General features: G+C 60.5%; 56 protein-coding genes and 1 riboswitch (2 of these 57 running past the window's edge). Of the genes, 23 read left to right on the top strand and 33 right to left on the bottom strand.

What is annotated here, in order from left to right; translation table 11 throughout:
• On the bottom strand, positions 1-492 hold the 5' portion of the coding sequence (gene mtgA / locus AO353_RS08230) for a monofunctional biosynthetic peptidoglycan transglycosylase (RefSeq protein ID WP_054594472.1). The gene continues 231 nt to the left of window position 1, outside the view; 492 of the gene's 723 nt are visible here — the first part of the coding sequence; its start codon is at positions 490-492; the stop codon falls past the left edge of the window.
• A gap of 74 nt (positions 493-566) precedes the next feature.
• Between mtgA and AO353_RS08225 the strand changes: the two genes are divergently transcribed.
• The 4 genes from AO353_RS08225 (at position 567) to trmB (ending at position 2,950) form a co-directional block, all read left to right on the top strand.
• Positions 567-938 (top strand): DUF423 domain-containing protein, encoded by a 372-nt coding sequence (locus AO353_RS08225; protein WP_054594471.1) that lies wholly within the window; start codon positions 567-569, stop codon positions 936-938.
• A 90-nt stretch (positions 939-1,028) separates the two neighbouring features.
• A complete protein-coding gene (thiS, locus tag AO353_RS08220) occupies positions 1,029-1,229 on the top strand; it encodes a sulfur carrier protein ThiS (protein WP_007897898.1) in 201 nt (66 codons plus the stop codon).
• 191 nt (positions 1,230-1,420) lie between these two features.
• Positions 1,421-2,215: a thiazole synthase gene (locus tag AO353_RS08215; protein ID WP_019694092.1), complete on the top strand. Its 795-nt coding sequence runs from the start codon at positions 1,421-1,423 to the stop codon at positions 2,213-2,215.
• A 9-nt stretch (positions 2,216-2,224) separates the two neighbouring features.
• Positions 2,225-2,950, top strand: a complete 726-nt coding sequence (gene trmB, locus AO353_RS08210; RefSeq protein ID WP_054594470.1) for a tRNA (guanosine(46)-N7)-methyltransferase TrmB — start codon at positions 2,225-2,227, stop codon at positions 2,948-2,950.
• A 170-nt stretch (positions 2,951-3,120) separates the two neighbouring features.
• On the opposite strand, the gene AO353_RS08205 is transcribed toward trmB, so the two are convergent.
• The 10 genes from AO353_RS08205 to AO353_RS08160 all read right to left on the bottom strand — a co-directional run bounded on the left by AO353_RS08205 (position 3,121) and on the right by AO353_RS08160 (position 10,138).
• The gene (locus AO353_RS08205) at positions 3,121-3,444 is read right to left on the bottom strand and encodes a DUF3392 domain-containing protein (protein WP_054594469.1); all 324 of its coding nucleotides are present in this window, start codon (positions 3,442-3,444) and stop codon (positions 3,121-3,123) included.
• 9 nt (positions 3,445-3,453) lie between these two features.
• Positions 3,454-4,656 (bottom strand): radical SAM family heme chaperone HemW, encoded by a 1,203-nt coding sequence (gene hemW / locus AO353_RS08200; protein ID WP_054594468.1) that lies wholly within the window; start codon positions 4,654-4,656, stop codon positions 3,454-3,456.
• Entirely contained in the window at positions 4,653-5,249 is a 597-nt protein-coding gene (rdgB, locus tag AO353_RS08195) for an RdgB/HAM1 family non-canonical purine NTP pyrophosphatase (protein WP_054594467.1), read from the bottom strand. The genes hemW and rdgB overlap by 4 nt, the downstream gene beginning before the upstream one ends.
• The gene (locus AO353_RS08190; protein ID WP_054594466.1) at positions 5,246-5,680 is read right to left on the bottom strand and encodes a DUF4426 domain-containing protein; all 435 of its coding nucleotides are present in this window, start codon (positions 5,678-5,680) and stop codon (positions 5,246-5,248) included. The genes rdgB and AO353_RS08190 overlap by 4 nt, the downstream gene beginning before the upstream one ends.
• Before the next feature lie 24 nt (positions 5,681-5,704).
• Positions 5,705-6,325: a methionine biosynthesis protein MetW gene (gene metW, locus AO353_RS08185; RefSeq protein WP_054594465.1), complete on the bottom strand. Its 621-nt coding sequence runs from the start codon at positions 6,323-6,325 to the stop codon at positions 5,705-5,707.
• A 7-nt stretch (positions 6,326-6,332) separates the two neighbouring features.
• Positions 6,333-7,472: a homoserine O-succinyltransferase MetX gene (gene metX / locus AO353_RS08180; protein WP_054594464.1), complete on the bottom strand. Its 1,140-nt coding sequence runs from the start codon at positions 7,470-7,472 to the stop codon at positions 6,333-6,335.
• A gap of 207 nt (positions 7,473-7,679) precedes the next feature.
• A complete protein-coding gene (locus tag AO353_RS08175; RefSeq protein ID WP_054594463.1) occupies positions 7,680-7,976 on the bottom strand; it encodes a DUF167 domain-containing protein in 297 nt (98 codons plus the stop codon).
• Positions 7,976-8,563 (bottom strand): YggT family protein, encoded by a 588-nt coding sequence (locus tag AO353_RS08170; protein WP_054594462.1) that lies wholly within the window; start codon positions 8,561-8,563, stop codon positions 7,976-7,978. The genes AO353_RS08175 and AO353_RS08170 overlap by 1 nt, the downstream gene beginning before the upstream one ends.
• A 24-nt stretch (positions 8,564-8,587) precedes the next feature.
• Positions 8,588-9,406 carry a pyrroline-5-carboxylate reductase gene (gene proC / locus AO353_RS08165; RefSeq protein WP_054594461.1) on the bottom strand — a complete coding sequence of 273 codons (819 nt, stop codon included), beginning with the start codon at positions 9,404-9,406 and terminating at the stop codon, positions 8,588-8,590.
• 33 nt (positions 9,407-9,439) lie between these two features.
• Complete coding sequence (locus AO353_RS08160) at positions 9,440-10,138, bottom strand: YggS family pyridoxal phosphate-dependent enzyme (RefSeq protein ID WP_054594460.1); 699 nt, start codon at positions 10,136-10,138, stop codon at positions 9,440-9,442.
• A 56-nt stretch (positions 10,139-10,194) separates the two neighbouring features.
• Between AO353_RS08160 and AO353_RS08155 the strand changes: the two genes are divergently transcribed.
• A complete protein-coding gene (locus AO353_RS08155) occupies positions 10,195-11,229 on the top strand; it encodes a type IV pilus twitching motility protein PilT (RefSeq protein ID WP_054594459.1) in 1,035 nt (344 codons plus the stop codon).
• Positions 11,230-11,373: 144 nt separating this feature from the next.
• Here AO353_RS08155 and AO353_RS08150 read toward each other — a convergent pair whose 3' ends face one another.
• The gene (locus AO353_RS08150) at positions 11,374-11,997 is read right to left on the bottom strand and encodes a C40 family peptidase (protein ID WP_054594458.1); all 624 of its coding nucleotides are present in this window, start codon (positions 11,995-11,997) and stop codon (positions 11,374-11,376) included.
• Positions 11,998-12,248: 251 nt separating this feature from the next.
• On the opposite strand from AO353_RS08150, the gene AO353_RS08145 reads away from it, so the two are divergent.
• Positions 12,249-12,668 (top strand): NINE protein, encoded by a 420-nt coding sequence (locus AO353_RS08145; RefSeq protein ID WP_019694078.1) that lies wholly within the window; start codon positions 12,249-12,251, stop codon positions 12,666-12,668.
• Between the two features lie 44 nt (positions 12,669-12,712).
• On the opposite strand, the gene AO353_RS08140 is transcribed toward AO353_RS08145, so the two are convergent.
• From AO353_RS08140 to gshB, 7 genes are all read right to left on the bottom strand, one after another.
• Positions 12,713-13,984 carry a dihydroorotase gene (locus tag AO353_RS08140; protein ID WP_054594457.1) on the bottom strand — a complete coding sequence of 424 codons (1,272 nt, stop codon included), beginning with the start codon at positions 13,982-13,984 and terminating at the stop codon, positions 12,713-12,715.
• A complete protein-coding gene (locus tag AO353_RS08135; RefSeq protein ID WP_019694074.1) occupies positions 13,981-14,985 on the bottom strand; it encodes an aspartate carbamoyltransferase catalytic subunit in 1,005 nt (334 codons plus the stop codon). The genes AO353_RS08140 and AO353_RS08135 overlap by 4 nt, the downstream gene beginning before the upstream one ends.
• 26 nt (positions 14,986-15,011) lie before the next feature.
• Positions 15,012-15,518 carry a bifunctional pyr operon transcriptional regulator/uracil phosphoribosyltransferase PyrR gene (gene pyrR / locus AO353_RS08130; RefSeq protein ID WP_054594456.1) on the bottom strand — a complete coding sequence of 169 codons (507 nt, stop codon included), beginning with the start codon at positions 15,516-15,518 and terminating at the stop codon, positions 15,012-15,014.
• 95 nt (positions 15,519-15,613) lie between these two features.
• Positions 15,614-16,051, bottom strand: a complete 438-nt coding sequence (gene ruvX, locus AO353_RS08125; RefSeq protein ID WP_054594455.1) for a Holliday junction resolvase RuvX — start codon at positions 16,049-16,051, stop codon at positions 15,614-15,616.
• Positions 16,051-16,620: a YqgE/AlgH family protein gene (locus tag AO353_RS08120; RefSeq protein ID WP_054594454.1), complete on the bottom strand. Its 570-nt coding sequence runs from the start codon at positions 16,618-16,620 to the stop codon at positions 16,051-16,053. The genes ruvX and AO353_RS08120 overlap by 1 nt, the downstream gene beginning before the upstream one ends.
• A gap of 240 nt (positions 16,621-16,860) precedes the next feature.
• Entirely contained in the window at positions 16,861-17,760 is a 900-nt protein-coding gene (locus tag AO353_RS08115; protein ID WP_054594453.1) for an energy transducer TonB, read from the bottom strand.
• A 77-nt stretch (positions 17,761-17,837) separates the two neighbouring features.
• On the bottom strand, positions 17,838-18,791 hold the full coding sequence (gene gshB / locus AO353_RS08110; RefSeq protein ID WP_054594452.1) for a glutathione synthase: 954 nt from the start codon (positions 18,789-18,791) through the stop codon (positions 17,838-17,840).
• Between the two features lie 234 nt (positions 18,792-19,025).
• Here gshB and pilG point away from each other — a divergent pair, with 234 nt between their 5' ends.
• From pilG to trhA, 7 genes are all read left to right on the top strand, one after another.
• A complete protein-coding gene (gene pilG / locus AO353_RS08105) occupies positions 19,026-19,430 on the top strand; it encodes a twitching motility response regulator PilG (protein ID WP_054594451.1) in 405 nt (134 codons plus the stop codon).
• Positions 19,431-19,487: 57 nt separating this feature from the next.
• Positions 19,488-19,853, top strand: a complete 366-nt coding sequence (pilH, locus tag AO353_RS08100) for a twitching motility response regulator PilH (RefSeq protein WP_019694067.1) — start codon at positions 19,488-19,490, stop codon at positions 19,851-19,853.
• A 10-nt stretch (positions 19,854-19,863) separates the two neighbouring features.
• Positions 19,864-20,403: a chemotaxis protein CheW gene (locus tag AO353_RS08095; RefSeq protein WP_054594450.1), complete on the top strand. Its 540-nt coding sequence runs from the start codon at positions 19,864-19,866 to the stop codon at positions 20,401-20,403.
• 186 nt (positions 20,404-20,589) lie between these two features.
• Complete coding sequence (locus AO353_RS08090; protein WP_054594449.1) at positions 20,590-22,650, top strand: methyl-accepting chemotaxis protein; 2,061 nt, start codon at positions 20,590-20,592, stop codon at positions 22,648-22,650.
• A 38-nt stretch (positions 22,651-22,688) separates the two neighbouring features.
• A complete protein-coding gene (locus AO353_RS08085) occupies positions 22,689-28,631 on the top strand; it encodes an Hpt domain-containing protein (RefSeq protein WP_054594448.1) in 5,943 nt (1,980 codons plus the stop codon).
• On the top strand, positions 28,624-29,085 hold the full coding sequence (locus AO353_RS08080) for a chemotaxis protein CheW (RefSeq protein WP_054594447.1): 462 nt from the start codon (positions 28,624-28,626) through the stop codon (positions 29,083-29,085). Before AO353_RS08085 ends, AO353_RS08080 begins: the two co-directional genes overlap by 8 nt.
• A 142-nt stretch (positions 29,086-29,227) precedes the next feature.
• Complete coding sequence (trhA, locus tag AO353_RS08075; RefSeq protein WP_054594446.1) at positions 29,228-29,845, top strand: PAQR family membrane homeostasis protein TrhA; 618 nt, start codon at positions 29,228-29,230, stop codon at positions 29,843-29,845.
• 90 nt (positions 29,846-29,935) lie between these two features.
• Here the strand turns inward: trhA and AO353_RS08070 are convergent, their stop codons facing one another.
• Positions 29,936-30,847, bottom strand: coding sequence for a LysR family transcriptional regulator (locus AO353_RS08070; RefSeq protein ID WP_054594445.1), 912 nt, complete (start codon positions 30,845-30,847; stop codon positions 29,936-29,938).
• A gap of 107 nt (positions 30,848-30,954) precedes the next feature.
• Between AO353_RS08070 and AO353_RS08065 the strand changes: the two genes are divergently transcribed.
• From AO353_RS08065 to AO353_RS08055, 3 genes are read left to right on the top strand one after another with little or no spacing between them, the layout of a single operon-like run.
• Positions 30,955-32,196, top strand: coding sequence for a D-amino acid dehydrogenase (locus tag AO353_RS08065; protein WP_054594444.1), 1,242 nt, complete (start codon positions 30,955-30,957; stop codon positions 32,194-32,196).
• A 27-nt stretch (positions 32,197-32,223) separates the two neighbouring features.
• The gene (locus tag AO353_RS08060; RefSeq protein ID WP_054594443.1) at positions 32,224-32,574 is read left to right on the top strand and encodes a RidA family protein; all 351 of its coding nucleotides are present in this window, start codon (positions 32,224-32,226) and stop codon (positions 32,572-32,574) included.
• Between the two features lie 29 nt (positions 32,575-32,603).
• Positions 32,604-33,506, top strand: a complete 903-nt coding sequence (locus tag AO353_RS08055) for a transporter substrate-binding domain-containing protein (RefSeq protein ID WP_054594442.1) — start codon at positions 32,604-32,606, stop codon at positions 33,504-33,506.
• A gap of 110 nt (positions 33,507-33,616) precedes the next feature.
• Here the strand turns inward: AO353_RS08055 and AO353_RS08050 are convergent, their stop codons facing one another.
• Positions 33,617-34,336 carry a 16S rRNA (uracil(1498)-N(3))-methyltransferase gene (locus tag AO353_RS08050; RefSeq protein WP_054594441.1) on the bottom strand — a complete coding sequence of 240 codons (720 nt, stop codon included), beginning with the start codon at positions 34,334-34,336 and terminating at the stop codon, positions 33,617-33,619.
• A 206-nt stretch (positions 34,337-34,542) separates the two neighbouring features.
• Complete coding sequence (locus tag AO353_RS08045) at positions 34,543-35,949, bottom strand: adenosylmethionine--8-amino-7-oxononanoate transaminase (protein ID WP_054594440.1); 1,407 nt, start codon at positions 35,947-35,949, stop codon at positions 34,543-34,545.
• A 322-nt stretch (positions 35,950-36,271) separates the two neighbouring features.
• On the opposite strand from AO353_RS08045, the gene AO353_RS08040 reads away from it, so the two are divergent.
• Positions 36,272-36,823 carry a cytochrome b gene (locus tag AO353_RS08040; protein ID WP_054594439.1) on the top strand — a complete coding sequence of 184 codons (552 nt, stop codon included), beginning with the start codon at positions 36,272-36,274 and terminating at the stop codon, positions 36,821-36,823.
• 31 nt (positions 36,824-36,854) lie between these two features.
• A complete protein-coding gene (locus tag AO353_RS08035) occupies positions 36,855-37,433 on the top strand; it encodes a YceI family protein (RefSeq protein WP_054594438.1) in 579 nt (192 codons plus the stop codon).
• Positions 37,434-37,499: 66 nt separating this feature from the next.
• Here the strand turns inward: AO353_RS08035 and AO353_RS08030 are convergent, their stop codons facing one another.
• The 5 genes from AO353_RS08030 to ahcY all read right to left on the bottom strand — a co-directional run bounded on the left by AO353_RS08030 (position 37,500) and on the right by ahcY (position 44,076).
• Positions 37,500-39,359 (bottom strand): DEAD/DEAH box helicase, encoded by a 1,860-nt coding sequence (locus AO353_RS08030; RefSeq protein ID WP_054594437.1) that lies wholly within the window; start codon positions 39,357-39,359, stop codon positions 37,500-37,502.
• A gap of 227 nt (positions 39,360-39,586) precedes the next feature.
• Positions 39,587-40,402, bottom strand: coding sequence for a substrate-binding periplasmic protein (locus tag AO353_RS08025; RefSeq protein WP_054594436.1), 816 nt, complete (start codon positions 40,400-40,402; stop codon positions 39,587-39,589).
• A 56-nt stretch (positions 40,403-40,458) separates the two neighbouring features.
• Positions 40,459-41,541, bottom strand: coding sequence for a hypothetical protein (locus AO353_RS08020; RefSeq protein WP_054594435.1), 1,083 nt, complete (start codon positions 41,539-41,541; stop codon positions 40,459-40,461).
• 87 nt (positions 41,542-41,628) lie between these two features.
• Positions 41,629-42,474, bottom strand: coding sequence for a methylenetetrahydrofolate reductase [NAD(P)H] (gene metF, locus AO353_RS08015; protein ID WP_054594434.1), 846 nt, complete (start codon positions 42,472-42,474; stop codon positions 41,629-41,631).
• A gap of 192 nt (positions 42,475-42,666) precedes the next feature.
• A complete protein-coding gene (gene ahcY, locus AO353_RS08010) occupies positions 42,667-44,076 on the bottom strand; it encodes an adenosylhomocysteinase (RefSeq protein WP_054594433.1) in 1,410 nt (469 codons plus the stop codon).
• 22 nt (positions 44,077-44,098) lie between these two features.
• Positions 44,099-44,201, bottom strand: a riboswitch (S-adenosyl-L-homocysteine riboswitch).
• A gap of 197 nt (positions 44,202-44,398) precedes the next feature.
• Here ahcY and AO353_RS08005 point away from each other — a divergent pair.
• Positions 44,399-44,803 carry an acyl-CoA thioesterase gene (locus AO353_RS08005; protein WP_054594432.1) on the top strand — a complete coding sequence of 135 codons (405 nt, stop codon included), beginning with the start codon at positions 44,399-44,401 and terminating at the stop codon, positions 44,801-44,803.
• 176 nt (positions 44,804-44,979) lie between these two features.
• Here AO353_RS08005 and AO353_RS08000 read toward each other — a convergent pair whose 3' ends face one another.
• Positions 44,980-46,149, bottom strand: coding sequence for an MFS transporter (locus AO353_RS08000; RefSeq protein ID WP_054594431.1), 1,170 nt, complete (start codon positions 46,147-46,149; stop codon positions 44,980-44,982).
• A 198-nt stretch (positions 46,150-46,347) separates the two neighbouring features.
• On the opposite strand from AO353_RS08000, the gene AO353_RS07995 reads away from it, so the two are divergent.
• Positions 46,348-47,181, top strand: a complete 834-nt coding sequence (locus AO353_RS07995; protein ID WP_054594430.1) for an EamA family transporter — start codon at positions 46,348-46,350, stop codon at positions 47,179-47,181.
• Between the two features lie 35 nt (positions 47,182-47,216).
• On the top strand, positions 47,217-47,600 hold the full coding sequence (locus AO353_RS07990) for an MAPEG family protein (RefSeq protein ID WP_054594429.1): 384 nt from the start codon (positions 47,217-47,219) through the stop codon (positions 47,598-47,600).
• 74 nt (positions 47,601-47,674) lie between these two features.
• Here the strand turns inward: AO353_RS07990 and AO353_RS07985 are convergent, their stop codons facing one another.
• Positions 47,675-48,847 carry a murein transglycosylase A gene (locus AO353_RS07985; RefSeq protein WP_054594428.1) on the bottom strand — a complete coding sequence of 391 codons (1,173 nt, stop codon included), beginning with the start codon at positions 48,845-48,847 and terminating at the stop codon, positions 47,675-47,677.
• Between the two features lie 128 nt (positions 48,848-48,975).
• On the opposite strand from AO353_RS07985, the gene AO353_RS07980 reads away from it, so the two are divergent.
• Positions 48,976-49,425, top strand: coding sequence for a c-type cytochrome (locus tag AO353_RS07980; RefSeq protein WP_054594427.1), 450 nt, complete (start codon positions 48,976-48,978; stop codon positions 49,423-49,425).
• Between the two features lie 182 nt (positions 49,426-49,607).
• Here AO353_RS07980 and AO353_RS07975 read toward each other — a convergent pair whose 3' ends face one another.
• The 4 genes from AO353_RS07975 to AO353_RS07960 form a co-directional block, all read right to left on the bottom strand.
• Positions 49,608-50,003: a DUF1090 domain-containing protein gene (locus AO353_RS07975; protein ID WP_054594426.1), complete on the bottom strand. Its 396-nt coding sequence runs from the start codon at positions 50,001-50,003 to the stop codon at positions 49,608-49,610.
• A gap of 95 nt (positions 50,004-50,098) precedes the next feature.
• Complete coding sequence (ligB, locus tag AO353_RS07970; protein WP_054594425.1) at positions 50,099-51,781, bottom strand: NAD-dependent DNA ligase LigB; 1,683 nt, start codon at positions 51,779-51,781, stop codon at positions 50,099-50,101.
• Positions 51,782-51,939: 158 nt separating this feature from the next.
• A complete protein-coding gene (gene metK, locus AO353_RS07965; RefSeq protein ID WP_054594424.1) occupies positions 51,940-53,130 on the bottom strand; it encodes a methionine adenosyltransferase in 1,191 nt (396 codons plus the stop codon).
• 18 nt (positions 53,131-53,148) lie between these two features.
• Entirely contained in the window at positions 53,149-54,144 is a 996-nt protein-coding gene (locus AO353_RS07960; RefSeq protein ID WP_054594423.1) for an ArsR/SmtB family transcription factor, read from the bottom strand.
• 273 nt (positions 54,145-54,417) lie between these two features.
• Here AO353_RS07960 and tkt point away from each other — a divergent pair, with 273 nt between their 5' ends.
• A protein-coding gene (gene tkt, locus AO353_RS07955; protein WP_054594422.1) for a transketolase crosses the window boundary here: on the top strand, positions 54,418-54,953 show its beginning. The gene runs 1,462 nt beyond the window's last position; only the first 536 of its 1,998 coding nucleotides appear in the window; its start codon is at positions 54,418-54,420; the stop codon falls past the right edge of the window.

The raw sequence follows: 54,953 nt of genomic DNA, 5'->3' as shown, positions 1-54,953 counted from the left end.
GCCAAACACGCCGTCATCCCATTCCACGCTGTTGAGGTACACCTCAAGAATCCGCTGCTTGGGCCAGAACACTTCGATCAGCCCGGTAAACCAGGCTTCCAGTCCTTTGCGCAGCCAGCTGCGGCCGGACCAGAGGAACAGGTTCTTCGAGACTTGCTGGCTCAAGGTGCTGGCGCCGCGGATCGAGCCGCCGAGTTCGTTGTGGGCCAGCGCGGCCTGGATCGCGCCGAAGTCAAAACCCCAGTGCTCGGGGAATTTCTGGTCTTCGCCGGCCATCACCGCGACCTTCAGGTCATCGGAAATGTTTTCCCACGGCTGCCAGTTGCGCTGCACGTCGATAGGCTCGCCATCGACCCAGGATTCGATCTTGCGCTCGACCATCAGCGCCGTCCCTGGAGGCGGAACGACGCGAAACAACAGCACCAGCAACACGCTGCCACCGGCGAACCAGAGCAGGGCTTTTGTGAAACGGCGGAACAATAAACGCAGCATAGAGATGGCTTGGCCGAACCCGTCGAGCGGGCCATTATACAGACCCTGCCCGATGATTCTGACTGGAGTTCCTCATGCTGCGTGGCTTTCTGATGCTGGCCGCTTTTTTCGGTTTCACCGGCGTGGGCCTGGGCGCATTTGCCGCCCATGGCCTGAAAGCCCGCCTGAGTGCCGAATACCTGGCGATTTTCCACACCGGCGTCACCTACCAACTGGTGCACACCCTGGCGCTGTTGGGCGTAGCACTGCTGGCCGTGCAGATTCCCGGGCGTTTGATCACCTGGGCCGGTGTATCATTTGCCCTCGGCATCCTGTTGTTTTCCGGCAGCCTGTACCTGCTGACCCTGACCGGCGTCAGCAAGCTGGGCATCGTGACACCGTTCGGTGGATTGGCATTCCTCGTGGGCTGGCTGTGCCTTGGGATAGCCGCCTGGCGCCTTAGCTGACTTAAGAGTCCGTTTCAAGACGAATGGCTTGGGTCGACCTGACTGATCGGGCTAGAATGCTGGCCCCTAAAAATGATGGCGGCATCCGGCATGCGCATTCAGTTGAACGGCGAATCCCTTGAACTGCCCGACGGCGAAACCGTCGCGGCCCTGCTGACCCGTCTGGAACTGACCGGACGCCGGGTCGCGGTCGAACTCAATCTGGATATCGTCCCGCGCAGCCAGCATGCTGAAACAACGCTGAACGACGGTGACTCGGTCGAAGTCGTTCACGCCATCGGCGGCGGCTAGAGCGCAAACACTGTGAAAACTACTGCGCTCGGTAATCCAGCGCTAAAAACAGGCTCGGAATGCTCATTTACAACCCGTAGACTCCGCTTCCTCGCCTGTTTTTGCCTTGTCTTCCCTTCGCTCGCTACGTTTTCACAGCGTTTGCCAAATATAGAATTCTGCAAGAACCTCACCCCAACAGAGGATTTCCGATGAGCAACGTACGCAGCGACAAGCCTTTCGTCCTGGCCGGTCGTACTTACCAGTCGCGTTTGCTGGTAGGTACCGGCAAGTACCGCGACATGGAAGAAACCCGCCTGGCCATCGAAGCCTCGGGTGCCGAGATCGTCACCTTCGCCGTGCGCCGCACCAACCTCGGCCAGAACCCGGGCGAACCGAACCTGCTCGAAGTCCTGTCGCCGGATCGCTACACCTTCCTGCCGAACACTGCCGGGTGCTTCGACGCTACCGAGGCTGTGCGCACATGCCGCCTGGCCCGTGAACTGCTCGGCGGCCACAACCTGGTGAAGCTGGAAGTGTTGGCGGACCAGAAAACCCTGTTCCCTAACGTGATCGAAACCCTCAAGGCCGCCGAAGTGCTGGTCAAGGAAGGTTTCGACGTGATGGTCTACACCAGCGATGACCCGATCATTGCCCGTCAACTGGCGGAAATCGGCTGCATCGCCGTCATGCCACTGGCCGGTCTGATCGGCACGGGCCTGGGGATCTGCAACCCGTACAACCTGCAGATCATCCTCGAAGAAGCCAAGATCCCGGTGTTGGTGGATGCTGGTGTCGGTACGGCATCCGACGCGACCATTGCCATGGAACTGGGTTGCGAAGCGGTGCTGATGAACTCGGCCATCGCCCACGCGCAGCAGCCGATCATGATGGCTGAAGCGATGAAACACGCCATTGTTGCAGGTCGTCTGGCGTACCTCGCCGGGCGCATGCCGAAAAAACTCTATGCCAGCGCTTCCTCGCCGCTGGATGGTCTGATCAAGTAAGAGCCATTGATGACTGAATCGAACGACACGCCTATCCAGACGGAAGCAGGCGAAGAGCGCCAACACCGCCGCATCAAGAGTTTCGTGATGCGCGCCGGGCGCATGACTGAAGGCCAGCAGCGCGGCCTGGACCAAGGCACGCCGCTGTTCGTCCTGCCGTTGGCCGACGCGCCGGTGGATTTTGACCAGGTGTTCGGTCGCTCGGCACCACGCTCGCTGGAAATCGGTTTCGGCATGGGCCATTCGCTGCTGGAAATGGCCGCGGCTTCGCCTGATCAGGACTTCATTGGCGTTGAAGTACACCGCCCAGGTGTCGGCGCGTTGCTCAATGGCGTGTTGACTCAAGGCCTGACCAACCTGCGGGTCTACGATTGCGATGCGATCGAAGTGCTCAACCGTTGCGTGGCCGATAACAGCCTCGATCGCCTGATGCTGTTTTTCCCGGACCCGTGGCACAAGAGCCGTCACCACAAGCGTCGTATCGTTCAGGCGTCGTTCGCGGAGCTGGTACGCAGCAAGTTGAAAGTCGGCGGTGTGCTGCACATGGCCACCGACTGGGAACCGTATGCCGAATACATGCTGGAAGTGATGAACGTCGCGCCGGGCTACCGAAACCTCGCCGAAGACGGCAAGTGCGTACCGCGTCCGGCCGAGCGCCCGATCACCAAATTCGAACGCCGCGGCGAACGTCTTGGGCACGGCGTGTGGGATTTGAAGTTCGAGAAACAGTCCTAAGCCTGTGGCGAGGGAGCTTGCTCCCGATGGACGGCGAAGCCGGCCCAAAATCGGCAGCCACGTTCTAACAGTAAGAACGTGTCAGCCGATTTACGACTGCTTCGCCCGAACGCGGACCGGCCGGCGGGAGCAAGCTCCCTCGCCACAAAAGCCGTCTGGTTCCTACAGGCTCAGCGGCGGTCGGCGACGACGCCGATCAGCACCAGCACCACCAACAACACCGGGGCCAGGCTGTAGTTGTTGAACTGGCTCAGGCCGCGAACAATCCATGGCGTGGCGTAGATCAGTGCGGCGCCGCTGCCGATCATGCACACCAGGGCCATCAGCGGGACGCGCAAGGCGCCAGCGATGCTGCCCAGGCGTTGATCGATCCAGCCTTTGATATCGGCGCCAAACAGCACCAGCAGGCAGCCCACCAGCGCCAGGGCGATTTCCGACAGGTTGCTACGGCTCCAGCGGGACACGGTGGCAAGCAGATCGAGTACCAAATCCATTCGATTTCCTTAAGTCAGAAAATTCTGCAGCAAGTCATTGAGGAACAGCTGTCCGCGCATCGTCGCCGCCAGACGTGACGGTTCGACCTGCAACAAGCCACTTTGTTCGGCCTCGCGTCGGCCTTGCGCAAGGCTTTCCAGCGTCAGGCCGGTGCGCTCCGGATATAGGCGCGCCTCGACACCTTCGGTCAGACGCAGGGCATTCATCAGGAACTCGAACGGCAGCTCTTCGTTGGTCAGGGCCTTCTCACCCGCTTGAAAGCTTTTTGCCGGGTTGAGGTAGTCCTTCGGCAGACGAGTCTTCCAGGTGCGGACAATGCGTCCGTCCGGATGGCTGAGCTTGCCGTGAGCCCCGGCGCCGATGCCGATGAAGTCGCCAAAACTCCAGTAATTGAGGTTATGCCGCGCCGGGCGACCAGGCTGGGCATAGGCCGACACTTCGTATTGGGCGTAACCGTGTTCGGCCAGCAGCGCCTGGCCAGCCTCCTGAATGTCCCACAAGGTGTCATCTTCCGGCAGGGTTGGCGGCTGATTCCAGAACACCGTGTTCGGCTCCAGCGTCAGCTGATACCAGGACAGATGAGTCGGTTTCAGCGCGATGGCCTGACGCAGGTCGTCCAGCGCATCCTCCAGGGACTGATCGGGCAAGCCGTGCATCAGGTCCAGGTTGAAGTTATCGAACCCGGCCTGTCGGGCCATGCCAGCCGCGCGAATCGCTTCATCGCCGTTGTGGATCCGGCCCAGGGCCTTGAGTTTCTCTTGCTGGAAGCTCTGGATGCCGATCGACAGGCGATTGATGCCCAAGGCACGGTAAGCGACGAATTTTTCCTGTTCGAAGGTCCCGGGGTTGGCTTCCAGGGTGATTTCGATATCGCCGGCAAACGGGATTCGCTGTTCCACACCTTTGAGCAAGCGGCCCAACGCTTGCGCGCTGAACAGGCTCGGTGTGCCGCCGCCGAAGAAGATCGAGCTCAGTTCACGGCCGTAAACCGCATGCAAGTCTTGATCGAGGTCAGCCAGCAGGGCATCGACATACTCTTCTTCCGGCAGCACGGGGCTTGCGGTGTGGGAGTTGAAGTCGCAATAAGGGCATTTGCGGACGCACCACGGAATGTGGATATACAGCGCCAGGGGCGGCAGCACTGGCAGGGCCGCCCGAGGCGATTGCGCGCCGCCGTGTATCAGCGGCGACGCGGACGAGTCGTGGGTCATTTCAGGCTCAGGCGTTGGCGCAGCAAATCCATTGCACGGGCGCGGTGGCTGAGCTGGTTTTTCTCGGCCGGGCTCAATTCTGCACTGGAGCATTCGCGCTCCGGCACCCAGAACAGCGGATCATAGCCAAAACCGTGTTTACCGCTGGCTTCGGTCAGGATGCGCCCGTGCCACAGGCCTTCGCAGAGAATCGGCAGCGGATCATCGGCGTGGCGTACCAGCGCCAGCACGCACACAAACTGCGCACCGCGTTCGGCTTCAGGGACGTCTTTCAGCACGTCGAGCAGCTTGGCGTTGTTCGCCGCGTCGCCCTGGCCGTCGGCATAGCGCGCCGAGTAGATACCCGGCGCACCGCCGAGGAAGTCCACCGCCAGCCCCGAATCATCGGCCAGTGCCGGCAAACCGGAAATGCGCGAGGCATTGCGGGCCTTGAGGATGGCGTTTTCGACGAACGACAGGCCGGTTTCTTCAGGCTCGACGCTGCTGAACTCGCCTATCGAGCGCAGGTGCACCGATTCGCCGAGCATGGCCTGGAGTTCTTTGAGTTTGCCGGCGTTATGGCTGGCCAACACGAGTTGCGAGAAATTGATCATTCGCCGGGGAAGAGCTCTTGGTTGAAATTGATGGTGTTGATTTTGTCGCCGGTTTGCACGTTGATTTCGAAAGTGCGGACTTCCTGCTGATCCACCGGGAACTGGGCGATGTAGTAGACGGCCCCGGTTTCGGTGATCTGTTTGAACTTCAGCGGGACGCTTTTACTGGTCAGGTCTTTCACCGTGCCACTGACCTGGGCGATCACCGGTTTGTTGGCCTTGATCACCGACACATTGATCACGCCCTGATTCTTGCTGCGGACCAGTTCGGCGTTTTTGGCAATATCCGGCGTCAGGTAGGTGGAATTGAAGGTGTTGTAGTGCACCGTCACGTCACCAAAGGTTTCCTGGCGCTCGCCTTTGATCGGTTCGGCGGCCATGGCGCTGACGCTCAGGCAGGCAGTTAATAGAAACAGGGCTAGACGACCCATGATCGCTCTCCTCGAAAAAACTCGTTAAACCGCTACCTGGTGATCCTGCAGGCCAGGACTGCTGACGCGGTAGATGCCAATCTCACCTAATAGATTAGGCCATAGCTTACTGGCCCACCCGTGTCGGTGTTGTTGATCGACGGCAAGCCGATCGATGACCTTGGCTTCACGTTCGCGGCACAGCGCCTCAAAGTCTGCGAAGGTGCAGAAGTGGATGTTCGGCGTGTTGTACCAGGTGTACGGCAAAAACTCCGAAACCGGCATCCGGCCCTTGCTTGCCAAGTACCAGCGGCAGCGCCAGTGACCGAAGTTGGGGAAGGTGATGATGCACTGGCGACCGACCCGCAGCATTTCGTCGAGGATCTTGTCCGGGTAATGCACGGCTTGCAGGGCCTGGGTCATCACCACGATGTCGAAACTGTTGCTGGCAAAGTTGCCCAGGCCCTTGTCCAGGTCCTGCTCGATGACGTTGATGCCCTTGGCCACGCATTCGGCGATGTTGTCCGCGTCGTTTTCCAGCCCATAGCCGGTCACTTGCTTGTTATCGCGCAGCCAGGTCAGCAGCTCGCCGTCGCCGCAACCGAGGTCGAGCACGCGGCTGCCGGCGGGGATCCATTCCTGGATGATTTCCAGATCGGCTCTCATGACTTCCTCAAAGCGAAATTCGGTTCATGTAATTGCGAAACGCCTGCAAGTAGCGCGGGATCGGAATCAGGAAGGCGTCGTGGCCTTGCGGAGCATCGATCTCCAGGTAGCAAACGTCTTTCTTGGCCGCCATCAACGCATCAACCAGTTCCCGCGAGCGGGCCGGGGAGAAGCGCCAGTCGGTGGTGAAGGACATCACGCAGAACTTGGCCTTGGCACCGGCGAAGGTTTTCGCCAGGTTATCGTCGAAGTTCGCTGCTGGATCGAAGTAGTCCAGCGCTTTGGTCATCAGCAGGTAGGTGTTGGCGTCAAAACGCCCGGAGAACTCCTCGCCCTGATAACGCAGGTAGCTTTCGACCTGGAACTCGACGCTGTGGAAGTCGTAGTTGAGCTTTTCACTCTTCAGGCCACGGCCGAATTTCTCGCCCATGGAATCGTCCGACAGGTAGGTGATGTGCCCGACCATCCGCGCGAGCATCAGCCCACGCTTGGGGATCACACCCGCTTCCTGGAACGAGCCACCATGGAAATCCGGATCGGTGAGGATCGCCTGACGCGCCACTTCGTTGAAGGCGATGTTCTGCGCCGACAGTTTCGGCGCCGAGGCAATGGCCAGGCAGTGGCGGATACGATCAGGGTAGGTAATGCTCCACTGTATCGCCTGCATGCCACCCAGGCTGCCACCGATCACCGCGGCCCACTGGTTGATGCCGATCCGGTCCGCCAGACGCGCCTGGCTGTGCACCCAGTCTTCCACGGTCAGCACCGGGAAGTCGGCACCAAACGGTTTGCCGGTGTCCGGGTTGGTGCTGCTCGGGCCGGTAGAGCCGTTGCAGCCGCCGAGGTTGTTCAGGCTGACCACGAAGAACTTGTTGGTGTCGATCGGTTTGCCCGGGCCGATACAGCTGTCCCACCAACCGGGTTTACGGTCTTCGGTACTGTGATAACCGGCAGCGTGATGGTGACCCGACAAAGCATGGCAAATCAGCACGGCGTTGCTCGCCGTGGCGTTCAACGTGCCGTAGGTTTCATAAATCAGGTCATAGGCTGGCAAGGAGCGGCCGCAGGCAAGGGCCAGGGGCTCGCTGAAGTGCGCCACTTGCGGCGTCACCAGACCAACAGAATCGGCGGGAAAGGCAGTTGGCATCGACCCTGCTCTCGTTGAAATGAGGCGTAAGTCTAATGAGCAGGGCCCCCAGCGGCAAGCAAAGGCCGGGCCTGATTTCATTCAGTTCTACCGAGGTGCTGCCATCGCGGGCAAGCCTTGCTCCTACAACGTTTGTGTCGGTCGCGGATTTGCGTACAACCCATGACCCGTAGGAGCAAAGCTTGCTCGCGATGAACGATGACGCGGTCAGCTTGCTGGACGCAGCAACCCCGGCAATTCCGGCAGCTTCTTCGGCGAGCTGATCCGAACCCGCTTCTGCCGGTTCAGCTCGCCGCTGATCAGGCTCACCTGGCTCTTGGACACGCCAAACGCCTTGGCCAGAAACGCCATCAGGTAGGCATTGGCCTTGCCTTCGACCGGCGGGGCGGTCAGGCGGATCTTCAGCCGATCGCCATGCAGCCCGCAGAAATCATCGCTGCGGGCCGCCGGTTGCAGGTGACAGTCGAGGATCAGGTCATCCCCGTCCCAGCGAAAGTAGCTCATCAGATGAGCCCGAGCAGCCCCTGCGGCATGAGGGCAAAGTACGCAAGGCGTGGGATCAGCCAGCTTTGCAGCAACTGGATCACGATAAACGCAAAGATCGGCGAGATATCGAGGCCACCCAGGTTCGGCACGATACGGCGGAATGGGGCGAGTACCGGTTCAGTAATCTGAGCGACCAGCTCTGCGCCCGGATTGTGGCTCCCCGGGGCGACCCAGGACAGAATCACGCTGATGATCATCGCGTAGAACAGAATATTCAAAAACAGCGAGAAGATGGCGATCAGTGCCCAAGGCACCAACAGCAGCGAGTCGACCAGGAAGCCTTTGAGCGCCAGGATGACGGCTATCAGCAGCATCTGCACGATCAGCGCCAGTACAAGAGACGACATGTCCAGCCCGAACATGCTTGGGATTACCCGGCGCAGAGGCTTGAGCAGCGGCTGAGTGGCTTTCACGATGAACTGGCAGAGCGGGTTGTAAAAGTTCGCCCGAACCAATTGCAGGATAAAACGCAGCAGCACGATCAGCAGGTACAGGCTGCCCAGGGTTTTGATGATGAAAATGGCAGCGTCATTGAGTCCGAGCATTATGGATTCCTTTGTAAGAGCTGATTAGCGACCCAGTTGCTCGGCCATCTCGGCTGAACGGTGGGCTGCGGCGCCGAGTGCTTTTTCGACCAGGGCTTCAAAGCCGCCGGCCTGGAAGGTCTTGATCGCGGCTTCGGTGGTGCCTGCTGGCGAGGTCACGCGACGGCGTAGCTCCGCAGCGTCGACGTCACTGGCAACGGCCATGTGCGCGGCGCCCAGCGCGGTTTGCAGGGTCAGCTGGGCAGCGATGTCCCGTGGCAGGCCAAGCTTCTCGCCTGCAGCGGTCATGGCTTCGATCAGCAGGAAGAAGTACGCAGGGCCCGAACCGGAAACGGCGGTGACCGCGTCCAGTTGCTGCTCTTCGTTCAGCCACAGGGCGATGCCAACGGCAGACAGCAGCTCCTGGGCCTGCTGACGCTGTTCGGCAGTCACTTGGGCCGTGGCGTACAAACCGCTCACGCCCTGACGCAGCAGCGCCGGGGTGTTGGGCATGCAACGCACGATCGGCTGAGCGCCAAGCCAGTTGTTCATGCTGGCGCAGGTGATCCCGGCGGCAATCGACACCACCAGTTGATTCGGCGCCAGGCTTGGGCGCAGTGCTTCACACACGGCTTTCATGGCCTGGGGTTTGACCGCCAGCACGACCACGTCTGCGCCTTGAATGGCGTCGGCGTTGTTGGCGAACGTTTCGATGCCGTGTTCGGCGGTTACCCGTGCGCGAGTTTCAGCGCCCGGGTCGCTGGCGCGGATCTGTGCAGCGTCCAGGCCTTTGGCACGCAGGCCGCCGATCAGGCTGGCGGCCATGTTTCCGGCACCGATAAAGGCAATTCGTGTCTTGCTCATGTCAGGTCCTTATAGAGAGGTAAGTCAGCCACGTTACGGCTGACCGTAGTCGCGGGCACCAAACAGGGCCGTACCGATACGAACCCAGGTGGCGCCCATGGCAATGGCCGACTCCAGGTCGTGGCTCATGCCCATGGAAAGTGTGTCGAGTGGCAGATTCAGGCTGGCTTGCAGGCTTTTGTTCAAGTCACGTACGGCTGCAAAGGCTGCGTCCTGAGCTGCGCGATCTTCAGTCGGCTCGGGAATTGCCATCAAACCGCGCAGTTTCAACCGCGGCAGCGCGCTGATAGCGCTGGCCAGTGCCGGCAGATCGGCCGGGGTGCAACCGGATTTACTGGCTTCACCGCTGACATTGACCTGAATGCAGATGTTCAAGGGTGGCAGCTCGGCCGGACGCTGTTCGGACAGGCGTTGTGCGATTTTCAAGCGATCCACGGAATGCACCCAGGCGAAGTTCTCGGCGATAGCACGCGTCTTGTTCGATTGAATGGGGCCGATGAAGTGCCAGATCAAGGGCAGGTCGGCCAACTCGAGCTGTTTGCCCAGGGCCTCCTGCAGATAGTTCTCGCCAAAGTCGTGCACGCCGGCGGCATAGGCTTCACGCACGGCGTCGCTGGGCTTGGTCTTGCTCACGGCCAGCAGGCGGACGCTGTGCTCGGCACGTTGCGCGGCTTGCTCCGCTGCGCGGATACGCGCAGCTACCTGCGCTATGTTGTCTGCTATCGTGGACATTCAAGGGACGCCGGCAGTCTGAGGTTCGCGGCATTCTACTGGAATTGGGGAGTGCTATGGATATCACTGAACTGCTGGCGTTCAGCGCCAAACAAGGGGCTTCCGACTTGCACCTGTCGGCGGGGCTGCCGCCGATGATCCGGGTCGATGGCGATGTGCGGCGGATCAACCTGCCGGCGCTGGATGACAAGCAGGTGCGCGAGCTGATCTACGCGATCATGAACGACAAGCAGCGGGTGGAGTTCGAGCAGGCGCTGGAGACCGACTTTTCCTTCGAGGCGCCGGGTGTGGCGCGCTTTCGGGTCAATGCGTTCAATCAGTACCGCGGCCCGGGCGCGGTGTTCCGGACCATCCCGTCGAAAATCCAGAGCATGGAAGATCTGGGCATGGGGAATGTGTTTCGCCGTATTGCCGAGGTCTCGCGCGGGCTGGTGCTGGTCACCGGGCCGACAGGTTCCGGTAAGTCGACCACCCAGGCGGCAATGATCGATTACCTGAATAACCACCGGCATCACCATATCCTCACCATCGAAGACCCTATCGAGTTCCTCCATGAATCACGCAAATGCCTGATCAATCAGCGTGAAGTGCACCGCGATACGCGCAGTTTCGCTACGGCGTTGCGTTCGGCATTGCGCGAGGACCCGGATGTGATTCTGGTAGGGGAAATGCGTGATCTGGAGACTATCCGCCTGGCGCTGACGGCGGCCGAGACCGGGCATCTGGTCTTTGGCACCCTGCACACCAACTCGGCGGCGAAAACCATCGATCGGGTGGTGGACGTCTTTCCGGGGGACGAGAAGTCGATGGTGCGTTCGATGCTCTCCGAGTCACTGCAGGCAGTGATTTCCCAGAGCCTCATCAAGAAAATCGGTGGTGGCCGGGTGGCGGCTCACGAAATCATGCTGGGCACCTCGGCAATCCGTAACCTGATCCGCGAAGACAAGATTGCACAGATGTACTCGTCGATTCAGACCGGGGGTTCGTTGGGAATGCAGACGCTGGATATGAGCTTGAAGGATCTGGTGAACAAAGGCCTGATCACTCGCGAGCATGCGCGGGAGAGGGCGCGGTCACCGGATAATTTTTGAAGGGGTTGAATGCAAACCTGTGGCGAGGGAGCTTGCTCCCGCTGGGGCGCGAAGCGGCCCCAAAAACCTGCGAGCGCTGCGCACTGGAGCGCCAGCCCGGTCGGGCGGGAGCAAGCTCCCTCGCCACAATGATCTTGCTTCGGATTAGCGCTGAGCTAGGCGCAGGGTTTTCGATTCTTTCGTTTCAACCCGCTTGGCAACCACGTAATGGCTTTCCCAGTACGGTTTCTTCAGGGTGTCGATGGTCACCGACTTGCCACGACGCGGTGCGTGGATGAAGCGGTCGTTGCCCAGGTAAATGGCGACGTGGTTGACCTTTCGGCTCTTGATATTGAAGAAAATCAGGTCGCCCGGCTTCAAGTCCTTGCGATCGACTTTCTGTCCGTGACCGGCGGCCATGGCGTTGGATGTGCGTGGCAGATCAGCCGCACCCACGCCATTGAAGGCGTATTTCACCAGCCCGCTGCAATCGAAGCCTTTACTTGGGCTACTGCCGCCCCAACGATAAGGAGTGCCAAGCACGTTTACTGCACGGCTCAGTACATTGCTGCTTTGTTTGGCTCCCATTGGCGGGACCGGTTTGCTGTCGGCCTTGCTCAGGTGAGTCAGACCTTTTACAGCGTGTTTGTTTTTGCTGGTGACGGCAGAAACATGAGATTTTGGGGTGTAACCATTAACGTTCGGAAGACGTTGCTCACGATTGGTGGCGTGGGCGGCCAGTGGCATTAATAGGCAAATGGTTAGCCATGTCTTGAAAAATGGACGCATTAGGCAAGGCTCTATGTAGGTAAGCGCGCAACTTTATAACAGCTTTTTTGTCCTTTCCGAGGCCGTTGGTCGATTCAACCCGGGGGTCAACTGCAGCAAAGAAGCGGCAAACGGACTCAATTGTCGGACAGAAGTCAGGTGTTACAAGGCTTTGACGGGAGACAAGGTAGCATTTGCCACACGTCGGTCGCCTGTAAAAAAGTCACAAAGAATTCAAGAATATTTATCTATCGAGGCAAATGAGGGAACCCATGAACACCTATCGTCAGGATGTTTCACACCAGGACACCCACAGTAAGGTGATCGGTTACCTGCTGTGGATTTTCGGTTTTACCGGCTCTCACCGTTTCTATTACGGTAAGCCGGTGACCGGTACGATCTGGTTTTTCACCTTCGGGTTGCTGGGCATTGGCTGGCTGATCGACCTGTTCCTGATCCCGGCGATGGACCGTGAAGCGGACCTGCGTTTTACCGCTGGTCCTATCGAGTACAACGTTGCCTGGATCCTGCTGACCTTCCTGGGCGTGTTTGGTCTGCACCGCATGTACCAAGGCAAGTGGCTGACGGGCCTGCTGTACCTGGTGACCGGCGGGTTGTTCTTTCTGGGGGTGCTGTATGACTTCTGGACATTGAATGACCAGATATCGGTGCGTAACGCGCAGAGCCGCTGAATATGTGGTGAGGGGGCAAGCCCCCTCGCCACAGGTGACGCGTTTTACGCCTGGTGGCTGATCCGTCCGTCCACCAGGGTGTAGCGCACCACGCCTGGCAGGCTATGGCCGAGGAACGGGCAGTTTTCGCCTTTCGACAGCCAGTGCTCACCGGCTACGGTGGAGGCGGCTGGATCGAACACCACCAGATCCGCCGGAGCGCCCACCGCCAGCTTGCCTACCGGCAGGCGCAGGGCATCGGCCGGACCAGCACTCAAGCGTGCCAGCAGCGTCGGCAGGTCGAGCAAACCGTCTTCTACCAGCGTCAGGGCCAGCGGCAGTAGCAGTTCAACGCTGCTGATGCCCGGCTCGGTCGCGCCGAACGGTGCCAGCTTGGCGTCGCGCTCGTGCGGCTGGTGATGGCTGGAGATGGCTTGAACCACCCCCGACTTCACGGCAGCGCGCAGGCCATCGCGGTCAGCGCGGGTGCGTAGCGGCGGCTGGACGTGGTACAGGCTGTTGAAGTCGATCAGCGCCTCGTCAGTGAGGATCAACTGATACAACGCCACATCGGCCGTCACTTTCATGCCCCGGGCCTGAGCCTGGGCAATCAATGCCACGCCGCGGGCGCTGGTGAGCTGGCTGAAGTGCGCACGTACGCCGGTTTGTTCGACCAGCAGCAGATCGCGGGCCAGGGCCACGGTTTCAGCGGTTTCGGGAATCCCCGGCAAGCCGAGGAAACTCGCGGTCGGGCCTTCGTGAGCCAGGCCACCTTCGGCGAGGTCATGATCCTGCGAATGGAAGATCACCGTCAGGTCGAACGTCGCCGCGTATTCCAGTGCCCGGCACAGGGTCCGGGTGTTGCGGAAACTCTCGAGGCCATTGCCGAATGCAATGCAGCCAGCATCGCGCAGGGCAATCAGTTCCGCCAGCTGTTCGCCGTCCAGCCCTTTGCTCAGGGCGCCAATCGGGAACACTTTGGCATTACCGGCTTCGCGGGCGCGGTCGAGGATCAGCTCAGCCACGGCGGAGGTGTCCAGCACCGGTTTGGTCCGTGGCGGGCAGCACAGGCTGGTGACGCCGCCGGCCGCAGCGGCGCGGGTTTCACTGGCAATCGTGCCTTTGCGGCTGTAACCCGGTTCGCGCAGGGCGACGTTCAGGTCGACGAGGCCGGGGGCGACCACCAGGCCTTTGGCCTCAAGGGTCTCGACAGCGACGAAACCGGCTGGAGCGGCGCCTATGGCGACTATCTTGCAGGCTTCAATGTGAATATCGGTGACTTGATCCAGGCCGCTGCTTGGATCGATGACGCGGGCGCCGAGAATGCTGAGCTTCACTGGGCCTTCTCCTGCTCGAATTGGCGCTGGGCAGTCTGCCCGCTCATGGCCATGGACAACACGGCCATACGAATGGCGATCCCGTAGGTCACCTGATTGAGAATCACCGAGTGCGGACCGTCGGCCACCGCCGATTCGATCTCCACGCCCCGGTTGATCGGGCCCGGGTGCATGACGATGGCATCCGGTTTGGCGCCGGCCAGGCGCGCAGTGGTCAGGCCGAACAGGCGATAGAACTCGCCCTCGCTCGGCAGCAGGCCGCCGGTCATGCGTTCACGCTGCAGGCGCAGCATGATCACCACGTCGACGTCCTTCAGGCCTTCGGTCATGTCGGTGTAGACCTTCACGCCGTACTGTTCGATACCGATCGGCAGCAGGGTTTTCGGCGCGATCACGCGGATGTCCGGGCAGCCGAGGGTTTTCAGCGCGAGCATGTTCGAGCGTGCAACCCGTGAGTGCAGGATGTCGCCGACGATGGCCACCGACAGGTTTTCAAAGCTGCCTTTGTGCCGACGGATGGTCAGCATGTCGAGCATACCCTGGGTCGGGTGGGCGTGACGGCCGTCACCACCGTTGATGATCGCCACCTGTGGGCAAACATGTTCGGCGATGAAGTGCGCGGCGCCAGAGTCGCCGTGGCGCACCACGAACATGTCGGCGGCCATGGCTTCAAGGTTGCGCAGGGTGTCGAGCAGGGTTTCCCCCTTGCTCGCCGACGACGTCGACACGTTCAGGGTGATCACGTCTGCCGACAGCCGCTGGGCTGCCAGTTCGAAGGTGGTACGGGTGCGGGTGGAGTTTTCGAAGAACACGTTGCACACGGTCTTGCCGCGCAGCAGCGGGACTTTCTTTACCGCCCGTGCGCCGACTTCAAGGAATGAGTCGGCGGTGTCGAGGATTTCCGTCAGCAGCTCGCGGCGCAGACCGTCGAGCGAGAGGAAGTGGCGCAGCTGGCCCTGATCATTGAGCTGCAGCGGGCGCTTGGTGTCTAAAGGCGTCATCGCAATGGACTCTTTAAAAGGGCGAATTAAAGGGCGAGGTCTTGCAGTTCGAGCTGCAGCGGGTCAGGGCCGGTCAGCTTGACCCGTTCGTGGGCCGCCAGCGACAGGGTGGCGCCCACCACGTCCGGGCGGATTGGCAGCTCGCCGGCATCCAGATCGAGCAAGCACACCAGGGTGATGCTGGCCGGACGGCCGTAGTCGAAGAGTTCGTTCATGGCGGCGCGGATCGTCCGACCGCTCATCAGCACGTCGTCGATCAACACCAGGTGCTGGCCTTCGATTTCGAACGGCAGTGCCGAAGGGCGAACCTGCGGATGCAGGCCGCTCTGGCTGAAGTCGTCGCGGTAGAAGGAAACGTCCAGGGTGCCCAGTGGCGCGTCGCTGCCTAGCTCTTCGAGCAAGGCCTGGGCGACCCACACGCCACCGGTGCGAATGCCGATGTAGCGCGGTTCGCTGATGCCACGGTGTTCAAGATGGGCCTTGAGACGGACCGCCATTTGGCTGATCAGTTCGGCGGGATTGGGCAGGCTCATGGTTGCTCCTTCATGGGCCCGAGCACGCTGCGTGCACAGTGCGGCTCGGGTTGTAGCGAAGAGAGGCACTGTGGCGCCTCTTCAGGATTCGGCTTTCAGGATTCGAACAGTGCAGTGTTTTCGTCGAGCCAGCCTTGCAGCAGCAGGGCGGCAGCGATGGCGTCGACCGGGTTGTCGCGGTAACTGCCTTTCTGCCCGCCCTGTGCCCGCCGTTCACCTTTGGCCTCAAAGGTGGTCAGACGTTCATCGTGGGTATAGAAGGGCAGGTTGTAGCGGCCATTCAGGCGGCGGGCGAATTTCTCGGCGCGCAAGCACATGTCACTGGGCGTGCCGTCCATGTTCAGCGGGAGGCCGACCACCACAGCGTCGGGTTTCCATTCCTTGATCAGGGCTTCGACCTGATTCCAGTCAGGAATGCCGTTTTGCGCCTTCAAGGTGCAGAGCTCGCGGGCCTGGCCGGTAATCACCTGGCCGACCGCGACGCCGATCTGTTTGGTGCCGTAGTCAAAACCCAGAATCAGACGCAGGGCCATCAGGCGTGTCCTGCCTGGCTGGTCAGCAGGCTGAGGTTGATGCCCAGGCGCTTGGCGGCTGCTTCCAGGCGCAATTCGCTGCTGGTGTTGAACAGGATGTCGGCATCGAACGGGCAGGTCAGCCAGGCATTGTCGGCCAGCTCGGTTTCCAGCTGCCCGGGTTCCCAACCGGCGTAGCCGAGGGCGATCAGGCTTTTGCTCGGGCCAATGCCATCGGCGATGGCAAACAGCACGTCCTGGGAGGTGGACAGCGCCAGGCCATCCAGTTCGACCGTTGCCTGATACGTCGAGCCGATCGGGTGCAGGACAAAACCGCGATCGGTCTGTACCGGGCCGCCAGTGAAAATCGGCACGTGCTGGCACAGTGGCGAGGGTTCGATGTCTGGGCGCAATTGCTCGAGAATGTCCGCCAGGCTCAGGTCTTGTGGGCGGTTGATGATCAACCCCATGGCACCATTGGCCGTGTGCTCGACGATGTAGGTCAAGGTGTGCGCAAAGTTCGGGTCGGCCATGTGAGGCATGGCGATCAGGAAGTGATGCTTGAGGTAGCTCGGGCTGACGTTCTTCATAGGCGCTAGTGTGGCGTTGGAGGGGCAAACTGACAAGCTGGGGATGCGCAGGAAATGCTGATTGGATTCACCGCAGGCCCCTGTGGCGAGGGAGCTTGCTCCCGCTCGGCCGGTCCGCGCTCGGGCGTAGCAGTCGCAATCCAGCTGGCGCGTTGTGCCCGATTGAATGGGGTTGCCGCTTTTGGGGCCGCTTCGCAGCCCAGCGGGAGCAAGCTCCCTCGCCACAGATGAGCGCCAGCGTCAGTTACTGGAGAGCTTGTCTCCGCGTGCAAATTTCCATGTGCGAATGATTTCCAGCCGGTCGATATCCGACAGGTCGCCGGTAAACGGCGCAAACGGTGCGGCCAGGCGGACGATGCGCTGTGCGGCTTGATCCAGCAGCGGCTGGCCGGAGGATTCCAGCACCAGCACTTCATACAGCGAGCCGTCGTGGTTGATCGAGACCATCAGTCGCAAGTTGCCATAGATCTGCTTGCGCCGGGCTTCTTCGGGGTAGTTCAAATTACCGATACGCTCGACCTTCTTGCGCCATTCGTCCTTATACCAGGCGCCCTTGTCGCGCATGGTCGAGGCGGCGCTCAGACGGTGGATACGCGGGCGCTTGGCATACAGCTGTTGTTCGTTGGCCAGTTCCGCTTCCAGGCTGGCAATGTCGCTGGACAGCTGCGAGCTGTCGAATGTCGGTGTCACGGCCTTGGGCGTCGGCTCGGCCTTGACCTCTTGTTTCTTGGCCACGGCTTTCTTTGGCGCGGGTGCGATAGTGGTCACGGCGGCTTTCGGCGCGGCTTCCTCTACCTGGGGTTTGACCGATGGCGGGGGCGAGACTTTTTGTACCTTGTTGTCCTGGAATGGTGCGATCTCGGTGGTCTTGGGGATCGCTTTTTTATCCAGGGTGCCGCTGCCTTGCTGGTTTTCCTGGGCGAGGAAATCGGCTTTTGCAGGCTTCTTTTCGCTTTTGAAGGTGGCGAGGGTGATTTCCAGGGTTCTGCTGATCTGCTTGGGTTCGACAAAGGTGAACCCGATGCCCAACAGCAAGGCCAGGTGAATCAGCGCCGCAAGAAACAGGGTAAAACCGAGGCGATCGGCCGGGCGCACGCCACGGTGGGCGAGTTCGGGAGGCAGATCGGACGGAAGTGTCATAACAAGAAAACCAACATCGCGTTTTTCACAGGCCGGGCATGATAACGCAATGTTGGTCGTAACTTGGGTGTTCTATATCAACGCGCTTTAAGCTTCTGATCGATGGCAGCCATCAGCATTTCGCCGATGTTCGTGCCAAAAGCGTTGTCGATCTCGCGAATACAGGTCGGACTGGTGACGTTGATTTCGGTCAGGTGCTCGCCGATTACGTCGAGGCCGACGAACAGCAAGCCCTTTTCACGCAGGGTCGGGCCGACCTGTGCGGCGATCCAGCGGTCCTTGTCGGTCAGCGGGCGTGCTTCGCCACGACCGCCGGCAGCCAGGTTGCCACGGGTTTCGCCAGCGGCGGGAATCCGCGCCAGGCAGTAATCCACCGGTTCGCCATCGATCATCAGGATGCGCTTGTCGCCGTCCTTGATCGCCGGCAGGTAACCCTGCGCCATGATCTGCTGCTTGCCGTGGTGGGTCAGGGTTTCGAGGATCACCGACAGGTTCGGATGGCCCTTGGTGTGACGGAAGATCGACGCACCCCCCATGCCGTCCAGCGGCTTGAGAATCACATCACCATGATGATCGGCGAACTCGCGCAGTACATCGGGACGGCGGCTGACCACGGTCGGCGGCGTGCACTGCGGGAACAGTGTGGCGAACAGTTTTTCATTGCAGTCGCGCAGGCTCTGCGGCTTGTTGACCACCAGCACGCCCGCGCGCTCGGCTTGCTCCAGCAAGTAGGTGGAGTAAACGAACTCCATGTCGAACGGCGGATCCTTGCGCATCAGGATCACGTCCAGATCGCTTAGCAGCGCGTCGGTTTCGGCTTCCAGTTCGAACCATTTTTCCGGATTGGCGAAGACTTTCAAAGGACGCATCCGCGCCCGGGCTTCACCTTCGGCCTGGTACAGATCGCGCTGTTCCATATAGAACAGCGTCCAGCCGCGCGCCTGGGCGGCCAACAGCATGGCCAGCGAGCTATCCTTTTTATAGGAAATGCTGGCGATAGGGTCCATGACAATCCCGACGCGAACGCTCATGGGTTTTTCCTCGAAATTTGGGTGGTCGAAGCGACATGAAAAAGTGGCGTCAGAGTGGCGCCCAGTGTGTTCCCGGTCAAGGAAAAACCACCTCGAAGGTTGCTCGATAGATTGGATTTGGAGACTGTGCTAAAAAGGCTGCCATATCGTTCTGGCCCTTGAGCATCAAGGGTTTCGGGCCCTCGGTAAGCCGCAAACGACAATTTGATTCGCAAAGGCGACGGTAGAGCAGATATGGAACAGCATTCCAGCGCCTTGAAGGTCATGGTGATCGACGATTCGAAAACGATTCGCCGTACCGCCGAAACGTTGTTGAAAAACGTAGGCTGTGAGGTCATCACGGCCATCGATGGTTTCGATGCCCTGGCCAAGATTGCCGACAATCATCCCGGCATCATCTTTGTCGACATCATGATGCCGCGTCTGGATGGCTATCAGACCTGCGCGTTGATCAAGAACAACAGCGCGTTCAAGTCCACGCCAGTGATTATGCTGTCGTCCAAGGACGGGTTGTTCGACAAGGCCAAGGGGCGCATCGTCGGCTCCGACCAGTTTTTGACCAAGCCTTTCAGCAAGGAAGAACTGCTGAGTGCGATCCAGGCCCATGTACCGGGCTTTGTCGTTGTTTCGCCGCAGTAAGACACGCACAGTGACGCTCGGCCAGCGGGCCCGGCGTCTACAAGAATGGGGAAGACCATGGCACGTATTCTGATCGTCGATGATTCGCCGACCGAAATGTACAAACTGACCGGCATGCTGGAAAAGCACGGTCACGAAGTGTTGAAAGCCGAAAACGGTGCAGACGGTGTGGCACTGGCCCGCCAGGAAAAACCCGACGCGGTGCTGATGGACATCGTCATGCCCGGCCTCAACGGTTTCCAGGCCACCCGCCAGCTGACCAAAGACCCGGAAACCGGGCACATCCCGGTGATCATCATCACCACCAAGGATCAGGAAACCGACAAGGTCTGGGGCACCCGCCAGGGCGCCAGGGACTACCTCACCAAGCCGGTGGAAGAAGACACCCTGATCAAGACCCTGAACAACGTGCTGGCAGGCTGACGGCCGACCCATGGCCGAGTCGCTGACCGCCTTCGAGCTGCTGCTGCAGATCGATCAGCGCTGCCGCCTGCTGGCGGCGGACCTGCCTTCGCAGCAAACCCGCAATCACGGCTGGAGCGGGATCGGCTTTCGCCTCGGCGAGCGCTGGTACGTGGCGCCGATGGGCGAGGTCAGCGAGGTGTTGCACGAGCCGCGTCTGACTCAGTTGCCGGGGGTCAAGTCGTGGGTCAGGGGCGTGGGTAACCTGCGCGGACGACTGTTGCCGGTCATGGACCTATGCGGTTTCCTCGGGATTGAGTTGTCTGCGCTGCGCAAACAGCGGCGCGTACTGGTCGTTGAGTATAAAGAGCTGTTCGTCGGGTTGATGGTCGATGAGGTGCTCGGCATGCAGCACTTCAATCAGGCCAGTTTCGAGCCGGCATCACTGGACGCTCAGGGTGGTGCGGCGGGACTTTTCATAAAGGGACAGTTCGAACGCGAGCAACGGTGGCAGGTCTTCAGCCCGTTTGCCCTGGTGCAGTCCCCACGGTTCATGGATGTAGCCCTGTAAACACGACGGACGGGTTGGCACTATCCCTGTAGCAGCTGCCGAAGGCTGCGTTCGAGTGCGGAGCACTCGCAAAACCAGGCACCGCAGAGTGTCAGGTTGAAAAGGTTGGCAGGATTTACGACCGCTTCGCGGCCGGACGCAGGCTTCGCCAGCTGCTACGGATCGCGATCTTTTAGGCGAGGATCGATGATAAAAGCAAATACAGGCAAGGCTACGGAAGGGTCGCGCAGTCGTGCACAGATCATTGTGCTGTTCATGGCGCTGATCGTGTTCATCGTGTTGCTGTTCGCCAACTTCGCTTACCTCAATACCCAGGCCTCCTACGACAAGCAGTACATCGGTCACGCCGGAGAGCTGCGCGTGCTGTCCCAGCGCATTGCCAAAAACGCCACTGAAGCGGCGGCCGGCAAAGCGGCGGCGTTCAAGCTGCTGAGTGATTCGCGTAACGACTTCGCCCAACGCTGGGGTTACTTGAAAAAAGGTGACCCGACCACCGGTCTGCCACCCGCACCCCACGCGGTGCACGCCGAAATGCGCGCGGTGCAGCTGGACTGGGAGCGCCTGCTGAAAAATACCGATGCGATCCTTTCCAGCGAACAGACTGTGTTGTCTCTACATCAGGTCGCCGCGACCCTGGCCGAGACCGTGCCGCAGTTGCAGGTCGAGTACGAAAAAGTCGTCGAAATCCTGCTCCAGCGCGGCGCACCTGCTGCTCAGGTCGCCATGGCTCAGCGCCAGTCGTTGCTGGCCGAACGGATCCTGGGCGCGGTCAACACGGTGCTCGTTGGCGACGAAAATGCCCAACAGGCTGCCGACGCCTTTGGCCGTGATGCGGCGCGTTTCGGCCAGGTGCTCAACGGCATGCTCCAGGGCAATCCGTCCCTGAAGATCAGCGAGGTCGAAGACCATGACGCGCGTGCCCGGCTGACCGAGATTTCCGAGCTGTTCGAGTTCGTTTCGGGCTCGGTCGACGAGATCCTCGAAACCTCGCCTGAACTGTTCAAGGTCCGCGAGTCGGCGGGCAACATCTTCAACTTGTCGCAGACCTTGCTCGATGAAGCCTCGCACCTGGCCAACGGCTTCGAAAACATGGTGGGCGGGCGTTCGACCGACACCATCGGCGGTTACGTGCTGGGCTTGCTGGCGCTGATGTCAATCATCCTGATCGGCCTGGTGATGGTTCGTGAAACCAATCGCCAGTTACGCGAAACCGCCGAGAAGAACGAACGTAACCAGAACGCGATCATGCGCTTGCTCGACGAGATCGAAGACCTCGCCGATGGCGACCTGACGGTCACGGCATCGGTCACCGAAGACTTCACCGGGACCATCGCCGACTCGATCAATTACTCGGTCGATCAGTTGCGCGATCTGGTCGCGACCATCAACCTGACCGCCGGCCAGGTCGCTGCCGCAGTGCAGGAAACCCAGGCGACCGCGATGCATCTGGCCCAGGCCTCGGAGCATCAGGCCCAGCAGATTTCCGAAGCCTCGACGGCGATCAACGAAATGGCCCAGTCCATCGATCAGGTCTCGGCCAATGCCGCCGAGTCGTCCGCCGTTGCCGAGCGCTCGGTGGAGATCGCCAACAAGGGCAACGAGGTGGTGCACAACACCATTCACGGCATGGACAATATCCGTGAGCAGATTCAGGACACGGCCAAGCGGATCAAGCGTCTGGGCGAGTCGTCCCAGGAAATCGGCGACATCGTCAGCCTGATCGACGACATTGCCGACCAGACCAATATTCTCGCGCTGAACGCCGCCATCCAGGCCTCCATGGCCGGTGACGCCGGGCGTGGTTTTGCGGTGGTTGCCGATGAAGTCCAGCGGCTGGCGGAGCGCTCGTCGGCGGCCACCCGACAAATTGAAACTTTGGTGCGGGCGATCCAGACTGACACCAATGAAGCGGTGATTTCCATGGAGCAGACCACCACCGAAGTGGTGCGCGGCGCGCGACTGGCGCAGGATGCGGGGGTGGCCCTGGAAGAAATCGAAGGCGTATCGAAAACGCTCGCAGCGTTGATCCAGAGTATTTCCAACGCGGCGCAGCAACAGACGTCTTCGGCGGGTCAGATATCCTTGACGATGAACGTGATCCAGCAGATCACCACGCAGACCTCGTCGGGCTCCACGGCCACTGCCGAGAGCATCGGCAACCTGGCGAAGATGGCCAGCCAGCTGCGGCGTTCGGTGTCTGGTTTCACCTTGCCGGCGGTGCCTGAGCGCAGCGCCGACAAGGCTTGAACGATGCCTGCTGGAACAGCATTTTGATGGGAGTGGTTATGGGTGATCGGCACGACTATGTGGCCCTCGAATGGGTCAAGGGCGAAATTGCCGAAACGTTGAAGCAGGCGTTTATTGCCCTTGAAAGCATGGCCCTCGACAACCGGTTCGAAGAACCACTGACGGCGCACGCGATCGCGGAGTGCCTGGCGGGGATTCATCAGGTTCACGGCAGTTTGCAGATGGTTGAATTCTACGGCGCGGCGTTGCTCGCCGAAGAGATGGAGCAGCTCGCGGCAGCGTTGCAGCACAACCGCGTCAGCCACCGCGATGAAGCCATTCGCCTGCTGCAACAAGCCCTCGGCCAACTGCCGATTTACCTCGACCGTGTGCACAGTGCCCGCCGTGACTTGCCGTTGGTGGTCTTGCCGTTGATCAACGACCTGCGCAGCGCCCGTGGCGAAAGCCTGTTGTCGGAAACCAGCCTGTTCAGCCCGCAGTGGCAAGCGCTTCCCGAATTGGATGACGACACGCTGGCAATGCTTGAGCCGGCCGAGTTGCCGAATGTGCTGCGCAAATTGCGGCAAATGTTGCAGATGGGACTGGTTGGGTTGCTTCGCGAACAGGACGACACCACCAATCTCGGCTATCTGGCCAAGGTCTTTGCACGCCTCGAAATGCTCTGCGACGGGGCGCCATTGAGCCCGTTGTGGCAGATCGCTTCGGCGCTGGTCGAAGGCATGCTCAGCGGCAGTGTCGCCAACAGTCCGGCGCTGCGCAGCCTGTTCAAGGACGCTGACAAGGAACTCAAGCGCCTGCTCGAACACGGCATCTCGGAAATCAATCAGCCAGCGCCGCCTGAATTGCTCAAAAGCCTGCTGTTCTACATTGCCAAGGCACAACATCCCACTGCGCAGATGCAAGCCATGAAAGAGCGTTATGCCCTGGACGACGCGTTGCCCGACAGTGCAATGGTCGATGAAGAACGCGCTCGCCTGGCCGGCCCGGACCGCGACGCGATGCGCTCGGTGCTGGCCGCGCTCTGCGAAGAACTGGTGCGGGTCAAGGAGCGCCTCGACCTGTTCGTGCGCAGCGACCGACAACATGTCTCGGACCTCGACAGCCTGCTGGCGCCACTGCGGCAAATCGCCGACACCCTGGCGGTGCTCGGCTTCGGTCAGCCGCGCAAGGTGATCATCGATCAACTGGCGGTGGTTCTGAGCCTGGCCCAAGGCCAGCGCGAGCCGAACGACGCGATCCTGATGGATGTCGCCGGAGCCCTGCTTTACGTCGAGGCGACCCTGGCCGGAATGGTCGGCACCGTTGAGGAAAACCGCGAAGAGAGCCGGTTGCCGACCACCGACCTGACGCAGATCCATCAGATCGTCATCAAGGAAGCGCGAATCTGCCTGCAACAGGCCAAGGACATGATCGTCGACTACATCGACAGCGATTGGGATCGTCAGGTCCTGCAGCCGCTTCCGGCCCTACTGACCCAGGTGCGTGGCGCGTTGGCGATGATTCCGCTGAGCCGCGCGGCAAGCCTGCTGGAAGCCTGCAACGGTTTTATTCGCGAACATCTGCTGGCAGACCAGACGCGTCCCGATTGGCCGCAACTCGACAGCCTGGCCGACGCCATTACCAGCATCGAGTATTACCTGGAGCGTTTGAGCGAAGACCCCGAGGCGCCTGGCGAAAAAATCCTCGATGTCGCCGAGCAAAGTCTGGCAGCTCTGGGGTATTTCCCCGGCGAGGTGCTGCCGCTATCCGAAGACGTGCTGAGCCCAGGCTTGGCGTTGGTGATGCTGGATCTGCCGGATCTGCCGGCACTGGATAACCCGCAGATCACCCAGTCGCTGGCCGAGGTGTTGGCCAGCCCGGCCCGTGCCGTCAATCCGCCCGCGCTGATCACGCCGGGCAGTCTGCTGCCGCCGCCGGCCGATGAAGAGCCGGTGGATGCCGAGCTGCGCGAAGTCTTTCTCGAGGAGACCGATGAAGTCCTGGATATCCTGCGCGAATACTTGCCGCGCTGGGTCGCTAGCCCCGACAGCACCTCGGTCCTGAGCGAGTTGCGTCGCGCCTTCCACACCTTGAAAGGCAGCGGGCGAATGGTCCGCGCACTGGTGTTGGGCGAGTTGGCGTGGGCGCTGGAGAATCTGCTCAACCGGGTACTGGAACGCAGTGTCGAACCGGGTCCGCCGGTTTATCAGCTGCTGGATGAAGTGCTGCAACTGCTCCCTGAACTGATCGCTGAGTTCGCCGCCAACACCCAGCGTCAGCGCGACGATGTCGACCGCCTGGCCGCTCGCGCCCATGCCCTGGCGAAGGGGGATGAAACCCTGCCGGACACTGCGTTGCAGGATGACGCGATGCTTGATCCGCAGTTGCTGGAGATCTTCCGCAACGAAGCTGAAACCCACCTCCAGAGCCTCGACCGTTTTCTCGACCGGGCCGCCGAGCATGTGCCGTTGCAGGCCAGTGATGAGTTGCAACGCGCCTTGCACACCCTCAAGGGCAGCGCTTCGATGGCCGGTGTGTTGCCGATTGCCGAGCTGGCGGCGCCGTTCGATCATCTGGCCCGCGAGTACAAGGCGCACCAGATTGCGCTGGACCTGGACGAAGTCGAGCTGCTGCTCGAAGCCGGTGAACTGTTGCGGCGCGGGCTGAAGCAATTGAGCGGTGATCCGCTGATGCCGATCAGGGGGGCCGAAGATTTGATCGGGCGCACTCAGGCGCTGCTTGCCGAGCGTCTGGACGCCATCCTCAATGCGCCGAACACGGGGCTGCGGATCAAGCGTGATCCGCAACTGATCAACAAATTCCTGGCCCAGGGCATGGACATCCTGCTGGACGCCGAAACCCTGTTGCAGCGCTGGCAGCAACACCCCGGCGAGCGGCAGGAACTCAGCGCGCTGCTGGATGAATTGACGACCCTGGGCGAGAACGCGCACTTGGCCGATCTGCATCCGGTGGACGAGCTGTGCGAAGCCTTGCTCGACCTCTACGGCGCGGTGGAGGAAAGCAGCCTGGCGGTCAACGAGCGGTTCTTCCATGAAGCTCAAAGTGCTCACGAAGCGCTGATCAACATGCTTGATGAACTGGCCGCCGGCCAGGAAGTCGGTTCACAACCGGCGCGGGTGCGGGCCTTGCGTGATTTGCTCAATGAGGGCCTTGATCCGTCGGCCATGGGGCTGATTCGCAGCGATGGCAGCCGCACGCTGAGCATAACCGAACTGGGTAGCGCCACCAGCGAGCTGGCACAGGCGCAGGCGCAGGCGTTGACGATTGACGATGAAATCGTTTCGATCTTTCTCGAAGAAGCGGTGGATATCCTCGAAAGCGCCGGACAGGCCTTGCAGCGTTGGCTCAATGATCCAGAGAGCGCTGCGCCGCTGTCGTCATTGCAGCGCGACTTGCACACTCTCAAGGGCGGCGCACGAATGGCCGAGGTTGGGCCGGTCGGCGATCTGGCCCACGAGCTTGAAAGCCTTTATGAAGGCTTGGTCGACCGGCGCTTCAGTCATTCACCAGCGCTCGGGGTGTTATTGCAACAGAGCCACGACCGCCTCGCGATGTTGCTCGAACAGTTGCAAAACCATCAGCCACTGAGCGATCCGGGTACGTTGATCGAGGCGATCCAGCAATTTCGGCAAGGCACTGGCAGTACGGCTGAAGTGGTCGAGGCAGCGACCGCGAATGAGGCTGCGAGCCACGATCCGGAACTGTTGGAGATCTTCCTCGAGGAAGGTTTCGACATCATCGACAGTTCGGGTGCGGCGCTGTCGCGCTGGCAGGCGGACCCGCAAAATCGTCAGGAAATGGAAACCCTGCTGCGCGACCTGCACACCCTCAAGGGCGGCGCGCGAATGGTCGAAATCGCCCCGATTGGCGACCTGGCCCATGAGCTGGAATTTCTTTACGAAGGGTTGTCGACCGGCTTGCTGCACGCCATACCGGCGTTGTTCGATCTGTTGCAACGCAGCCATGACCGGTTGGCGCAGATGCTCGATGCGACCCGCGCCGGTCAGCCGGTGCTGCCGGCTGACAGCCTGATCGACGCGATCAAGGCCTTCACTCACCCAACGGCTGACAAGGCCCCGACACCGGCTCCGCTGGTTGAAGTGGCACCGGTGGCCAAGCCAGAGGCCGCGGCGCTGCAACCGGACGCTGGCGCCGATATGGTCAAGGTGTCGGCCGAACTGCTGGACGATCTGGTCAACCTGGCCGGGGAAACCTCGATCTTCCGCGGTCGCATCGAGCAGCAAGTCAACGATGCGCAGGTCGCCCTGAGCGAAATGGAAACCACCATCGAGCGCATGCGCGATCAGTTGCGCCGGCTCGACACCGAAACCCAGGGACGGATCCTCAGCCGGCAGCAGGTTGAGGCCGAGCGCCTGGGCTACGAAGAGTTCGATCCGCTGGAAATGGATCGGCACTCGCAGTTGCAGCAGTTGTCGCGGGCATTGTTCGAGTCGGCGTCCGACTTGCTCGACCTTAAGGAAACCCTCGAGCACTGCAACCACGACGCAGAGAACCTGCTGCAACAACAAGGTCGGATCAATACCGAACTGCAGGAAGGCTTGATGCGTTCGCGCATGGTACCGTTCGAACGGATGCTGCCGCGCTTGAAGCGCATCGTTCGTCAGGTTTCCAGCGAGTTGAGCAAAGACGTCGAGTTCATTGTCGGGAACGCCGAAGGCGAGATGGACCGCAATGTGCTGGAACGCATGGCGGCGCCGCTTGAGCACATGCTGCGCAATGCTGTCGACCACGGTCTGGAGTCCGCCGAAGTCCGCCGTGCGGCCGGTAAACCCGAGCAAGGCCGCATCACCCTGGACTTGTCTCGTGAGGGCGGCGACATCATTTTCGACATCCGCGACGACGGTGCCGGCGTGCCGCTGGATGCCGTGCGGCGCAAGGCGATCAAGCGCGGGTTGCTCGATCCCGGTAGTGACATGAGCGATCGCGACGTGTTGCAGTTCATTCTGCAGCCAGGGTTTTCCACTGCCGAGAAAATCACCCAGATCTCCGGGCGTGGCGTCGGTATGGATGTGGTTCACGAAGAAGTGCGGCAACTCGGTGGCTCGATGGTCATCGACTCTGTGCCTGGGCACGGCGTGCACTTTCGCATTCGTCTGCCGTTCACCGTGTCGGTCAACCGCGCGTTGATGGTGCAGTGTGCCGAGGATCAATACGCGATCCCGCTGAACACCATCGAAGGCATCGTGTGCGTGTTGCCCTTTGAGCTGGAGGGCTATTACCAGCTCGATCCACCGCTATATGAATACGCCGGGCAACGCTATGAACTGTGCTACCTCGGCGAGCTGCTGAAGACCAGCGTCCGCCCGAAACTGCTGGGCCAGAGCCTGCCGTTGCCGGTGTTGCTGGTGCAGTGCAACGAGCGGCGCATCGCGGTGCAGGTCGATGCGACGACCGGTACCCGGGAAATCGTGGTGAAAAGTCTCGGCCCGCAGTTCGCGGCGGTGCAGGGGTTGTCTGGCGCGACCATTCTTGGCGATGGCCGGGTGGTGCTGATTCTCGACCTGCTGACGCATATCCGCGCCATGCAGACGCAGGTGTCACCGCAGCGGGTCATTCAGGAGACGGCCACGGAGGCCGAGCCGCAGCGTTCGATGCTGGTCCTGGTGGTCGACGACTCGGTCACCGTGCGCAAGGTCACCAGCCGCCTGCTCGAACGCCACGGCATGAACGTGCTAACCGCCAAGGACGGCGTCGACGCCATGCTGTTGCTCGAAGAGCACATGCCCGACCTGATGCTGCTGGACATTGAAATGCCGCGCATGGATGGTTTTGAAGTGGCCATGCAGGTGCGCAACGATCCACGGTTGCAGCACCTGCCGATCATCATGATCACCTCGCGCACCGGCCAGAAACACCGCGACCGGGCGATGGCTATCGGCGTCAACGACTACCTCGGCAAGCCGTACCAGGAATCGGTATTGCTCGAAAGCATCGCTTTATGGAGCAAAACCCATGCTTGAACACCGCACCAGCAACCTCACCGGGCTGCTGCTGCCCTTGGCCGATCGCAACCTGATCCTGCCCAATGTCGCCGTCGCCGAGTTGATCGACTATCAGCCCGGCGCCTTTGACCTCGATTCACCGCCCTGGTACCTGGGCCTGGTGACCTGGCGCGAGCGGCAAATCCCGCTGTTGAGTTTCGAATCGGCCTGCGGCAACAAAACCGTGATCGGCGACCGTGCGCGTATCGTCGTCCTCAACGCTCTCGGCGGGCGCCCGCACCTCAAATTCATCGCCTTGCTGGTGCAAGGGATTCCACGCTCCTACAAGCTCGACAGCCAGTTGAGCTATGTCGACGTGCCGCTGTGCTCGCTGGAACACGCCGCGGTCCAGGTCGCCGAACACGTGGCGAAAGTCCCGGACCTGCTGGCGCTGGAAGAGTTGTTGGTGGGGGCGGGGTTGGTTGCGCAGTGAGTTGATCGGTCCCTTCTGGGGAACGATAAGTCCCACAAAGGGACCGCTTTAGTCCATGACATTTGATTTGAAACATTGCACACCCAGGCTACAAGCCTGAGGCTTGTGCGATGTAGCAGTGATTTTTTGAGGTTGGAGACGCATGTATCACGGAGAAAAATTCAACGCCTGGAGCCATTTGTTCGGGGCGGTTGCGGCGTGTGTCGGGGCGGTCTGGTTGTTGGTGATTGCCAGTCTGGATGGCAGCCCCTGGAAGATTGTCAGCGTGGCGATTTACGGGTTTACCTTGCTGGTGCTGTACAGCGTTTCGACGGTTTATCACAGCGTGCGCGGGCGGGCGAAGGTGATCATGCAGAAGGTCGATCACCTGTCGATCTACCTGCTGATCGCTGGCAGTTACACGCCGTTTTGTCTGGTCACCCTGCGTGGGCCGTGGGGCTGGACGCTGTTCGGGATTGTCTGGGGGCTGGCGGTGATCGGCATGCTGCAAGAGATCAAGCCGCGCTCCGAGGCGCGGATTCTGTCGATCGTGATCTACGCGGTGATGGGCTGGATCGTGCTGGTGGCGGTCAAGCCGCTGCTGGCGGCGTTGGGCACTGTCGGGTTTGCTTGGCTGGCGGCGGGCGGGGTGTTTTATACCGTCGGCATTATCTTCTTCGCCCTCGACAGCCGACTGCGCCACGCCCACGGCATCTGGCACCTGTTCGTCATCGCCGGCAGTTTGCTGCACTTCGTGGCGATCCTGTTTTACGTCTTGTGAAGCAAAAGATCGCAGCCTTCGGCAGCTCCTACGCCGAACGCGTTGCTCTGTAGGTGCTGTCGCAGGCTGCGATCTTTTAGCTGGTGCTCATCAACGATCCACCAACCGATCCAGTTGCTCCTGTGCGCGCGTGCTGAAGATCGTCAGCAAATCGCTCAGGGTGTGCGGCGGTGGCTCGTCAACGCGGGTCACGGCGTACAAAGTGATCGGCAACGGCGGCGCCAATGGCCGGATGGTCGTAGTCCTCGGTGAGGCACCGAGGGCTGTGAACGGGTCGATGACCGCCAGCCCGGCACCGGATTCGACCATGGCCCGCGCCAATGAATAGGTCTGCACGGAGATGCTGACCCGTGGCGGTGGCTCGACGGCTTTCAGGTAACTGTCGAGCCTGGCGGACAACGGATCGGCGCTGGACAGACCAATCAAAGGCGCATCGGCCAAGGCCATCAATGGCAGTGGCTTGCCTTGGTCTGCCTCAGGCCAGTAACCGCTCGGCGCCAACGCTACCAGCACCCCACAGGCCAACGCCTGGGCCTTGAGCCCTGGGTGGTCGGGTTGTTGCAGGGTCAGCGCGACATCGATTTCACGCATCAGCAGGTTCTGCATCAATTCGCGGCTGTGGGCGCTGGACAGTTCGCAGACGATGTCCGGGTAACGCCGGGTCCACTCGTTGACCGCCGGCGGCAGTAGCGACAGGGCCAGCGCCGGTGTCGCGCCGATCCGCAGGCTGTGGCCCGGCTCGCGGCGCAGGCTCTGGGCCAGGCGTCGTACTCCTTGCAGGCTTTCAGTGACCTTGTCGACCTCACGCTCCAGTTCCAGTGCTTCAGGCGTAGCCTGCAATTTACCACGCACCCGCAAAAACAGCGGGAAGCCCAGTTGTTGCTCGGCGTGCTGCAACACCTTGGTCACCGCAGGCTGCGAGACGTGCAGTAATTGCGCGGCGCCGCTGACCGAACCGGTCTGGCGGATGGCCTGGAAAATCTCGATGTGTCGAAGGCGCATGGCGATTCCATAACCTTTGCTTATGGGTCAGGCATCTTTATTCATTGTTCGGCGCCTGTCACCTGGCTCTAACCTCAGGCTCGTCTCAACAATGGCTAAGGACTGACATGGCTCAGCGAGTTTGCATCATCGGCGGTGGGGTGATTGGCCTGACAACGGCTTACGCGCTGGTTCGCGATGGCTTTGAGGTGACGGTGGTCGAGGCCCGTGACTCGCTGGGCAGCGAAACCAGTTTTGCCAACGGCGGCCAATTATCCTATCGCTACGTTGCGCCGCTGGCCGATGCCGGCGTGCCGTTACAGGCCATCGGCTGGATGCTGCGAGGGGATTCGCCGCTGAAGCTGCGTATGCGTTTCGACCCGGCGCAGTGGCGCTGGATGGCGTCCTTCCTTGGTGCTTGCCGGACCTCGGTGAATCGCCAGAATGCGGCCCATTTGCTACGTCTGGCACTATTGAGCCAGACCACCCTGCAAGGCTGGCGCGAAGAGGACTCGCTGGACGGCTTCAATTGGCGGCGCAACGGCAAACTGGTGACCTTTCGCCAGGCTGCGAGCTTCGAGCATGCCCGCAACAGCCTCGTCGATCCACAGCAACAGCAAGTGTTGTCGCCAACTGAAAGCGCGCGTCTTGAGCCAGCGCTGGCTGATGCTGCGTTTGTCGGGGCGATTTATACCCCGGACGAAGAGGTGGGCGACTGCCACGCCTTCTGCCAGCAACTGATGAAGCGGCTGAAAGCCTCGGGCCTATGCGAGTTTCGGCTGGGGCGGGCGGTGACCGGGATTCGTCATGTCGACGGTGCGGTAAGCGCCATTGAATTGGCTGATGAGGTGTTGCCGGTCGAACAACTGGTCATCGCCGCCGGCCACCGTAGCCCGTTGCTGGCACTGCCCGGTGTGCACCTGCCGCTGTATCCGCTCAAAGGTTATAGCCTGACGGTACCGATTGGTGCGGAGCATCGTGCCCCGGACCTGAGCATCACCGACTACGACCGCAAGATCGTCTATGCGCGGATTGGCGAGCAATTGCGGGTGGCGGCGATGGTCGACATCGTTGGCTTCGATCCGGCGCCGGATCCCAAGCGCCTGGCACTGATCAAGCGCCAGGCTTGCGACACGTTTCCGAATGCCGGCACCTACGACGCGGCTGTCGAATGGGCTGGTATGCGCCCGGCCACTCCCAGCGGCGTGCCGCTGTTGGGGGCGACGGCTTACCGCAACCTGTGGCTCAACCTCGGCCATGGCGCGTTGGGTTTCACCCTGGCGTGCGGCAGTGCCCGGGTGCTCAGCGAACTGATCGGCCAACGCAACCCTTCCATCGACCTGCAGGGTTTTACGCATCGTGCTGCCTGACCTCTCATCCATGCAAAGGAACGTCCCATGACCATCACTCGTATCAACAGCAACAGTTGTTTATCCGGCGCCGTGACCTTTGGCGAGTTGGTGTTTCTCTCCGGTCAGGTGCCGGGCGACAGCACCGATGTCTCAGGGCAGACCCGCGAGGTGCTGGAGAAGATCGACGCGTTGCTGGCCGAGGCGGGCAGCGACAAGGACCATCTGCTGAGCGCGACCATTTACCTGAAGGACATCGGCCAGGATTTTGCGGCGATGAATGACGTCTGGTCGGCCTGGCTGTCGCCGGGACACGCACCGAGTCGCACCACCTTGCAGGCTGAACTCGCACGCCCGCAGGTGCTGGTGGAAATCACCGTTATCGCTGCTCGCCGCTAAATAAACACCATCCACAACGGAGAATAACAATGCAAAAAATCACGTTGATCGGCTGCACCCTGGGCCTGCTGCTCGGGACTCAAGTCCAGGCGGCCGAGGCGCCGCTGACCGGCACCTTGAGCAAAATTGCCAGCGCCAACAGCATCACGCTGGGCTATCGCGATGCGTCGGTGCCGTTCTCTTATGTGGGGGATCAGTCGGGCCAGCCCATGGGTTACTCGGTGGACCTGGCGAACAAGATCGTCGAGCGTATCCAGCAGAAACTCGCGTTGCCGCAGCTCAAGGTGAAGTACAACCTCGTGACCTCGCAGACGCGGATCCCGCTGGTGCAGAACGGCACCGTAGACCTTGAATGCGGTTCTACCGGGGTGACCGTCGAGCGGCAAAAACAGGTGGCGTTTTCCTACGGGTTTATTTACGTCAAAGGCCAGTTACTCACGGCCAGCGACAGCGGCATCAAGAGCTTCGCCGACCTGCGCGGCAAGAGCGTGGTGACCACCGCCGGCACCACTAACGAGCGCTTTCTCAAAAGCTACAACGCCGACCACAAGATCGACATGTTCGTGATCAGTGCCAAGGATCACGGCGAAGCCTTCCAGATGTTGCAATCGGGCCGGGCAGCGGCGTTTTACATGGATGATGCACTGCTTTACGGCGAGCGCGCCAAGGCCCGTGATCCGCACAAGTGGGTGGTAGTTGGAGAAGAGCAGTCGCGGGAAATCTACAGCTGCATGGTGCGCAAGGATGATCCGCAATTCCTCGCGCTGGTCAACGGAGCCCTGGCGGACCTGTACAGCTCGGGTGAAATCAACGGCATCTACCAACGCTGGTTCGAACAGCCGATCCCGCCTAAAGGGCTGAACCTGGAGTTTCCAATGACCAGCGAGCTGAAAGCCATCATCGCCAAACCGGTAAGTGATCCGGTGGAATAAACGGCAAAAAGATCGCAGGCTTCGCCAGCTCCTACGGGGATCGCGTTCATCCGTAGGAGCTGGTGCAGGCTGCGATCTTTTCCAATCACCGCAAATCAAAAAAAGTGCGGTTAGAAATCCCCCCACAACTGCTGGGCCACGGCCAATGCCACCACCGGCGCGGTTTCGGTACGCAGCACTCGTGGGCCGAGGCGGGCGGAATGGAAGCCGGCGCTTTGAGCCTGATCGACTTCCACGTCCGACAACCCGCCTTCCGGGCCGATCAGGAACGCCAGTGTCGAAGGTTTTGCATGGCTGACCAGCGGCTCGGCCACCGGGTGCAGCACCAGCTTCAGTTCGGCCTCGGATTGTTTGAGCCAGTCGGCCAGCAACAGCGGCGGGTGGATCACCGGCACTCGCGAACGACCGCATTGTTCGCACGCACTGATAGCGACCTGACGCCAGTGTTGCAGGCGTTTGTCGGCGCGTTCGTCCTTGAGCCGGACTTCGCAGCGGTCACTGAAAATCGGGGTGATTTCAGTCACGCCCAGTTCGGTGGCTTTCTGAATCGCCCAGTCCATCCGCTCGCCGCGGGACAAACCCTGGCCCAGATGAATCTGCAACGGCGACTCGATTTGCCCGGCGAAGCTTTCCGTTAATGCCACGCGCACGCGTTTCTTGCCAACTTCCGCCAGCGTGCCGCGAAACTCCTGGCCTGAACCGTCGAACACTTGCAGCGCATCGCCCTCGGCCATGCGCAGTACGCGACTGATGTAGTGCGCCTGAGCCTCTGGCAATTCATGCTCGCCGAGGCTCAAGGGGGCGTCGATGAAGAAGCGGGACAGTCTCATTCTGGGTCTCTGTAAAATTTGAATGTGCGGCTTGGTGATGATCTGTGGCGAGGGAGCTTGCTCCCGCCGGCCGGTCCGCGTTCGGGCGAAGCAGTCGTAACCCGGCAGATGCGTATTAACTGATAAAACGCGGTTGCAGGTTTTTGGGGCCGCTTCGCGTCCCAGCGGGAGCAAGCTCCCTCGCCACAATCGATCTTCGGTAAACCCTAGCCCGGATCGCGGAAGCCCGGATGGAAGTCCTTCGGTACCGCCACGCTGACCTTGTAGCTGGTGGCGATATCGATCCCTTCGCTGGCAACCGTGGCAAGGAAGTCGATCTGCTCGGGGGTGATCACGTATGGCGGCAGGAAATACACCACGCTGCCCAACGGCCGCAACAGCGCGCCACGTTCCAGTGCGTGCTGGAACACTTTCAGCCCGCGGCGCTCCTGCCAGGGATAAGCGGTTTTGCTCGCCTTGTCCTGAACCATTTCGATGGCCAGCACCATGCCGGTCTGGCGTACTTCCGAAACATGCGGGTGGTCAGCCAGGTGCGCGGTCGAGCTGGCCATGCGCTGGGCGAGGGCCTTGTTATTCTCGATGACGTTGTCTTCTTCGAAGATATCCAGCGTCGCCAACGCCGCCGCACAGGCCAGCGGATTGCCGGTGTAGCTGTGGGAATGCAGGAAGGCGCGCAGGGTCGGATAGTCGTCGTAGAAAGCGCTGTAGACCTCATCCGTGGTGACGCACGCTGCCAGCGGCAGATAACCGCCGGTCAGGGCTTTGGACAGGCACAGGAAGTCCGGGCGGATGCCGGCCTGTTCGCAGGCGAACATCGTTCCGGTGCGGCCGAAGCCGACGGCGATTTCATCGTGGATCAGGTGCACGCCGTAACGGTCACAGGCGTCGCGCAGCAGTTTCAGGTACACCGGGTGATACATACGCATCCCGCCAGCACCCTGAATCAGCGGCTCGATGATCACTGCGGCGACGGTTTCGTGGTTTTCGGCGAGGGTCTGTTCCATCGCCGCGAACATGTTGCGCGAGTGTTCTTCCCAGCTCATGCCTTCAGGACGCAGGTAGCAGTCCGGGCTTGGCACCTTGATGGTGTCCAGCAGCAGCGCTTTATAGGTTTCAGTGAACAGCGGCACGTCGCCGACCGACATCGCGGCCATGGTTTCGCCGTGGTAGCTGTTGGTCAGCGTGACGAAGCGCTTCTTGTTCGACTGGCCGCGATTGAGCCAGTAGTGAAAACTCATTTTCAGCGCCACTTCGATGCAGGACGACCCGTTATCGGCGTAGAAACACCGCGTCAGGCCTTCCGGCGTCATCTTCACCAGGCGTTCGGACAACTCGATCACCGGCTGATGGCTGAAGCCGGCGAGGATCACGTGTTCCAGTTGATCGACCTGGTCCTTGATCCGCTGGTTGATCCGCGGGTTGGCATGGCCAAACACGTTGACCCACCAGGAACTGACCGCGTCGAGGTAGCGTTTGCCTTCGAAGTCTTCGAGCCATACGCCTTCGCCGCGCTTGATCGGGATCAGCGGCAGCTGTTCGTGGTCTTTCATCTGGGTGCAGGGATGCCACAGAACCGCGAGATCGCGCTGCATCCACTGATTATTCAAGCCCATTGTCACTCTCCTTGAGGCGGTCCGTGAGATGCGCGGACATACAGTCGCGCAAGCCTATGCAATGCCAGGCGAGCGGACAACCTATTGTGGCGTTTGCGCATGGAAACGCAGGTGTGTTGCGTGGTTGTATTGACGTGCACATACGCTGACAGGGCACGCTAGAGCATCTGATGTTTGGGTCGCACGTTGGGGGTTAATCTTTCCTTAACCCACCCCTTTCAGACTCTTGATCGTATTTCTCGATATTTCAAAGCGAAATTTTCGGCTTTAAATCGATAGATAACTCGATAGTCTTGGTCGCAGTTCTTACAGGATTTGGGCAATGCAGCTACGTAACTCTTCTTCCCGCTATGGCGGGGTCAGCATCTTTCTGCACTGGGGCGTGGCGCTGGCGGTCTTCGGTCTGTTTGCTCTGGGCTTGTGGATGGTCGGTCTGGACTACTACAGCAACTGGCGCAAAGAAGCGCCGGACTTGCACAAAAGCATCGGCTTGACGCTGTTCGCGTTCTTGTCGTTGCGGGTGTTGTGGCGCTTTATCAGCCCACCGCCGCCGACGCTGCAAAGCTATAGCCGCATGACGCGCCTCGGCGCCAAGCTCGGTCACTCCTTCCTCTATCTCAGCCTGTTCGCGGTGATGATAGCCGGTTACCTGATTTCCACCGCAGACGGTGTCGGGATTCCGGTGTTTGGTCTGTTTGAAATTCCTGCGCTGATTTCCGGTCTACCGGACCAGGCAGACACCGCCGGTGCGATTCATCTGTATCTGGCGTGGACGCTGGTGATTTTTTCCGGTCTCCATGCGTTGGCAGCACTGAAGCACCACTTTATCGACCGTGATGCGACCCTGACGCGAATGCTGGGACGCAAAGCCTGATGTTCAACCTCGACTCCAAGGAATAGAAAGCATGTTGAAAAAGACTCTCGCCGCTCTGGCAATCGGTACTGCTCTGTTGTCGGCAGGGCAAGCGATGGCCGCGGAATACAAGATCGACAAGGAAGGCAATCACGCTTTCGTCGACTTCAAGATCAGCCACCTGGGCTACAGCTTCATCCACGGTACTTTCAAGGACTGGGACGGTAAGTTCAGCTTCGACGCCAAGGCTCCAGAAGCCAGTAAAATCGACGTTGTGCTGAAAACCGCCAGCGTTGATACCAATCACGCTGAACGTGACAAGCACATCCGTACCCCGGACTTCCTGGACGCAGCGAAATACCCTGAAGCCAAGTTCGTTTCCACCAGTGTCAAATCCACTGGCGAAAAAACCGCTGACGTGACCGGCGACCTGACCCTGCACGGCGTGACCAAGCCAGTTGTGATCAAGGCAACCTTCAACGGCGAAGGCAAGGACCCATGGGGTGGCTACCGTGCCGGCTTCAACGGCACGACTACCCTGCAGTTGAGCGAGTTCGGCATCAAAGGCCCAGGTCCTACTTCCCAGACCCTGGACCTGGACATCACGTTTGAAGGTGTTCAAGCGAAATAATTTTCGCTGCTGACACAAAAACGCCCCTGATCGCGAGATCAGGGGCGTTTTTGTTAGGAGGAGAAATCAGCGGTTGCGGGTCAGCAACGCCGGTTTCTCGCCGCGTGGGCGGCTTGGCAGTTGATCGAGCTGCTCAGGTGTCGGGAAGCGATCAGCCTTGGACTCCTTGTGCATGATCTTCGGCTGGGTACCGCGCGGGTTCTGCACTGCGGGTTCCTGACGCGGCTGGTCGTCACGGGCCGGGCGGCGGTTGCGCGACTCCTCGCGACGGGCCTGGCCGTCACGTGGAGCACCGCTGCGTGGACCACTGCGCTTGGCAGGCGGGGTGCCAGTGCTGGCGCCGCTGCTATTACGCGGACCGTTCTGGCGACCTTGTGGCTGGCCGGTGCGTGGAGCACCTGCACCAGCAGCGCCTTGTGCCGGAGCACCCGGACGGCGGCCACGGCCTTGAGGGGCCTTCTGTTGCGGAACGTAGTCGACGCGGTTACCGAAGTTATCGATATCGTCGTCGAGGAACTCGTCCGGTGCGCGGTCAGCAGCGGCGCGGGGTGCTGGACGCTGCTGTTCGCGGGCCGGGGTGCCTTCACGCGGCTTTTGAGCCGGGCGTTCGCCACGGCCGGCAGCCGGTTTTTCCTTGCCGCCCTTGTCCTTGCCCTTGTCTTTACGACCGCCGCCACCGCCGCTGCCGTTTGGACCGTCGCCGCGTGGGCCACGTGGATTGCGCGGGTTACGCACATCCGGACGCTCGCGAACTTCTGGCTTCTCGGCTTCTACAGCGCTGGAATCAAAACCCATCAGGTCGCCATCGGCGATTTTCTGCTTGGTCATGCGCTCGATGCTTTTCAGCAGTTTTTCTTCGTCCGGGGCAACCAGCGAGATCGCCTCGCCCGAACGACCGGCACGACCGGTACGGCCGATACGGTGCACATAGTCTTCGTCTACGTTTGGCAGCTCGAAGTTGACCACGTGTGGCAGTTGGTCGATATCCAGGCCGCGAGCAGCGATATCGGTGGCCACCAGGATACGCACTTCGCCGGCCTTGAAGTCGGCCAGGGCTTTGGTGCGGGCGTTCTGGCTCTTGTTGCCGTGGATCGCGACGGCGCTCAGACCGTGTTTGTCCAGGTACTCGGCCAGGCGGTTGGCGCCGTGCTTGGTACGGGTGAAGACCAGAACCTGTTCCCAGGCGCCGGCAGTAATCAGGTGCGCCAGCAGCGAGCGCTTGTGGCTGGCGGCCAGACGGAACACCCGTTGCTCGATGCGCTCGACCGTGGTGTTCGGTGGCGTGACTTCGATGCGTTCCGGGTTGTGCAGCAACTTGCCGGCAAGGTCAGTGATGTCCTTGGAGAAGGTTGCCGAGAACAGCAGGTTCTGACGTTTGGCCGGCAGGCGGGCGAGGACTTTCTTCACGTCATGGACGAAGCCCATGTCGAGCATCCGGTCCGCTTCGTCCAGTACCAGGATTTCCACGTGGGACAGATCGACGCTGCCTTGGCCCGCCAGGTCGAGCAAACGGCCCGGGCAAGCCACCAGCACGTCGACACCGCGGGACATCGCCTGAACCTGTGGGTTCATGCCAACGCCGCCGAAAATGCAGGCACTGACGAATTTCAGGTCACGGGCGTAGACCTTGAAACTCTCGTGCACCTGGGCGGCCAGTTCGCGAGTCGGGGTCAGGACCAGGACGCGTGGTTGGCGCGGGCCGTGACGCTGGGATTTGTCCGGGTGACCGTTGGGGAACAAGCGCTCCAGAATCGGCAAGGCGAAACCGCCGGTTTTACCCGTACCTGTCTGCGCCGCAACCATCAAGTCGCGACCTTGCAACACGGCGGGAATGGCCCGCTGTTGCACCGGGGTAGGCTGGGTGTAGCCCGCTGCCTCGATGGCGCGGACTAAAGCCTCGGAGAGACCGAGGGAAGCAAAGGACATGAGTAATCCTGTTTTAGTTAGGGCTTGGCCCAATGGGATAGTCTTGCCTGGCGCGAATGGCGTTTATGGAGAAGCGCAATCGCGTCCGGTCCTGCTGGGGCTTGAAGGCTCATCTTCGAGTACTCGCGCGGGCTGAAAAGCTGGGCTGTAGCAGTGTCGGGATGCCTTAAACAAGACCGAGCGTCCGGGCGTAAGCCTGGCGGGAAGGCCGGAGTATAACAGAGCAATCACGGAGCGCTGCTTTCCTGCTGCTCAACGGTTTTCCCGTTGCTGGCTTGCGGCGTGATCTGTGTGGTGTCAGGTACCGGGCCGGCACCATAACGCGCACTCAATTGAGCGTAGGCCGGTTCACGTTTGAAACGCTTGAGCTCGGCGCCGAAACGCTGCACCAGCAGGTCCATGCCGGCATTGCGGCGCAGGGCCAGGAACTGGCTTTGGTGACTGATGACCGTGGGGCTTTCGCTGATCTGGTCGCGCAGTTTCAAGGTGTCGAGCAGGGTTTGGCCAACCCGACGGTCGGTGATCAGCAGGTCGATACGACCGCGCTGCAGCTTGCCAAAGTTGGCTTCATGGGTCGGCGCAGGCTCGCGGGTGAACAGGGTCGAGTCCCTGAAGTCCTGACTGTACAGGTAGCCGGGCGAGGTGCCGATGGTCAGGCCTCGCAGGTCTTCAAGGGTGCGGAAGGGGTGAGGACGATCATTGGCATAGAACAGCACGAACTCGACTTCCGAAAGTGGTTCGCCGGGATAGAGCAGGGTGGCGTCGCGTTCGCTGCTGTGGAAGATATCCAGCGCGCCGTCGGCCAACCCTTGATCAAGCATGGCCAGGCAGCGTTTCCATGGCAGGAACTGCCACTCCACCTCAATCCCCAGGCGCTGGAAGACGATCGCCGTGGTTTCGTAGTCCAGCCCGAGGGCCTGGCCGTTTTCCTCGTAGACGTAGGGCGCCCAGGGCTCAGTGACAATGCGCAGCTTCTCGCCCCGAGCGGTAAAGCTCAGGCAAGCAAAAAGCACGGCTGTCAGCAATTGGGCAATGACGGGCATCGCTGGAGATTACGACGAGAGCCGGTGAAATAGCTAGAGGCGGTCTGGCCCGAGGGTTAGTCGCCTTTTGTCTGAACCAGGTGCAAGTAGATGGCCTTGCGGCGTTCACCCAGCACCAGGCGAATCATCGGGTGATTGAACCAGTGTTCGAGTTGATGGTTTTCAAGGGGGTTATCGAGGCGCCGCTCGACGTTGTCACGAGCCTTTTCCCACCAGACTGGCGTGCAGGCCTGATCGAACGGGTTGGTGTGCTGGTAGCAGCCGTAGAGGATTTCACGCATGAACTGGCGCTGATGCCTGGGCAGCGCCAGGGTCACGATTTTATAGGCCAGACGCTGGAGCGTCGGTGGTCGCGGCAGTGTCGCAGTCACCAGGCGGGTTTCATCCAGCGCGAAGGTGCTGATCGGGTCGGCACCATGCTTGTCCAGCCATGCTTTGATCTTGGCGCGAAACAGCTGCTTGCGGCTCCAGTAATGATGGATCAGGTCTGGACACTCGCGCACCTGCGTTGTGCGGTAGGCCGCTACCGACAAGCAGAACTCTTCAAGGGTATAGGCGCCTTGCGCCAGAGGGTACAGCTCATCCATCAAGGCGATCGAGTGATCGAGAACGCCGGCATCGACGCGATCAAGGCCGATGACTCCCGAGTTCAGCAGTGGCATCTGGTCATCTGCCAGCTGTCTTTGCTGCAGTACGCCAGCCAGTGTCCGATACAGCCCCGCCTCTTTGTTGCTGCCGTATTGCAATCCAAAGGCATTGCACAGCAGGGTGCCGGGCTCGACGCGACGGAACAGTTCCAGCGGTGAGCAGTGGAAGAATGTATCCGTGTCGATCAGCAGCGCACGCTCGGACTCGCGCAACACCTGCTGCATCACCACGTGCTTGGCGCGGAAGTGATAACCATGCGGGGCGATCCACACCTGACGGGTGCTTTCATCCAGCTCTCGAACCCGAACCGGCAAGTCGCGGTAAGGCGCCGGGTTGTCGGTGAAAACCTGGATGTCCAAGCTTTCGCCCGGTGTTTCGCGCAACCCTGCCAAGGCACTGGCGATACTGAACACTGCTTCCTGGTGGTAGGTGTTGGCACCATAAACCAGATAAATCAGTTGAGGGTTTGTGGCTGGGGTAATTGTGGACATCTACTGCGATCATCCCTGGCGAATTGGGAGAATGAAAAAAAAGGCCCTGGGTTTCGCCAGGGCCTCGTTCTGAATGCTACGCCTGTTTCAGCGTGGCAGTTTCAGATTGTTCCAGACGGCCAGGCTAGGTTCGGCCTGGTTCAGGGTATAGAAATGCAGCCCTGGTGCGCCGCCTTGCAACAAACGTTCACACATTTCGGTGATCACCTGCTCGCCGAAACCCTGAATGCTTTGGGTGTCGTCACCGTAGGCTTCCAGCTGTTTGCGGACCCAGCGCGGGATTTCCGCACCGCAGGCGTCGGAGAAGCGTGCCAGCTTGCTGTAGTTGGTGATCGGCATGATGCCCGGAACAACCGGGATGTTCACGCCCATCGCCTGTACACGCTCGACGAAGTAGAAGTAGCTGTCGGCGTTGAAGAAGTACTGGGTGATCGCACTGTTGGCGCCGGCGTTGGCCTTGCGCACGAAATTGGTGAGATCGTCTTCGAAGTTGCGTGCTTGCGGGTGCATTTCCGGGTAAGCGGCGACTTCGATGTGGAAGTGATCGCCGGTCTCTTCACGAATGAAGCTCACCAGGTCATTGGCATGGCGCAATTCGCCGCTGGCCATGCCCATGCCTGAAGGCAGGTCACCGCGCAAAGCAACGATCCGCTTGATGCCGGCCGCCTTGTATTGAGCCAGCAGGCCGCGCAAGTCAGCCTTGCTGTCGCCCACGCAAGACAGATGCGGTGCGGCAGGAACTTTGACTTCGCTTTCGAGCTGCAACACGGTGTTGAGGGTTCGATCACGAGTCGAACCACCAGCGCCATAGGTGCAGGAGAAGAAATCGGGGTTGTACGTGGCCAGCTGACGGGCAGTGGCGATGAGCTTTTCATGCCCGGCATCGGTCTTCGTCGGGAAGAACTCGAAGCTGTAGCGGCGGTCTTGGGACATAGGAATACCCTTTGAAACTCGTAAGCCTTGTAGGCGCCGCGCTCACTGTAGGAGCAAAGCTTGCTCGCGATGCAAGCGCCGCGGTGTTTCAGGAACACCGTGGTGATGCTATCGCGAGCAAGCTTTGCTCCTACAGTAAACAGGGCTCCTACATAAGCCCGCTCCCACAGGGGAGCGGACAGTCTGTGCCTATCAGTAGCGGTAAGCGTGCGGCTTGAACGGGCCTTCGACGGTCACGCCGATGTATTCAGCCTGTTGCTTGGTCAGTTGAGTGACCACGCCACCGAAACCGCGGACCATTTCCAGGGCCACTTCTTCGTCGAGTTTCTTCGGCAGTACTTCAACGGTCAGGCGCTCGGCTTTCTGGGCTGGCGACAGGTCGGCGTACTTCTGGCCGAACAGGAAGATCTGCGCCAGGACCTGGTTGGCGAACGAACCGTCCATGATGCGGCTTGGGTGGCCAGTGGCGTTGCCCAGGTTAACCAGACGGCCTTCGGCCAGCAGGATCAGGTAGTCGTCGTTCTGTGGGTCGAAATCGCCCGCGCCAGTACGGTGAACCTTGTGAACCTGTGGCTTCACTTCTTCCCATGCCCAGTTCTTGCGCATGAAAGCCGTGTCGATTTCGTTGTCGAAGTGACCGATGTTGCAGACCACGGCGCGTTTCTTCAGGGCTTTGAGCATGTTCGCATCGCAAACATTGACGTTACCGGTGGTGGTCACGATCAGGTCGATCTTGCCCAGCAGGGCCTTGTCGATGCTCGCTTCGGTACCGTTGTTGATACCGTCGATGAACGGCGAAACCAGTTCGAAACCGTCCATGCAGGCTTGCATGGCGCAGATCGGGTCAACTTCGGAGACTTTGACGATCATGCCTTCCTGACGCAGGGACTGGGCCGAACCCTTGCCCACGTCACCGTAACCGATGACCAGCGCTTGCTTGCCGGACAGCAGGTGGTCGGTACCGCGCTTGATCGCGTCGTTCAGGCTGTGACGGCAGCCATACTTGTTGTCGTTCTTGCTCTTGGTCACCGAGTCGTTGACGTTGATGGCCGGGATTTTCAGCTCGCCCTTGGCCAGCATGTCCAGCAGGCGGTGAACGCCGGTGGTGGTTTCTTCGGTGACGCCGTGAACGCGGTCCAGTACTTGTGGGTACTTCTTGTGCAGCAGCTCGGTCAGGTCGCCGCCATCGTCGAGGATCATGTTGGCATCCCAAGGCTGGCCATCCTTGAGGATGGTTTGCTCCAGGCACCACTCGTACTCTTGTTCAGTCTCGCCCTTCCAGGCGAATACCGGGATGCCGGCAGCGGCGATCGAAGCGGCGGCCTGATCCTGAGTCGAGAAAATGTTGCAGGACGACCAGCGTACTTCGGCACCCAGGGCAACCAGGGTTTCGATCAGCACGGCAGTCTGAATGGTCATGTGGATGCAGCCGAGAATCTTCGCGCCCTTGAGCGGTTGCTCGACGGAGTACTTGCGGCGCAGACCCATCAGGGCCGGCATTTCCGATTCGGCGATGATGGTTTCACGACGGCCCCAGGCAGCCAGGGACATGTCGGCAACTTTGTAGTCGTTAAAATCTGCAGGCGTGATTACAGCGCTCATGAAGAGCCTCCATTCGTAAGTATGCGAATGGGCGCCGTTGTGCGTTTAGTGTCCAGCCGATCATGGCCGGGCAACGCCCCATCCGAGCCTGACAGGTCGAACCTGCTGCAGCGCCCCTCGGACAGGTGGCGGGAAAACGGTATCAATCGAAGATGACCGTTTTGAAACGGGGGCGATTATAGCCGTCTGGGCCAGACTTCCAAAGGGTTTCTGTCGGCCAAATGAAGATCGCTAATGGCGACCATAGTCGAAGCCTCATGGAGCATGACTGCATGGTCTGCCATGATGCCGGCATCAATCGGCAAGACGGTCAGGAGCGAGCATGAATTTCCACACCCGCAAATGGGTAAAACCCGAAGACCTTAACCCCAACGGCACGCTGTTCGGCGGTAGCCTGCTGCGCTGGATCGACGAAGAGGCCGCCATTTACGCAATCGTCCAGCTGGGCAACCAGCGCGTGGTCACCAAGTACATTTCCGAAATCAACTTCGTCAGTGCCTCGCGCCAGGGCGACATCATCGAGCTGGGTATCACGGCCACCGAGTTCGGTCGTACCTCGATCACCCTGACGTGCGAAGTGCGCAACAAGATCACCCGCAAAAGCATCCTGACGGTCGAGAAGATGGTCTTCGTCAACCTGGGCGAAGACGGCTTGCCGACGCCACATGGCCGGACCGAGATCAAGTACGTCAAGGACCAGTTCCAGGACGACGCCGCCGTCGAATGACCGCGGCCCCTGTGGCGAGGGAGCTTGCTCCCGCTCGGCCGCGAAGCGGTCGCAGATCGATTAATGCGTTGTGTCTGACAAAACTCGATTGCAGGATTTAGGGCCGCTGCGCGCCCCAGCGGGAGCAAGCTCCCTCGCCACAAGGGTTTTGTATCGTTGCACAGATTATCTAAAGCTCAGCCGGGGACGTTGGCCGTTGCCGCTTCGCGGCGTTGCAGGTAGATAAAGAACAGCGCCGTCAGCACGGTCAAGCCGCTGACCAGTGCGCCGGTCCATGGCAGGTCTGCAAGGTTGGCACCGCTGGCGACGACCAGTCCGCCGATCCACGCTCCGGCGGCATTGCCCAGGTTGAAGGCGCTCTGGTTTAGCGTCGAACCCAGGTTCGGCGCCTCATGAGCCTGGTCGATGATCAGCAGTTGCAGGATCGGGCATAGTGCGAAGGCGAACACACCCCACAGTACCAGGGTGATGGCGGCCGGGATCACCGAGTGGCTGGTCTGGCTGAACGCCGCCAGCACCAGCACGACGGCGAGGGCCATGCCGACTAATGACGGCAGCAAACGGCTGTCGGCCAGGCGTCCGCCGAGCATGCTGCCAGCGGTCAAGCCCACGCCGAACAACAGCAGCATGATGGTCACGCCGTGCGGGCTGACGCCGGTAATGTCCTGCAGGATCGGTGCGATGTAGGTGAAGACACTGAACAGGCTGGTCGACGCCAGCACGCTCATGCCCAACGCCAGCAGCACATTGGTTTTGCCCAGTACCTTGAATTCGCTGGCCAGGTTGGCTTTGTCCATGGCGATCTCTTTCGGCAACCAGACCCACTGGGCGATGGCCGCGATCACGCCGATCACCGACACCGCCCAGAAGGTCGAGCGCCAGCCGGCGTATTGCCCGAGCGCGGTGCCCAGCGGTACGCCGAGTACGTTGGCGAGGGTCAGGCCGGTGAACATCATCGCAATTGCCTGGGCGCGCTTGTTCGGTGCCACTAAACCTGCAGCGACCACTGAACCGATGCCGAAGAATGCACCGTGGCACAACGCAGTAATCACCCGTGCGGCCATCAATGTGGCGTAGTTCGGGGCGAGTGCGCAGAGCATGTTGCCAAGGATGAACATCAGCGTCATGCCCAGCAGCGTGGCTTTGCGTGGCATGTTGGCCGTCCCGACCGCGAGGATCGGCGCGCCGAACACCACGCCCAGGGCGTAGCCGGTAATCAGCAGGCCGGCCTCGGGAATGCTTACGGCAAGGTCGCGGGCGACATCGGGCAGCAAGCCCATGATGACGAATTCAGTGGTGCCGATGCCGAAGGCGGCAACAGCCAGTGCAAACAAGGCGAGTGGCATGCGCAAGGTCTCTGTCGGTAGTCTTGACGCTCTGATCAGGCATACGCATGCGAGCCCCCGGCTCCGTGAGGATCGGGTAGCAGCAGAAATTTATTGGAATAAGTATGTGCGCAACTGAGTGCGGCGTGGTCGGTTGCAGTATAAACAGCTGCTGACATATGGCGAATCAATTCGGTTGATGCGGGCAAGGAGAGCAGGGTGCTTGCGACGATTCTGGTGTTGGTGGCGGCGTTGTTGCACGCAGCCTGGAATACCCTGATCAAGTTCAGTGCTGAGCGGTTATTGGTCGTGGCCTGCATGGACAGTGTCGCGATGCTGTTTGTCGCGCTGATGCTGGGTTTCGTCGCGCTGCCACCGATGGATATCTGGCCGTGGATACTCGCTTCGGCGGCCTTCGAGTTGCTCTACCGGTATCTGCTGATCCAGGCCTATCGGGTCGGCGATCTTGGGCTGGTCTATCCGCTGATGCGCGGTTTGTCGCCGTTGGTGGTTCTGGCGTTGACACTGATTTTTGCTGGCGAAGTGCTGACGACCCAGCAGATCCTCGGCATTTTGCTGATCCCGTTCGGCATGCTGTGCCTGCTTTGGCAGGGCGGTGGCGGGGAGCGTTTGCCGTGGTCGATGTTGCCGGTAGTGGTGCTGATCGGCTTGTGCATTGGCGGCTACACCTTTATCGATGGGCAGGCGTTGCGGCGCTGGTCGCACCCGCTCGATTACCTGGTCTGGGTGACGCTGCTCAGTGCCTGGCCGTTTCCGCTGTTGGCACTGGTGCGCAAGCGTCCGGCTTTTATGCTGTTCTGGCGTGAGCAGTGGCGACTGGGGTTGAGCGTCGGGTTCTGCGTGTTGTTCAGCTACGCTTTGGTGCTCTGGGCCATGCAGTTGGGGTCAATTGCCGAAGCGGCGGCGTTGCGCGAGATCAGTGTGATTCTGGTGGTGCTGTTTGGCATGCGTTACCTCAAGGAACCTTTCGGCAGGCCCAGGCTCTTGGCTTGTGGGCTGGTACTGGCCGGCATGTTCGTGATGAAGTTCTGAGCGAGCGTTTACGAAACTCTAAAAAGGAATCTGCAATGAACGTTGCCCTGTGGTGTGTATTGATCGCGATTTTCTTGCCGTACGTTTGCACCGCCATTGCCAGGATCGGCGGCAAGTTCGGGCTTCAGGACAATCATGATCCGCGAGACTTCCTTGAATCCCTCGACGGGTTTGCCAAGCGTGCCCATTGGGCCCAGTTGAACAGCTTTGAAGTCACCCCGGCGTTTGCCGCCGCGGTCATCGTCGCGCACCTGGTCGGCAATGCCGAACTGGTGACGATCAACGTGCTGTCGGTGCTGTTCATCACCAGCCGCCTGCTTTACATCATCTGCTACCTGGCAGACTGGGCGATCCTGCGTTCGCTGGTGTGGTTTGTCGGCATGGGATTGATTGCCGCCTTCTTTTTTGTGTCGATCTGACGCGATGCGGAACCGTTTTTGTAGCAGCAGGCTTCGCCAGCTGCTACAGGAATCAACAGCGTATTGGGTGCGACTTACTTTGTGTCGGTCACCTGCGGCAGTTGCGGTAGTGCCGCGCCTTTTGGCCAGAGCATCCAGATTTGCCCTTGCTGTTTCATGTCGCCGGCCAGTTGCCCGGCGGCATCGCCGGTGCCCCAGAACAGGTCGGCGCGAACTTCGCCGGTGATCGCGCCACCGGTGTCCTGTGCGGCGACGGGGCGTACCAGTGCGCTGCCATCAGGGCGGGTCGTGGATAACCACAGCAGACTGCCCAGCGGAATCACCTTGCGATCCACCGCCACGCTGTAACCCGAGGTCAGCGGCACGTTCAGCGAGCCGCGCGGGCCTTCGTTGCTGTCAGGATTGCGGCTGAAGAACACGTAGCTCGGGTTACTGCCGAGCAGTTCAGGAATGCGCGTCGGGTGGGCCTTGGCCCAGGCACTGATGGCGCCCATGGTCACGTCTTCCTTCTTCAGTTCGCCCTGATCCACCAGCCAGCGGCCAATTGGGCGGTACGGGTGACCGTTCTGGTCGGCATAACCGATGCGCAGTTGGCGGCCATCTTCCAGCTGAATGCGGCCCGAGCCCTGGATTTGTAGAAACTGCAGGTCCATCGGATCGGTCAGCCACGCCAGCACCGGCGCCTTGACCCCTTTGGTTTCAATCGCAGCGGCATCGTCGTAAGGCTTGAGCACCCGGCCTTCAAGGCGACCGCGCAGGCGCTTGCCTTTGAGTTCGGGGTAAATGCTCTCGAGCGAGACGATGATCATGTCGTCCGGTACACCGTAAACCGGCACATTGGCCACCGGGTTCTGCGTCAGGCTGCCCGGATAGACCGGCTCGTAATAGCCGGTGATCAAGCCATTCGCATTGCCGCTGGAGGAGCGCAGGCCGTAGACCGCCAGCTGTTCCTTGAGAAAGTCGCGGATGGCGTCTGCGGTTTGCGGCACATTGGCGGCCGCTGCGCAGGTCGCGCCCCAGACCGGGTCGGATTTCAGGCGGGTACAGGCGCTGCGCCAGGAACCGAAGCCGGCCAGCAAGTCATTATCAGATACCGCCGGCAAAGCTTCCCACGTCGCGCTGGAATAGGTGGCGATGGCGTGGGTTTGTGGTTTTGCGGTGTCGCCACTGTTGCAACCGGCGAGCAGGGCGACCATCGGTACGGTCCAGAGCAGAGTGTTGCGCCAGGCCTTGAAACGGCTGTTCATGCGGTATTTCCTGTGCAGGTTGCCCGAGCGCTTCCAGCGTTCAGGCAACCCTTATTGTTAATAGGGCTATTGGTCTTTACCGACGACGCGAGGATACTGGCCGCCGTTTCCCGTGACCTGAAGCCACCATGACTCTTAAAAGACTTTCTGTTGTATTGCTGGCCTGCCTGACGCTGTCCGCCTGTGGCGGTGTCGATCCGAACTCGCCGCTGGGTCAGCGCAAGGCGATTTTCAAGCAAATGCTCAAGACCGGCGAAGACCTGGGCGGCATGTTGCGGGGACGTATCCCGTTCGATGGCCCGCGTTTTACCGCAGGCGCCGTCAAGCTCGACGCCTTGTCCCATGAGCCGTGGAAGCATTTCCCACAGGTTCGTGAGGACAGCAACACCAGTGCCAAAGACGGTGTCTGGCAGCAGCAGGCACGTTTCCAGGAAATGGCCCGCACACTTGAAGCCGCCACCGGTGAATTGGTGATTGCCAGCCAGGTTCAGCCGTACAAGGCCAGTAACCTGGGCCCGGCCGTGCAGAAGGTCGAAGACGCCTGTAGTGCGTGCCATAAACAGTTTCGTGATCACTGATTTCAGGTTCAACTGATAACTCTGTGGCGAGGGAGCTTGCTCCCGCTGGGTGGCGAAGCCGCCCCAACATCGGTTATCGCGATTATCCCGGGAAATCGCGATAGCCTGATTGCGAACGCTACGCGTCCGAGCGGGAGCAAGCTCCCTCGCCACAAAAGCTGCTGCACTCATTGATCTCGGATTTACTTATCCAGCTCATCCAGCGCTCGCTGCAATTCCTTACGGGACTCGGCGAGTTTGTCTTTGCGTTTGTTGATCTTCTCGGCGTCGCCCTGTTTCATCGCCTTGTCGAGGTCGGCCTGACGGCGGCTGACTTCGTGCTTGGCGTCGAGCACCTTGTTCTCGCGCTCTTTCTTCAGGGAGGCGTCGTTGCAGTGCTCGGTGGCTTCGCTCAGGGCTTTTTCCAGGCCAGCCTTTTGCTCGGCATTGCTGTGCGCCCTGGCCTGTTCGATCTGGTTACTGATGGACTGGCGCTTGGCGGCGCAGCCAGTGAGTTGCGGAGTTTCTTCGGCAGCCATCAGCGGTGTCACCATGACGCCACAAAGGACCAACATGGCGAGCGGTGAAAGAAATTTCATAAAGGCTCCGTTTAAAAAATCATCAGGTCGGCAGCAGATGGGCTGTTGGAGCGCATCGATACTCATTGGGTTCAAAACTGCCGGTTTCTGCATAGCTAAAAGCCGTCTATCCCGGCAGCGTGTAATTGTTCGCTCAAGGCCAGCACCTGTGGGTCGCGAAAAAATGCGCTCAATTGCGCTGCGCGCCCCGGGCCGATTCCGGCTTCGGTCTGCCATTGCTCAGTGTCTCGTTGCACCAGTAAATGCCATGAGTCTGCAAGACTGGCCTCACCGGTAGGCGGCAAACCCAATGCTTTCAGCCAGCGTGAAAAGGGCTGTTGTCGGGCGCTTTGCAGGCTGTTCAGCAAGCGGACACTGCTGCGCTCGCCGAAGCCGTCAATGTTAGCAAGCTCTTGGGCATCGAGGGTCAACCAATCGAGCAAACCCTTGAGGCGTCCGGCACTGATCAGTTTTTCCCAGGTGCCGGGGCCGATATGGCGCAGCGCCAGGCCTTGCTTGCCACTGAGCCAGGTCAGTCGTGCGAGAAACTGGCTTTCGCAGCCCGGTGTCGGTTGCCAACAGCTGAGGTGATGAAAGTCTTCTGCGCGTGGTGCGTTCACCTCGGGTCGTTCAGTGCTGCGCAACACGACCCTGTCGAGTCGCGGGATGGTCAGCCCGGCAAGGCTGATGGCGACCTGATCGCCGGGGCGAATGTCCATGGCCTGCCAGCGCTGCAACGAACTCACGCTGACACGTTTGATCTGTCGATCATCGAGCGTGACCGGAGCGAGCTCGAGCACCGGGGTGATGCGTCCGGTGCGCCCGATCTTGAAGTTGACCTTGCGCACTTCAGCCAACGCTTGGGCGAAAGGGTACTTCCAGGCCACGCTCCAGAACGGAGTTTTCGCCTCCCAGCGCTCTGCCGCCGGACGTTGGCTCTGACGCAAGACAATACCGTCGCTGGCAAACGGCAGGGGGCTGCGATACCAGTGATCGCGCCAACGCTCAGTATCGGCAAATGCGCCGACGGGTTGGCTGTAGAACTCACTGTCAGGGAAGCCCAATGCTTTCAGGGCGAGCAGGCGCTCCGGCAAGCTGGCCGGACCTTGTGGCCAATCCCAGACAAATAGCCCGATCCTGTTGGCGTCCACAGGGCTCAGCTCTTTACGGGCCATCAACCCGGCCACGGCGCTGCGGGCGTTCAGGCTGCCGCGTTGGGCTTGCACATGATCCGTCAGGCGCCAATAGAGTTCGCCTTGCAGCAGCAAGTCCAGTGACTGCGGCAGTTGCTGGGGGATGGCGGCGATCTTGCGCGCCGAGGCGGTCCAGTCCTGGCCGTTGATACCGTCGCCACGACTGATCGCCTGCTGGAACTGACCCTCGCGGTAAATCAACGTGACCGCTACGCCATCGACTTTGGGCTGAACCCAGATATCGTCGTGTGTCTTGAGCCAGGCTTCGACGGCACGCCCGTCGATGAGCTTTTCGAGGCCGGTGTGGGGAATCGGATGGGTAACCGTGCCGCGGGCGGCATGCAACGGATTCTCAGGTGTTGTGGTCCCGCCAAAGCATGCTCGCCAAGCTTTGAGGTGGGCACGGGATTGGTCGTAGATTTCGTCGGCGACCAGTGAGTGTCCTTGCCGGTGATAGCTGTCGTCCCAGCGCTCGATTTGCGCTTGCAGCGCGGTGATTTCGGCCTGGGCTCGTATGGGGAGCCAGTCGGGACAGCTATTGGCGTTGGCGTTCAGGCAGGCAACGATCAACCAGAAACCGATCAACAGACGAAGCGTGGGCAGCATCATGAGCATCCTTGCTCGAGGGGGATGCCTGAAGGCTAGATCAGCAGGGAGGCTGGCGAGCGCTGGTGGTTTTCAGGGTGTGTCCAGACCGGACCAGCGCCCATGAAAAAGCCCCGCACGGCGAACCGTGCGGGGCTTTTTGTGCAGCCAGGAAAGTCTTACAGGCCGGCAGCAGCGCGCAGGGCGTCGGCGCGGTCGGTTTTTTCCCAGGTGAACGTGGTGAACGTATCGTCGCCCACGGTTTTGATTTCCGGGGTGCGACCGAAGTGGCCGTACGCAGCGGTGTCCTGGTACATCGGGTGCAGCAGGTCGAGCATGGTGGTGATTGCGTATGGACGCAGGTCGAACACTTCGCGGACCAGTTTGACGATCTTGTCGTCGCTGATCTTGCCGGTGCCGAAGGTGTTCAACGAAATCGAAGTCGGCTGAGCGACGCCGATGGCGTAGGAAACCTGAATCTCGCAACGCTCGGCCAGGCCGGCAGCCACGATGTTCTTGGCCACATAACGACCGGCGTAGGCAGCCGAACGGTCAACCTTCGATGGATCTTTACCGGAGAACGCGCCGCCGCCGTGACGGGCCATGCCGCCGTAGCTGTCAACGATGATCTTGCGACCGGTCAGGCCGCAGTCGCCCACCGGGCCACCGATGATGAACTGGCCAGTCGGGTTGATGTGGAACTGGGTGTCCTTGGATAGCAGCTCGGCAGGCAGTACGTGCTTGACGATCAGTTCCATCACGCCTTCGCGCAGGTCTTTGTAGGATACTTCCGGGTTGTGCTGGGTCGACAGTACAACGGCGTCGATACCGACAACCTTGCCGTTTTCGTAGCGGCAGGTCACTTGCGACTTGGCGTCTGGACGCAGCCAAGGCAGCAGGCCGGACTTGCGGGCTTCGGCCTGGCGCTGAACCAGTTGGTGCGAGAAGGTGATCGGTGCTGGCATCAGCACGTCGGTTTCGTTGCTGGCGTAGCCGAACATCAGGCCCTGGTCGCCGGCGCCCTGGTCTTCAGGCTTGGCACGATCAACACCCTGGTTGATGTCGGGCGACTGCTTGCCGATGATGTTCATCACGCCGCAGGTCGCGCCGTCGAAGCCGACGTTCGAGCTGTTGTAGCCGATGTCGAGGATCACGTTGCGGACGATGTCTTCCAGATCGACCCAGGCCGAGGTGGTGACTTCGCCGGCGATGATCGCCACGCCCGTTTTCACCAGAGTCTCGCACGCCACACGGGCGAACTTGTCTTCAGCAATGATGGCGTCCAGCACCGCATCAGAAATCTGGTCGGCGATTTTGTCCGGATGCCCTTCAGACACGGACTCGGAGGTGAAAAGGGAGTATTCGCTCATCTCGATGTTTTCCTGAATTTACCGATGGTGAGTGTCGCCAGCCGGTCGCTGAAAGTGGCGGACCTGGATCTGGAAACCATTACGTAAGCCTACATAGAGGCTTTCCCCGGGAACGAGTCCCGCAGCGGTGGCCCAGCGGGCCAAATCGTCCTGTTCAAACCCCAACCAAAGATCACCGCAGGCCTCCTTGGCCCAACTTTGGTTGTGGCTACATAACTCTGTCACTAACAGGCTACCGCCTGGTTGCAGCAAGCCGGCCATGTGCTTGAGCGCATCGGCTGGCGCGGCGAAATGGTGCAAGACCATGTTCAGTACAACGCAATTGGCCTCAAGGCTTACGCCATCCAATGCATCGGCTAATTGCAGGCTGACGTTAGCCAGCTTTTCACGTTCGCAGACCTGGCGCGCCAGTTCGAGCATCGCCGGGCTATTGTCGAGCGCTGTGACCTGACTGAAGCGGCGCGCCAGTTCCGGCAGAAAACTGCCGTCGCCGGGGCCGACTTCAATCGCGGTGGCACCTTCGCTGAAGCTCAACTTGTCGAGCAGGGCCAGCACGCTTTCACGGTACTGCGCCAAGCCGGCGATCAAGTCTTGCTGGGCGCGAAACTTTTCCGCAACCCGTGAGAAAAAGTCCTGGCTGGCAGCGGCTCGTTGTCCGTGGACCTGGCTGATCCGCGCCTGCACATCGCTGGGCAGGGTCAGGTTGTCCACTTCGTCGAGCAGTGCTGCATGCAGCTTGCCGCCCAACAATTCGGTGTGGGGCAGGGCGCGACGGTAAAAAATCGCGTTGCCTTCACGGCGGGTCGCTACCAGCTCAGCCTGGGCCAGCACCTTCAAGTGGTGGCTCATGCCCGATTGGCCGGTGGCGAAGATTTGCGCCAGCTCCAGCACGCCGAACGAATCGTTGGCCAGTGCGCGCAAAACATTCAGCCGCAACGGATCGCCGCCGGCCTTGCACAAGGCCGCCAGCTCATCGCAATCGTCATGACGAATGGAAGGCACGCGTAAGTTCATAAGGCCAGCAGTCTAGTGATGCGTAGAAATCCCTGCAAGGGCAATATCAAAAAGTTTTGATATTGCTCGATGGATGGCACTTCTCACGGGATGATTAACTCTACAAACGTACAGCGGAAAGGTTTCATCACCCGAAACCGTCGTTATCCGTGGGAAAAACGTCTCCAGATGACTATCTGTCATTGCCCCGAGGCTGTCCGCTGAGGGAAAATGCTCGCCTTTTTTCCGTTTCGTTTTATTCACTCTCGATTCAGTATCAGCAGGAGAACAGCGATGCCCAGCCGTCGTGAGCGTGCCAACGCCATTCGTGCCCTCAGCATGGATGCCGTGCAAAAAGCCAACAGCGGCCATCCCGGTGCCCCTATGGGTATGGCGGATATCGCCGAAGTGCTTTGGCGTGACTACCTCAAGCACAACCCGAGCAATCCATCGTTTGCCGACCGCGACCGGTTCATCCTGTCCAACGGTCACGGCTCGATGTTGCTTTACTCGTTGCTGCACCTGACCGGCTATGACCTGTCGATCGATGACCTGAAAAACTTCCGCCAACTGCACAGCCGCACCCCGGGCCACCCGGAACTCGGTTACACCCCGGGTGTTGAAACCACCACTGGCCCGTTGGGTCAGGGCCTGGCCAACGCCGTGGGCTTTGCCCTGGCAGAAAAAGTCCTGGCGGCGCAGTTCAACCGTCCAGGTCACAACGTTGTCGATCACCACACCTATGTGTTCCTGGGTGATGGCTGCATGATGGAAGGCATTTCCCACGAAGTCAGCTCCCTGGCCGGTACCCTGGGCCTGGGCAAACTGAT

Origin of the sequence: Pseudomonas fluorescens, assembly GCF_001307155.1 — a bacterium.
Lineage (GTDB): Bacteria > Pseudomonadota > Gammaproteobacteria > Pseudomonadales > Pseudomonadaceae > Aquipseudomonas > Aquipseudomonas helvetica.
Note: the sequence above shows the minus strand (reverse complement) of the source record. Positions and strands in the feature narration are given on the sequence as shown.

What these genes read in the sequence shown, in the direction of transcription:
- AO353_RS08225 (WP_054594471.1), top strand. Translation starts at nt 567, where the DNA reads ATGCTGCGTGGCTTTCTGATGCTGGCCGCTTTTTTCGGTTTCACCGGC.
- thiS (WP_007897898.1), top strand. Translation starts at nt 1,029, where the DNA reads ATGCGCATTCAGTTGAACGGCGAATCCCTTGAACTGCCCGACGGCGAA.
- AO353_RS08215 (WP_019694092.1), top strand. Translation starts at nt 1,421, where the DNA reads ATGAGCAACGTACGCAGCGACAAGCCTTTCGTCCTGGCCGGTCGTACT.
- trmB (WP_054594470.1), top strand. Translation starts at nt 2,225, where the DNA reads ATGACTGAATCGAACGACACGCCTATCCAGACGGAAGCAGGCGAAGAG.
- AO353_RS08205 (WP_054594469.1), bottom strand. Translation starts at nt 3,444, where the DNA reads ATGGATTTGGTACTCGATCTGCTTGCCACCGTGTCCCGCTGGAGCCGT.
- hemW (WP_054594468.1), bottom strand. Translation starts at nt 4,656, where the DNA reads ATGACCCACGACTCGTCCGCGTCGCCGCTGATACACGGCGGCGCGCAA.
- rdgB (WP_054594467.1), bottom strand. Translation starts at nt 5,249, where the DNA reads ATGATCAATTTCTCGCAACTCGTGTTGGCCAGCCATAACGCCGGCAAA.
- AO353_RS08190 (WP_054594466.1), bottom strand. Translation starts at nt 5,680, where the DNA reads ATGGGTCGTCTAGCCCTGTTTCTATTAACTGCCTGCCTGAGCGTCAGC.
- metW (WP_054594465.1), bottom strand. Translation starts at nt 6,325, where the DNA reads ATGAGAGCCGATCTGGAAATCATCCAGGAATGGATCCCCGCCGGCAGC.
- metX (WP_054594464.1), bottom strand. Translation starts at nt 7,472, where the DNA reads ATGCCAACTGCCTTTCCCGCCGATTCTGTTGGTCTGGTGACGCCGCAA.
- AO353_RS08175 (WP_054594463.1), bottom strand. Translation starts at nt 7,976, where the DNA reads ATGAGCTACTTTCGCTGGGACGGGGATGACCTGATCCTCGACTGTCAC.
- AO353_RS08170 (WP_054594462.1), bottom strand. Translation starts at nt 8,563, where the DNA reads ATGCTCGGACTCAATGACGCTGCCATTTTCATCATCAAAACCCTGGGC.
- proC (WP_054594461.1), bottom strand. Translation starts at nt 9,406, where the DNA reads ATGAGCAAGACACGAATTGCCTTTATCGGTGCCGGAAACATGGCCGCC.
- AO353_RS08160 (WP_054594460.1), bottom strand. Translation starts at nt 10,138, where the DNA reads ATGTCCACGATAGCAGACAACATAGCGCAGGTAGCTGCGCGTATCCGC.
- AO353_RS08155 (WP_054594459.1), top strand. Translation starts at nt 10,195, where the DNA reads ATGGATATCACTGAACTGCTGGCGTTCAGCGCCAAACAAGGGGCTTCC.
- AO353_RS08150 (WP_054594458.1), bottom strand. Translation starts at nt 11,997, where the DNA reads ATGCGTCCATTTTTCAAGACATGGCTAACCATTTGCCTATTAATGCCA.
- AO353_RS08145 (WP_019694078.1), top strand. Translation starts at nt 12,249, where the DNA reads ATGAACACCTATCGTCAGGATGTTTCACACCAGGACACCCACAGTAAG.
- AO353_RS08135 (WP_019694074.1), bottom strand. Translation starts at nt 14,985, where the DNA reads ATGACGCCTTTAGACACCAAGCGCCCGCTGCAGCTCAATGATCAGGGC.
- pyrR (WP_054594456.1), bottom strand. Translation starts at nt 15,518, where the DNA reads ATGAGCCTGCCCAATCCCGCCGAACTGATCAGCCAAATGGCGGTCCGT.
- ruvX (WP_054594455.1), bottom strand. Translation starts at nt 16,051, where the DNA reads ATGGCCCTGCGTCTGATTCTGGGTTTTGACTACGGCACCAAACAGATC.
- AO353_RS08120 (WP_054594454.1), bottom strand. Translation starts at nt 16,620, where the DNA reads ATGAAGAACGTCAGCCCGAGCTACCTCAAGCATCACTTCCTGATCGCC.
- AO353_RS08115 (WP_054594453.1), bottom strand. Translation starts at nt 17,760, where the DNA reads ATGACACTTCCGTCCGATCTGCCTCCCGAACTCGCCCACCGTGGCGTG.
- gshB (WP_054594452.1), bottom strand. Translation starts at nt 18,791, where the DNA reads ATGAGCGTTCGCGTCGGGATTGTCATGGACCCTATCGCCAGCATTTCC.
- pilG (WP_054594451.1), top strand. Translation starts at nt 19,026, where the DNA reads ATGGAACAGCATTCCAGCGCCTTGAAGGTCATGGTGATCGACGATTCG.
- pilH (WP_019694067.1), top strand. Translation starts at nt 19,488, where the DNA reads ATGGCACGTATTCTGATCGTCGATGATTCGCCGACCGAAATGTACAAA.
- AO353_RS08095 (WP_054594450.1), top strand. Translation starts at nt 19,864, where the DNA reads ATGGCCGAGTCGCTGACCGCCTTCGAGCTGCTGCTGCAGATCGATCAG.
- AO353_RS08090 (WP_054594449.1), top strand. Translation starts at nt 20,590, where the DNA reads ATGATAAAAGCAAATACAGGCAAGGCTACGGAAGGGTCGCGCAGTCGT.
- AO353_RS08085 (WP_054594448.1), top strand. Translation starts at nt 22,689, where the DNA reads ATGGGTGATCGGCACGACTATGTGGCCCTCGAATGGGTCAAGGGCGAA.
- AO353_RS08080 (WP_054594447.1), top strand. Translation starts at nt 28,624, where the DNA reads ATGCTTGAACACCGCACCAGCAACCTCACCGGGCTGCTGCTGCCCTTG.
- trhA (WP_054594446.1), top strand. Translation starts at nt 29,228, where the DNA reads ATGTATCACGGAGAAAAATTCAACGCCTGGAGCCATTTGTTCGGGGCG.
- AO353_RS08070 (WP_054594445.1), bottom strand. Translation starts at nt 30,847, where the DNA reads ATGCGCCTTCGACACATCGAGATTTTCCAGGCCATCCGCCAGACCGGT.
- AO353_RS08065 (WP_054594444.1), top strand. Translation starts at nt 30,955, where the DNA reads ATGGCTCAGCGAGTTTGCATCATCGGCGGTGGGGTGATTGGCCTGACA.
- AO353_RS08060 (WP_054594443.1), top strand. Translation starts at nt 32,224, where the DNA reads ATGACCATCACTCGTATCAACAGCAACAGTTGTTTATCCGGCGCCGTG.
- AO353_RS08055 (WP_054594442.1), top strand. Translation starts at nt 32,604, where the DNA reads ATGCAAAAAATCACGTTGATCGGCTGCACCCTGGGCCTGCTGCTCGGG.
- AO353_RS08050 (WP_054594441.1), bottom strand. Translation starts at nt 34,336, where the DNA reads ATGAGACTGTCCCGCTTCTTCATCGACGCCCCCTTGAGCCTCGGCGAG.
- AO353_RS08045 (WP_054594440.1), bottom strand. Translation starts at nt 35,949, where the DNA reads ATGGGCTTGAATAATCAGTGGATGCAGCGCGATCTCGCGGTTCTGTGG.
- AO353_RS08040 (WP_054594439.1), top strand. Translation starts at nt 36,272, where the DNA reads ATGCAGCTACGTAACTCTTCTTCCCGCTATGGCGGGGTCAGCATCTTT.
- AO353_RS08035 (WP_054594438.1), top strand. Translation starts at nt 36,855, where the DNA reads ATGTTGAAAAAGACTCTCGCCGCTCTGGCAATCGGTACTGCTCTGTTG.
- AO353_RS08030 (WP_054594437.1), bottom strand. Translation starts at nt 39,359, where the DNA reads ATGTCCTTTGCTTCCCTCGGTCTCTCCGAGGCTTTAGTCCGCGCCATC.
- AO353_RS08025 (WP_054594436.1), bottom strand. Translation starts at nt 40,402, where the DNA reads ATGCCCGTCATTGCCCAATTGCTGACAGCCGTGCTTTTTGCTTGCCTG.
- AO353_RS08020 (WP_054594435.1), bottom strand. Translation starts at nt 41,541, where the DNA reads ATGTCCACAATTACCCCAGCCACAAACCCTCAACTGATTTATCTGGTT.
- metF (WP_054594434.1), bottom strand. Translation starts at nt 42,474, where the DNA reads ATGTCCCAAGACCGCCGCTACAGCTTCGAGTTCTTCCCGACGAAGACC.
- ahcY (WP_054594433.1), bottom strand. Translation starts at nt 44,076, where the DNA reads ATGAGCGCTGTAATCACGCCTGCAGATTTTAACGACTACAAAGTTGCC.
- AO353_RS08005 (WP_054594432.1), top strand. Translation starts at nt 44,399, where the DNA reads ATGAATTTCCACACCCGCAAATGGGTAAAACCCGAAGACCTTAACCCC.
- AO353_RS08000 (WP_054594431.1), bottom strand. Translation starts at nt 46,149, where the DNA reads ATGCCACTCGCCTTGTTTGCACTGGCTGTTGCCGCCTTCGGCATCGGC.
- AO353_RS07990 (WP_054594429.1), top strand. Translation starts at nt 47,217, where the DNA reads ATGAACGTTGCCCTGTGGTGTGTATTGATCGCGATTTTCTTGCCGTAC.
- AO353_RS07985 (WP_054594428.1), bottom strand. Translation starts at nt 48,847, where the DNA reads ATGAACAGCCGTTTCAAGGCCTGGCGCAACACTCTGCTCTGGACCGTA.
- AO353_RS07980 (WP_054594427.1), top strand. Translation starts at nt 48,976, where the DNA reads ATGACTCTTAAAAGACTTTCTGTTGTATTGCTGGCCTGCCTGACGCTG.
- AO353_RS07975 (WP_054594426.1), bottom strand. Translation starts at nt 50,003, where the DNA reads ATGAAATTTCTTTCACCGCTCGCCATGTTGGTCCTTTGTGGCGTCATG.
- ligB (WP_054594425.1), bottom strand. Translation starts at nt 51,781, where the DNA reads ATGCTGCCCACGCTTCGTCTGTTGATCGGTTTCTGGTTGATCGTTGCC.
- metK (WP_054594424.1), bottom strand. Translation starts at nt 53,130, where the DNA reads ATGAGCGAATACTCCCTTTTCACCTCCGAGTCCGTGTCTGAAGGGCAT.
- AO353_RS07960 (WP_054594423.1), bottom strand. Translation starts at nt 54,144, where the DNA reads ATGAACTTACGCGTGCCTTCCATTCGTCATGACGATTGCGATGAGCTG.